At 42.2% G+C, this 57,671-nt stretch carries 48 protein-coding genes, 2 tRNA genes and 3 pseudogenes (2 of these 53 cut by a window edge); 31 read left to right on the top strand and 22 right to left on the bottom strand.

The window, feature by feature from the left end:
- On the top strand, positions 1-155 hold the end of the coding sequence (locus P7F88_RS20485) for an EAL domain-containing protein (protein WP_277827801.1). 2,626 nt of this gene lie to the left of the window's left edge; the window shows 155 of its 2,781 coding nt (coding positions 2,627-2,781); its start codon lies beyond the left edge, outside the window; the stop codon is at positions 153-155.
- Between the two features lie 82 nt (positions 156-237).
- Here the strand turns inward: P7F88_RS20485 and P7F88_RS20480 are convergent.
- Together P7F88_RS20480 and P7F88_RS20475 are read right to left on the bottom strand one after the other, a co-directional pair.
- Positions 238-468, bottom strand: a pseudogene (locus P7F88_RS20480) (glucose PTS transporter subunit EIIB); the annotation flags it as partial.
- 75 nt (positions 469-543) lie between these two features.
- Positions 544-732: pseudogene (locus tag P7F88_RS20475) on the bottom strand (PTS sugar transporter subunit IIB); the annotation flags it as partial.
- Between the two features lie 250 nt (positions 733-982).
- Here P7F88_RS20475 and P7F88_RS20470 point away from each other — a divergent pair.
- The 16 genes from P7F88_RS20470 to P7F88_RS20395 all read left to right on the top strand — a co-directional run bounded on the left by P7F88_RS20470 (position 983) and on the right by P7F88_RS20395 (position 18,118).
- Complete coding sequence (locus P7F88_RS20470; protein WP_277827799.1) at positions 983-1,315, top strand: hypothetical protein; 333 nt, start codon at positions 983-985, stop codon at positions 1,313-1,315.
- Between the two features lie 456 nt (positions 1,316-1,771).
- Complete coding sequence (locus tag P7F88_RS20465; protein WP_277827797.1) at positions 1,772-3,463, top strand: L-lactate permease; 1,692 nt, start codon at positions 1,772-1,774, stop codon at positions 3,461-3,463.
- Between the two features lie 455 nt (positions 3,464-3,918).
- Positions 3,919-5,538, top strand: a complete 1,620-nt coding sequence (locus tag P7F88_RS20460) for a tetrathionate reductase family octaheme c-type cytochrome (protein WP_277827795.1) — start codon at positions 3,919-3,921, stop codon at positions 5,536-5,538.
- An 18-nt stretch (positions 5,539-5,556) separates the two neighbouring features.
- Complete coding sequence (locus P7F88_RS20455; RefSeq protein ID WP_277827793.1) at positions 5,557-6,153, top strand: cytochrome b/b6 domain-containing protein; 597 nt, start codon at positions 5,557-5,559, stop codon at positions 6,151-6,153.
- Between the two features lie 33 nt (positions 6,154-6,186).
- On the top strand, positions 6,187-6,513 hold the full coding sequence (locus tag P7F88_RS20450; protein WP_277827791.1) for a hypothetical protein: 327 nt from the start codon (positions 6,187-6,189) through the stop codon (positions 6,511-6,513).
- A 30-nt stretch (positions 6,514-6,543) separates the two neighbouring features.
- Positions 6,544-7,839 carry a rhodanese-like domain-containing protein gene (locus P7F88_RS20445; protein ID WP_277827789.1) on the top strand — a complete coding sequence of 432 codons (1,296 nt, stop codon included), beginning with the start codon at positions 6,544-6,546 and terminating at the stop codon, positions 7,837-7,839.
- Between the two features lie 252 nt (positions 7,840-8,091).
- Positions 8,092-8,178, top strand: a tRNA-Leu gene (locus P7F88_RS20440).
- A 4-nt stretch (positions 8,179-8,182) separates the two neighbouring features.
- Positions 8,183-8,258 (top strand) — tRNA-Gly (locus tag P7F88_RS20435).
- A 607-nt stretch (positions 8,259-8,865) separates the two neighbouring features.
- Positions 8,866-9,105, top strand: coding sequence for a hypothetical protein (locus P7F88_RS20430; protein WP_277827787.1), 240 nt, complete (start codon positions 8,866-8,868; stop codon positions 9,103-9,105).
- 72 nt (positions 9,106-9,177) lie between these two features.
- Positions 9,178-9,447 (top strand): BrxR family helix-turn-helix transcriptional regulator, encoded by a 270-nt coding sequence (locus tag P7F88_RS20425; RefSeq protein ID WP_277827785.1) that lies wholly within the window; start codon positions 9,178-9,180, stop codon positions 9,445-9,447.
- 19 nt (positions 9,448-9,466) lie between these two features.
- Entirely contained in the window at positions 9,467-9,871 is a 405-nt protein-coding gene (locus tag P7F88_RS20420) for a hypothetical protein (protein ID WP_277827783.1), read from the top strand.
- Between the two features lie 171 nt (positions 9,872-10,042).
- On the top strand, positions 10,043-11,329 hold the full coding sequence (locus P7F88_RS20415; RefSeq protein ID WP_277827781.1) for a sensor domain-containing diguanylate cyclase: 1,287 nt from the start codon (positions 10,043-10,045) through the stop codon (positions 11,327-11,329).
- 89 nt (positions 11,330-11,418) lie between these two features.
- A complete protein-coding gene (locus tag P7F88_RS20410; protein ID WP_422128314.1) occupies positions 11,419-13,743 on the top strand; it encodes an efflux RND transporter permease subunit in 2,325 nt (774 codons plus the stop codon).
- Positions 13,743-14,564: an outer membrane lipoprotein-sorting protein gene (locus tag P7F88_RS20405; RefSeq protein ID WP_277827779.1), complete on the top strand. Its 822-nt coding sequence runs from the start codon at positions 13,743-13,745 to the stop codon at positions 14,562-14,564. The genes P7F88_RS20410 and P7F88_RS20405 overlap by 1 nt, the downstream gene beginning before the upstream one ends.
- Positions 14,565-14,637: 73 nt before the next feature.
- Positions 14,638-15,798 carry a hypothetical protein gene (locus P7F88_RS20400; protein WP_422128312.1) on the top strand — a complete coding sequence of 387 codons (1,161 nt, stop codon included), beginning with the start codon at positions 14,638-14,640 and terminating at the stop codon, positions 15,796-15,798.
- A 19-nt stretch (positions 15,799-15,817) separates the two neighbouring features.
- Complete coding sequence (locus P7F88_RS20395; RefSeq protein ID WP_277827777.1) at positions 15,818-18,118, top strand: right-handed parallel beta-helix repeat-containing protein; 2,301 nt, start codon at positions 15,818-15,820, stop codon at positions 18,116-18,118.
- 239 nt (positions 18,119-18,357) lie between these two features.
- Here P7F88_RS20395 and P7F88_RS20390 read toward each other — a convergent pair.
- From P7F88_RS20390 to P7F88_RS20365, 6 genes and pseudogenes are all read right to left on the bottom strand, one after another.
- Positions 18,358-19,352 (bottom strand): annotated as a pseudogene (locus P7F88_RS20390) (nucleotidyltransferase domain-containing protein).
- An 82-nt stretch (positions 19,353-19,434) separates the two neighbouring features.
- On the bottom strand, positions 19,435-20,325 hold the full coding sequence (locus tag P7F88_RS20385) for an HprK-related kinase A (RefSeq protein WP_277827775.1): 891 nt from the start codon (positions 20,323-20,325) through the stop codon (positions 19,435-19,437).
- On the bottom strand, positions 20,318-20,608 hold the full coding sequence (locus P7F88_RS20380) for a hypothetical protein (protein ID WP_277827773.1): 291 nt from the start codon (positions 20,606-20,608) through the stop codon (positions 20,318-20,320). The genes P7F88_RS20385 and P7F88_RS20380 overlap by 8 nt, the downstream gene beginning before the upstream one ends.
- 28 nt (positions 20,609-20,636) lie before the next feature.
- Positions 20,637-21,977, bottom strand: coding sequence for a PEP-CTERM-box response regulator transcription factor (gene prsR / locus P7F88_RS20375; RefSeq protein ID WP_277827771.1), 1,341 nt, complete (start codon positions 21,975-21,977; stop codon positions 20,637-20,639).
- Between the two features lie 96 nt (positions 21,978-22,073).
- On the bottom strand, positions 22,074-24,110 hold the full coding sequence (gene prsK / locus P7F88_RS20370) for an XrtA/PEP-CTERM system histidine kinase PrsK (RefSeq protein ID WP_277827769.1): 2,037 nt from the start codon (positions 24,108-24,110) through the stop codon (positions 22,074-22,076).
- Positions 24,111-24,236: 126 nt separating this feature from the next.
- Positions 24,237-25,145: a PEP-CTERM sorting domain-containing protein gene (locus P7F88_RS20365; RefSeq protein ID WP_277827767.1), complete on the bottom strand. Its 909-nt coding sequence runs from the start codon at positions 25,143-25,145 to the stop codon at positions 24,237-24,239.
- Between the two features lie 496 nt (positions 25,146-25,641).
- On the opposite strand from P7F88_RS20365, the gene P7F88_RS20360 reads away from it, so the two are divergent.
- From P7F88_RS20360 to P7F88_RS20345, 4 genes are read left to right on the top strand one after another with little or no spacing between them, the layout of a single operon-like run.
- Positions 25,642-25,974 carry a hypothetical protein gene (locus P7F88_RS20360; RefSeq protein WP_277827765.1) on the top strand — a complete coding sequence of 111 codons (333 nt, stop codon included), beginning with the start codon at positions 25,642-25,644 and terminating at the stop codon, positions 25,972-25,974.
- A 5-nt stretch (positions 25,975-25,979) separates the two neighbouring features.
- The gene (locus tag P7F88_RS20355) at positions 25,980-26,549 is read left to right on the top strand and encodes an N-acyl amino acid synthase FeeM domain-containing protein (RefSeq protein WP_277827764.1); all 570 of its coding nucleotides are present in this window, start codon (positions 25,980-25,982) and stop codon (positions 26,547-26,549) included.
- A gap of 49 nt (positions 26,550-26,598) precedes the next feature.
- On the top strand, positions 26,599-27,489 hold the full coding sequence (locus P7F88_RS20350; RefSeq protein ID WP_277827762.1) for a ThiF family adenylyltransferase: 891 nt from the start codon (positions 26,599-26,601) through the stop codon (positions 27,487-27,489).
- A 25-nt stretch (positions 27,490-27,514) separates the two neighbouring features.
- On the top strand, positions 27,515-28,594 hold the full coding sequence (locus P7F88_RS20345; RefSeq protein WP_277827760.1) for a hypothetical protein: 1,080 nt from the start codon (positions 27,515-27,517) through the stop codon (positions 28,592-28,594).
- 19 nt (positions 28,595-28,613) lie between these two features.
- Here the strand turns inward: P7F88_RS20345 and P7F88_RS20340 are convergent, their stop codons facing one another.
- Positions 28,614-29,315: a S1 family peptidase gene (locus P7F88_RS20340; RefSeq protein WP_277827758.1), complete on the bottom strand. Its 702-nt coding sequence runs from the start codon at positions 29,313-29,315 to the stop codon at positions 28,614-28,616.
- Between the two features lie 54 nt (positions 29,316-29,369).
- On the bottom strand, positions 29,370-32,141 hold the full coding sequence (prsT, locus tag P7F88_RS20335) for an XrtA/PEP-CTERM system TPR-repeat protein PrsT (protein WP_277827756.1): 2,772 nt from the start codon (positions 32,139-32,141) through the stop codon (positions 29,370-29,372).
- A gap of 213 nt (positions 32,142-32,354) precedes the next feature.
- On the opposite strand from prsT, the gene P7F88_RS20330 reads away from it, so the two are divergent.
- The 10 genes from P7F88_RS20330 to P7F88_RS20285 are packed head-to-tail and all read left to right on the top strand — an operon-like array spanning position 32,355 to position 43,674.
- Complete coding sequence (locus P7F88_RS20330) at positions 32,355-33,491, top strand: GNAT family N-acetyltransferase (protein WP_277827755.1); 1,137 nt, start codon at positions 32,355-32,357, stop codon at positions 33,489-33,491.
- Positions 33,492-33,549: 58 nt separating this feature from the next.
- Positions 33,550-35,061 (top strand): oligosaccharide flippase family protein, encoded by a 1,512-nt coding sequence (locus tag P7F88_RS20325; RefSeq protein WP_277827753.1) that lies wholly within the window; start codon positions 33,550-33,552, stop codon positions 35,059-35,061.
- A gap of 21 nt (positions 35,062-35,082) precedes the next feature.
- On the top strand, positions 35,083-36,825 hold the full coding sequence (locus tag P7F88_RS20320; RefSeq protein WP_277827751.1) for an arsenate reductase/protein-tyrosine-phosphatase family protein: 1,743 nt from the start codon (positions 35,083-35,085) through the stop codon (positions 36,823-36,825).
- Positions 36,822-37,796 (top strand): polysaccharide deacetylase family protein, encoded by a 975-nt coding sequence (locus tag P7F88_RS20315; protein WP_277827749.1) that lies wholly within the window; start codon positions 36,822-36,824, stop codon positions 37,794-37,796. The genes P7F88_RS20320 and P7F88_RS20315 overlap by 4 nt, the downstream gene beginning before the upstream one ends.
- Complete coding sequence (locus P7F88_RS20310) at positions 37,793-38,644, top strand: polysaccharide pyruvyl transferase family protein (RefSeq protein ID WP_277827747.1); 852 nt, start codon at positions 37,793-37,795, stop codon at positions 38,642-38,644. Before P7F88_RS20315 ends, P7F88_RS20310 begins: the two co-directional genes overlap by 4 nt.
- Positions 38,634-39,383 (top strand): sulfotransferase, encoded by a 750-nt coding sequence (locus P7F88_RS20305; RefSeq protein ID WP_277827745.1) that lies wholly within the window; start codon positions 38,634-38,636, stop codon positions 39,381-39,383. Before P7F88_RS20310 ends, P7F88_RS20305 begins: the two co-directional genes overlap by 11 nt.
- 17 nt (positions 39,384-39,400) lie before the next feature.
- A complete protein-coding gene (locus P7F88_RS20300) occupies positions 39,401-40,399 on the top strand; it encodes a glycosyltransferase family 2 protein (RefSeq protein WP_277827743.1) in 999 nt (332 codons plus the stop codon).
- Positions 40,399-41,871 (top strand): oligosaccharide flippase family protein, encoded by a 1,473-nt coding sequence (locus P7F88_RS20295; protein WP_277827741.1) that lies wholly within the window; start codon positions 40,399-40,401, stop codon positions 41,869-41,871. Before P7F88_RS20300 ends, P7F88_RS20295 begins: the two co-directional genes overlap by 1 nt.
- Before the next feature lie 21 nt (positions 41,872-41,892).
- Positions 41,893-42,993 carry a glycosyltransferase family 4 protein gene (locus P7F88_RS20290; RefSeq protein ID WP_277827739.1) on the top strand — a complete coding sequence of 367 codons (1,101 nt, stop codon included), beginning with the start codon at positions 41,893-41,895 and terminating at the stop codon, positions 42,991-42,993.
- A gap of 6 nt (positions 42,994-42,999) precedes the next feature.
- Positions 43,000-43,674 carry a sulfotransferase family 2 domain-containing protein gene (locus tag P7F88_RS20285; RefSeq protein WP_338405571.1) on the top strand — a complete coding sequence of 225 codons (675 nt, stop codon included), beginning with the start codon at positions 43,000-43,002 and terminating at the stop codon, positions 43,672-43,674.
- On the opposite strand, the gene P7F88_RS20280 is transcribed toward P7F88_RS20285, so the two are convergent.
- The 12 genes from P7F88_RS20280 to P7F88_RS20225 all read right to left on the bottom strand — a co-directional run.
- On the bottom strand, positions 43,663-44,586 hold the full coding sequence (locus P7F88_RS20280) for a hypothetical protein (RefSeq protein WP_277827735.1): 924 nt from the start codon (positions 44,584-44,586) through the stop codon (positions 43,663-43,665). The genes P7F88_RS20285 and P7F88_RS20280 overlap by 12 nt on opposite strands.
- A complete protein-coding gene (locus tag P7F88_RS20275) occupies positions 44,579-45,478 on the bottom strand; it encodes a sulfotransferase family protein (RefSeq protein ID WP_277827733.1) in 900 nt (299 codons plus the stop codon). The genes P7F88_RS20280 and P7F88_RS20275 overlap by 8 nt, the downstream gene beginning before the upstream one ends.
- Positions 45,459-46,814, bottom strand: a complete 1,356-nt coding sequence (locus P7F88_RS20270; RefSeq protein ID WP_277827731.1) for a putative O-glycosylation ligase, exosortase A system-associated — start codon at positions 46,812-46,814, stop codon at positions 45,459-45,461. The genes P7F88_RS20275 and P7F88_RS20270 overlap by 20 nt, the downstream gene beginning before the upstream one ends.
- A 91-nt stretch (positions 46,815-46,905) precedes the next feature.
- Entirely contained in the window at positions 46,906-48,054 is a 1,149-nt protein-coding gene (locus P7F88_RS20265; RefSeq protein WP_277827729.1) for a glycosyltransferase, read from the bottom strand.
- Complete coding sequence (locus P7F88_RS20260) at positions 48,041-49,207, bottom strand: glycosyltransferase family 4 protein (RefSeq protein WP_277827727.1); 1,167 nt, start codon at positions 49,205-49,207, stop codon at positions 48,041-48,043. The genes P7F88_RS20265 and P7F88_RS20260 overlap by 14 nt, the downstream gene beginning before the upstream one ends.
- The gene (locus P7F88_RS20255; protein ID WP_277827725.1) at positions 49,204-50,427 is read right to left on the bottom strand and encodes a glycosyltransferase family 4 protein; all 1,224 of its coding nucleotides are present in this window, start codon (positions 50,425-50,427) and stop codon (positions 49,204-49,206) included. The genes P7F88_RS20260 and P7F88_RS20255 overlap by 4 nt, the downstream gene beginning before the upstream one ends.
- A gap of 6 nt (positions 50,428-50,433) precedes the next feature.
- Entirely contained in the window at positions 50,434-52,314 is a 1,881-nt protein-coding gene (locus P7F88_RS20250) for an XrtA/PEP-CTERM system amidotransferase (RefSeq protein ID WP_277827723.1), read from the bottom strand.
- A gap of 21 nt (positions 52,315-52,335) precedes the next feature.
- Complete coding sequence (gene xrtA, locus P7F88_RS20245) at positions 52,336-53,769, bottom strand: exosortase A (RefSeq protein WP_277827721.1); 1,434 nt, start codon at positions 53,767-53,769, stop codon at positions 52,336-52,338.
- A complete protein-coding gene (locus P7F88_RS20240) occupies positions 53,762-54,985 on the bottom strand; it encodes a TIGR03087 family PEP-CTERM/XrtA system glycosyltransferase (protein WP_277827719.1) in 1,224 nt (407 codons plus the stop codon). Before P7F88_RS20240 ends, xrtA begins: the two co-directional genes overlap by 8 nt.
- A gap of 6 nt (positions 54,986-54,991) precedes the next feature.
- A complete protein-coding gene (locus P7F88_RS20235) occupies positions 54,992-56,035 on the bottom strand; it encodes a FemAB family XrtA/PEP-CTERM system-associated protein (protein ID WP_277827717.1) in 1,044 nt (347 codons plus the stop codon).
- Complete coding sequence (locus tag P7F88_RS20230; RefSeq protein ID WP_277827715.1) at positions 56,001-56,882, bottom strand: XrtA system polysaccharide deacetylase; 882 nt, start codon at positions 56,880-56,882, stop codon at positions 56,001-56,003. Before P7F88_RS20230 ends, P7F88_RS20235 begins: the two co-directional genes overlap by 35 nt.
- 25 nt (positions 56,883-56,907) lie before the next feature.
- A protein-coding gene (locus P7F88_RS20225) for a TIGR03013 family XrtA/PEP-CTERM system glycosyltransferase (RefSeq protein ID WP_277827713.1) crosses the window boundary here: on the bottom strand, positions 56,908-57,671 show its 3' portion. Its footprint extends 640 nt past the window's final position; 764 of the gene's 1,404 nt are visible here — the last part of the coding sequence; its start codon lies beyond the right edge, outside the window — the gene reads right to left on this strand; it ends in the stop codon at positions 56,908-56,910.

Below are 57,671 nucleotides of genomic sequence, written 5' to 3'. Positions count from 1 at the left end.
GAATAGAGTTGAAGAAAATGGGTTACCGTTATGCGCAGGGATATGGAATTGCAAAACCTATGGCAGCTCATGAAGTACCTTTGTGGATTAACGGTTGGTCTGTTCCTAAAGAGTGGAATTGTCCTGTCGATGAAGGTTGGGATTATGGGATTTAATAGGAGATAGCGACCTTAAGACGGAGAAAGGCATGTTAAGGTCGCTTAGTGTTTACAGCTCGAGTTGTATTAGCAGACCCAATTATGCGCTGATGATGCGGCTCATTTCCTGTTTTAGATTGTCCGACTGCTTACCAAAAATAGCTTGAACATTCTGGTTTATAACAACCACGCCAAGAGCGCCAAGTTCTTTTAATTTGTCCTGCGCGACTTTTTCTGTATCTGTTACTGAAATTCGCAGGCGTGTCAGGCAGGCGTCTACCTTCTCTATATTTTCTTTACCACCAAATGCAAAAACTAACTCGCCAGCAATACCAGCTTCTGGGTGAGACTGAACCCACTCTTGCATGCCTTCGCGTAGGGTATCTGAGTCCTTGCCAAAGATAGCCTGAACGACACCATCTGCATTTACGATACCAATAGCGCCAAGCTCCTTTAACGCGTCCTGCTTAACAGCTTCGAAGTCATTCACAGTAATCCGTAAGCGAGTCAGGCACGCGTCGATTTTTGATATATTGTTCTGGCCACCAAAAGCTTGGACCAGTGTTTCGCTAGAGGGAAGAGCCTTCTCTGCCATATTGAACTCCTGAAAGTTTAATTTATGTTCGATTTGAATAGGCCAAGTATGATTGAAGCTGCTTGATAAATGCAATACTAAGTTCGGTATTTCATGTTATTTAGATATTCGTCAGGTGAATATGTTGAGCTAATGGTTTCTTTTATTGCTTGAAATTTAAATATGTAAACTGGATCACGTTCAATCTTTACATTTTCATTACGATGAAACTGTCCCCCTTATGTAGTATGCGAAGGACATGGAGAACATAATGAATAATGTCGAAAAAAAGATTGAAGCTATTTTTAACAAGGCTTTCCCCGGAGCCGCTATTACCCCGTCAGTTAACCATATCACGCTTGAAGTTAACGAGCCGAACCTAATCGGTCTTAGCGTACGTTCAGCAGACTTTGAATTTGCACCGGAAGGCGAATGCATGAGTATATCTTTAAGTGCAGAGAATAATGGTATACCCATTAATGATTTTGAAGGATTGGTGGAGAACACTGAAATTGAACTGGATGAAGGCAAATTGCGTATCCATGATATGCCGATTTTGTCAGTTAACGATTTCAAAAGGGTGTTAAGGCAAAATTACTGTTAATACGCTAAAGCCCCCAGTAATTGATACTGAGCACTGACCAGAAATGGCGGTGCTTTTTTTGTTTCCTTAATAGAACTTCAGTTCTCTGTTATGACTGTTATTAACATTGATGTTGTTCATTTCACATTTTTTACGTTCTATTTTCTATTTATACGAATCTTTCTTAACTCTGGTTTATTGGGTAGTAGACTAGCGATAGTTAAGTCTCTGCACTTCTAGATAAATCTTAACTAATTGATACTTGGCTAATTAATTTGCTGTATCTATGATTTGTATGATTGATTTATATTTTTGATTAATACTTAAGGTTGTTCAAATGAACAAAGATTAGTTCATTTTAGGAACAAATCTTTTTCATTATCTCTCTAAATCCTCACAATGAATTGGGTTATTGTTACTTCGCATTAACAAAAACAATACAACAAAAATGCAAGTTAGAACTTAAAGGAACCCTATATGAATGAATCACTCTTAGCCTTAATTGCATTTTCACCGATAGTGGTGGCTGCAATACTACTGGTTGGCCTGAACTGGCCAGCGAAAAAAGCGATGCCTGTTGCGTTTGGTATCACCGTTATTATCGCACTTGTTTTCTGGGATATGTCTGTTACGCGAGTCTTAGCCTCAGTTTTTCAGGGATTAGGTATCACCGTATCTGTTCTCTGGATCGTATTTGGGGCAATTTTTTTGCTCAACACTCTCAAACACACTGGTGCAATCACGACAATAAGAAACGGGTTTACTGACATCTCGTCTGACCGCCGTGTTCAGGCAATCATTATTGCCTGGTGTTTTGGTTCCTTTATTGAAGGAGCTTCTGGATTCGGTACTCCTGCAGCAATCGCGGCACCACTTTTAGTTGCCATTGGCTTCCCTGCTTTGGCCGCTGTTCTAATGGGGATGATGATTCAGTCAACGCCAGTATCATTTGGTGCTGTAGGTACGCCTATTATTGTCGGTGTAAACAAAGGACTAGATGTACACAATATTAGCGAAACTCTGAATGCTGGTGGCGCGAGTTGGGATATCTATTTACAGCAAATAACATCAAGCGTTGCATTAATACATGCTTGTGTCGGTACTCTGATGCCAGTGTTGATGGCGATGATGCTTACTCGCTTCTTTGGCAAAAATAAAAGCTGGACTGAAGGTTTGGATATCCTTCCGTTCGCACTTTTTGCCGGTGTCGCGTTTACCGTGCCGTATGCATTAACAGGTGTTTTCCTTGGCGCTGAGTTTCCTTCACTGATTGGTGGGCTAGTGGGCCTGGCTGTAGTCGTTAGTGCTGCAAAGCGTGGATTTTTAGTACCCAAGTCGAAGTGGGACTTTGAAAGCGAGGATAAGTGGCCAGCAGAGTGGCTGGGTTCGCTTAAGATCGATATCAAAGAGAAACAAGATAAGCCTATGAGCATGGCTGTTGCCTGGGCACCATATGTTGCTTTGGCAGTAGTACTGGTCGCAAGCCGAGTGAGCCCGGAGTTCAAAGGCATGTTAAAGAGCGTAAGTCTGAGCTTTAGCAATATCCTGGGGGAAACAGGTGTAAGTACTGCAATTCAACCGTTATATCTTCCGGGTGGGATTCTGGTGTTTGTTGCGATTCTTGCTGCACTATTCCACTCAAAGAGTGCAAAACCACTTTCTGAGGCGTTCGGCGAGTCAAGTAAGACACTAATCGGGGCTGGGTTTGTGTTGGTGTTTACCATCCCTATGGTACGAATCTTCATCAACTCTGGCGTCAATGCCGCTGATTTGGCGAGTATGCCTGTAACAACAGCAAATTTTGTATCAGGAATTGTTGGCCAGGCATTCCCGATGCTGAGCGCGACTATAGGAGCGTTAGGCGCATTTATCGCCGGTTCGAATACCGTTTCTAATATGATGTTCAGCCAGTTCCAGTTTGAAGTCGCACAAACATTGAGCGTTTCAACAACAGTCGTTATTGCCCTGCAAGCAGTGGGAGCGGCCGCAGGTAACATGGTTGCTATTCACAATGTGGTGGCGGCATCAGCAACGGTAGGACTACTAGGTAGGGAAGGGGCAACACTTCGTAAAACAGTTATTCCTACATTCTATTACCTGGTGATGACTGGCTTGATTGGTCTGTTGGTTATATACGGATTAAATGCAACAGATGCCCTGATGGGATAAATGATAATTCGTTGTACTCAGGTAAGGGAACTCTTAAACAGGGTTCCCTTTTTTGTGCATAAGTGAGTCATGTACAAAAGCTCAAATAGCAGAAACACTCCTCTGCCTTAGCTCCAAATCTTGAAAGAAACCCCGCCTTGTTTCATGAAAAATGTGATCAAATCAAGGGAGTTTTAGCTAATACTTTATGGTTATTTTTGTCAGTTAATGTGCTGTTATATATGCAAATATATTTCAATATTGTTTTAGATCAATAAATGTCTTGACAAAAGCCAAATATTTACTGTGATCCAGCCTGAAGGTTTTATCTGTTCTATCCTTAACCATGAGATTTATATGGATTTATCTTGTATATTAGTAAGTGTTAAATAAGTAATTGTTGTGTTAGGTATTGCTAATATGGCGTGCGGATAACGTTAAAACGGCAAAGTTTTTAGTATTAGGGCGATAGAACAATGAAAAAAATAATCACACTGGTTGTCGGGTTGATTGTCACCCTCACATGTTGGCAGGCCTATGCCGGCGGACAGGAAGTGGAGACACATGAGCGTCAGCCCTCATCGATTGCGAGCACTGCAGATCATTCAACATTTGACGTACTGGATGACGAATTCGATTATGCTCCGGATGTAACCGCTGCATGTCTTGAATGTCACACAGAAGCTGCAAAGCAAATTCATTCTACTTTCCATTGGACGTGGGCTAAAGAGGTTGATGGCGTGATGGTTGGTAAAGCACAAAATGGCTTTAACAACTATTGTGTCTCTGCGAAAGGTAATGAGAGTTGTACTCAATGTCACGTAGGATATGGCTGGCGCAATGAAGACTTCGATCTTGAAGAAGAAGAGAACGTTGACTGTCTGGTATGTCATGACACTACCGGAACTTACAAAAAATCTTCAGCCTCTTCTGGTCATCCTTTTTATGAAGACAAGATCGTTAACGGTGAAGTAGTACAGAAGGCGGTAGATCTTGCTTATGTAGCCCAACATGTTGGCGTTCCTGAAAGAGATAACTGCCTGGCATGCCACGCCAACGGTGGTGGTGGTAATGGGGTAAAACACGGCGACACAGATATGTCTCTGGTTAACCCGGATTTTGAACTTGATGTTCACATGAGCCCGGAAAAGCTGGACTTCTCATGTCAGGATTGTCATACCGCCAACGAGCACAAAATCTCGGGTCGTTATAACGATCGAAAAGCCTTTATCGACCATGACCTAAACATGGGGCGCCCTGAACGTGAGGGTAACAATGTGTCCTGTGAGTCGTGCCATAGCGCTACGCCACATAATGATCGTGACATCGATAACCACACCGCAAAAGTAGCCTGTGCTTCCTGCCATATTCCTGAAATGGCCCGTGGTCCATATCTGACGAAGCTTTCCTGGGACTGGTCAACCGCCGGGCAGAAGAAAGACGGTAAACCTTATGTGATCAACGAGATGTTTGATGGGGTAGAGAACATAGCCTACACCAGCAAAAAAGGTACGTTTACCTGGGGCAAAAATGTTGTACCGGAATACCGCTGGTACAAAGGCGAACTGAAGCAAATGACGTATCTTGACACGTTTGATCCGAATACGGCTCCTATAGACGTTAACCCGCCAACCGGTGATTACAAGGATCCGGAGGCAAAGATCTGGCCGTTCAAAATTCACCGGGGTAAACAGCCATATGATACCGAGCAAAATCACATGCTACCTATCAAACTGTATGGTCGTAAGGGAACCGGCGCTTTATGGACAGAGCTAGACTGGGCTAAAGCTCTACAGGCAGGAGCCGAGCTGAACCACGTCGATTACAGTGGTCAGTATGGGTTTATCGAAACTAATGGTTATTGGCCGATTAAACATATGGTTGCTCCTGCTAAAGAAGCGGTGAAGTGTGGTCAGTGCCACAGCCAGCAAAGTCGTTTAGAAGGTTTGAATGATTTCTATCTGGTGGGACGTGACCGTTATACCATCGTTGAAATTCTTGGAGGTTTAATGATATTCGGTGCTTTGGCCGCAGTTATCGTTCATGCCTTTATCAGAACAATCACCATTCGTCGCCGCAAGGCTGAACAGAAATAGGGGTGCGGGGATAAATCAATGAATAAAACAGTACTTATTTTTAAACGCTTTGAACGTTTCTGGCACTGGGCACAAGCGTTACTGGTTCTCACACTTATTGTTACTGGGTTAGAACTGCATGGACTGATTAAGGTGTTCAATTTCGGCCACAGTTCTCACTATCACCACGTTGCTGGTTTTATCTGGTTTGCTTTGGTGGTGCTTATTTTTACCTGGATATTAACAACCGGTGATTGGAAGCAATATGTGCCAACGACGAAGGGCCTTGATGGTGTATTGAGATATTACTCATATGGCGTATTTGTGGGCGAAAAACACCCGCACCATATGACACCTGAGAATAAGTTTAACCCTTTACAGAAACTGGCTTACCTTGGTGTTGTGTTTGTAGTGGTTCCCTTACAGATAGTTACCGGGTTAATTTTCTTTTTCTATCCGGAGCTGAGAGAAACGGGGTACATCAACCATATTGGGCTCGTTGCCGCTATTCATACACTATGCGCCTATATCGTTATTGCATTTCTAATTACGCATCTGTACCTGATCACGTTGGGAGAAAAATTAAGCAGCCATATGAAAGCAATGCTAACAGGTAAAGAAGAAGTAGATAAGTAGAATTTATTAGATTTAAAACAAGAGGTTAATGTTATGAGAAAACTGATATTAGGACTTATGGTTGCACTATTTTCCCTCGGAGCTCAGGCTGATGCTTCGAAAGGGCAGGAGTACTATCTTGAGTATTTGAAACCAATGTTTGGCTATAACGGCCAGGAGTTTGCAGCTCAACATCTGAAGGTAGAGTGGAAACGCTACTTTAAAAAAGATGCTAAGCGCTTTATTAAAAAATTCAGTAAAAAGCACCCTGAATCTGCAGAGTTTCTGAAGAGTGATAAATTCCAGGAAATTGCACCTGATATCGCCGATTTTGCGATGAAGTATGCAGCAGATAGCGGTGAGTTAGCAGCATGTGACTAGTCAGGAAATCAATAAAATAGGGAGTCAATTATGTTTAAGAAAACAGCAATAGTCGCTTCATTACTGGTCACGCTACCTTTCTCAGTAGCTGCCGATGAGGTGGTTGGTAAGATTCAGTCTGCAATCCATATGACAAAAACGATTCAGTATCTGAACCCGAAAACCAAAGAAGTTAACGTAATTAAATATGATGAAAACACGGTTCTGGTTGACGCTGGATCGTTCAAAGATTTGACCGTTAACACTAAGTTTAAGGCTGAAATAGACGAAAATGGTTATGCAAGTAAGATAAAGCGAGTTCTGGTTAAATTACCGGCTGATCAGGTTATTGATACCGATACGCTTGCTGACTTGTTGGATGAAGGGGCTCCTGTCTTTATTGGTGACGCGCGCCCAGTTGGAAAATATAACGCTGGACATATTCCTACATCTAAAGCGACACCTTCAGACAAGCTTAAAGAAAACCTTAATTGGTTACCAAAGGATAAAGATCAATTAGTGGTCTTCTATTGTGGTGGTGTCACTTGCCCTCTGAGTCCTGCAGCACTGAAAATCGCAAAGGCAAATGGTTATACCAATGTAAAAGCGTATGTTGAAGGTATGCCAGCATGGAAAGGCGAAATTTATCCAGCACATGTGAATGCTGATTGGGTAGCGAAAAATCTTAATATTCACCATGTGATTCTTGATGTTCGTGATGAGCCTGCGAGCTTTGTAAAAGGCGCTGTTCATATGCCTGCTTCCGAGTTGGTGGACATGCACGATAAATGGAATGAAGAGAAGAAGCCGGTAGCGAAACGAACCATATTTGAGCTTCGTGATAAAAAAGCGCCGATTATTATCGTAGCGGATACTTCAGATGCGGATGAAGCGATAGAAGCGTACGAAATTCTTAACTTCTGGAAGTTTAAAAATGTAACCATCCTGAATGGTGGTATGGAAGGTTGGGCTGCTGCTAAACTTCCGACAGGCAAAGATAAGATCGCAACTAAGCTTGTATACGAGAAGAAGCTGGTTAAAGGCGCTGTAGAAGAGGTTGCATTTGTTAAAGCGGCCAAAGAGGGTAGCGCGACAATCATTGATGTTCGAAACCCTGACGAAGCAGCGAAAGGACATATCGCGAAATCTATTAACCTTCCTCTTGGCGAGCTGGATCAACATCTGGATAAAGTGCCAAAAGATAGCCCAGTGATTCTTCACTGTGCGGCTGGTGCAAGAGCAGCGATGGCTTATGCATTGTTGACTAAGAACGGCTTTACTAATGTTAAATACCTGAATGATTCTTTTGCGGACGTCGTAAAAGATAACGGTATTGAGCTTCAGTAATCATTATTATGTGACCGAAAAAACCTGCTGCGCTTGTGGCAGGTTTTTTTATTTAAATGAAGGGATTAATAACATCGGTCATTCCTATAGCAATATGTGTGATTAATGTGCTCTGTGGATGATTTTTTAGCCATACAGTTCAAAACACTACATTTTCTTGTTGACGAAATTTCTCAATCCGTTAAAGTACACCCCGTTCCCAAGGCAAAGCCCGAAAGGAACGAGGATGGTGTCTCCATCGCTGAAAAGCGTGCCCTGGTGGTGGAATTGGTAGACACAAGGGATTTAAAATCCCTCGGCGTTCGCGCTGTGCCGGTTCAAGTCCGGCCCGGGGCACCATCTTGCGACACTAGCTCAGTTGGTAGAGCGCAACCTTGCCAAGGTTGAGGTCACGAGTTCGAACCTCGTGTGTCGCTCCAAATTTTGAAAGACCCCAGCAGAATTGCTGGGGTCTTTTGCTATGTACCTATCAATACAGACACTAGCTCAGATGGTAGAGCGCAAGCTTGCTAAGGTTGAGGTCACGCCTGTTACCTGAAATCGGGAACCTCGTGTGTCGCTCCAAATTTGAAAGACCCCAGCAGAATTGCTGGGGTCTTTTGCTATGTACCTATCAATACAGACACTAGCTCAGATGGTAGAGCGTAACCTTGCCAAGGTCGAGGTCACGCCTGTTACCTGAAATCGGGAACCTCGTGTGTCGCTCCAAATTCAGGAAAAGCCCTAGCAGAAATGCTAGGGCTTTTTCGTGTCTGAAAGTCTACCTTCGATTAGTCCTCCAACGGTTAACAATTTTGTTATCTGCTGCTCTTATTTCTTATCTGTCGTTTCATATATGGGCTCATTCTTTCTTTTTACGTCACTATTGATTGATAGTGAATTATAAATATGAGTAATTACGTTTGATGTAAATCAATAATGATTTATTTAGATTTTGACATTGATTATTTGTGTCCATAATATGTGCCTCTCAAATGTGATTGTCATCACATTTGATTTGGGTGATGTTTTTGGAGAACCAATCTTATGAAAGTAACCATTTTACAAGAAGCAGAGATTCCGGATTACGAAGTGGCTTCGCGTGTGGCGATATTTATTCGTAAAGAAGAGCGAATGCCGAATGAATATGAGGTGGCAGAAATGCTATCTGGCTTTTTCCCGGAAAAATCGTTTACGCAGCCTTTAGATATTCACGAAGACAAAGATGAGTATTTACGTCTTACGAAACTAGCCTGGTGCTATATGAGATCGGCGCTTCAATCGTAAATAGATGCGTTAGTTTACGTATAGAACATGAAGACCATATGAGCACTTTAGTAACTATCAGGAAATTACAGAATGAATAATGACGTTTACCACAAGTTTATTGAAAGCGTGGTAAGAATGACGGGAACTTTTCGGGCTTCTCTGTTGATAGAAGAATTTGGAGTTACCGATACAACTGCAACTAGAGTTATAAAGAGCTACAGTAAACGTGCACCGGGGAATCTTCGTTTCGTAAGAACGAATCGATCATACTATGAGAAGAGCAAAGGGTTTAAGCCTGCGTTTCCTGGTACCGATCCGGAAACTTATCTATTAGCCGTAAAGACAGTCTTTACTGGTTAAAGCTAGTCGGGCGCTTAATATGAAAATGAAATTAATCCTTGTTGCGGTACTATTTTCTGCTAGTGCGAACGCTAATATTAATATGGTTTGTTATGGAGACAGCAACCGTACTCATCTATACGAGCGTATAGAAGTGAACATAGGTAAAGCGTCAACTTTGGTGATGGGAAAAACCTTTTTTGACTCCCAGGAAACAGATACAGAAGTATTTGAGTTTCAAAACAAGGCTCTGGCAATCTCAGATAGTGAGGCTATGACTAAAGGTGATGTAACTGACGACAACTTAAAAAGCTTCTTTAATATTCGAATGTATTTGGGAGAAACGCCTACAATGGTTTTTCAGGAAGCTTCATTTAAAGGTGGCCTGTTAAATAACGTAACCTACGAGACAATAACGAACTGTGAGTTGTTATCCATGGAATAGCGTGATTTACGATAAATAAAGTGCAATCGGTTGCATTTAATTTTCAGGCGTACAGAAAGTGCTAAGTTCCAAATTTCTAAAATGGATTAGTTGAATATTGAGTCGTCAGAAGATATAACGAAACTTATAACTCAAATAATTATCGGTTAATTTATTTATATGGATGTGTGGTTGGTTTGGCCCCTCGCAGTAGCTGTCATGATCGTTGGGCTGTTGAAGGTGTTTGATCGGGGCGTAAAAAAGACGATAAATAGTCTTGGTATTGCTTTAATTGTTGATAGACAACTTAAAATTCTTTATGCCAGTGATTCAGCTCAAGAGCTACTGATCGATGAAGAAAAAAGTGCGAAGTTAGTTGCTGTCTTAAAAGAGCAATTTGCATCCTATTTTACTGCACCACAATCAATCAATGGAACAGGTTTAAAATGCACACCGTTCCGCTTTCGGGGAAAGGGGAGCTGGCTTATACAATTTGATGAAGCGCTCTTTTCTGAAAGCTCACACGGGGACTCTGGAAATCTTATTCACACCATCATCCAGGCCATTCCAGATGCAATAGGAATGATGGACCATAATTTGGTTTATAAGGCTTGTAATCAGGCTTTTGTCGAACCGCTGGGAATTGCCAGCCCAGAAGACCTTTTGGGTAAGCAGCTGAAAGATGTCGCTTCGAAGGAAATTGTAGAAAAATTCAGCCCTTCAGATCGAAAAGTGCTCGACACCGGAGAAGCATTCCTTGTTGTTGACGAATTTGTTGATGACAATGGGGAAAAACACTGGATTGATGCACGTAAATTCCGTTTTGTTGATCCTCAAACTAACAAGCCTGGCCTGTTTATCCTTGCTCGAGATATAACCGATGTTGAGCTGGCTAAAAAGGAGCTTAACGACGCCAGAGATAGCTTCCAAAGGCTAAGCATGATTGACCCGCTTACTCAGATAGGAAATAGAAGGATGTTTAACGAACACCTCGTTTCCGAATGGAAAAGTCATGCACGAAATGCTAAGCCCTTTTCTCTTATCATGTGTGACATCGATAAATTCAAAAAGCTCAACGATACTTACGGACATGTGTTTGGTGACGAAGTTCTGGTAACGGTCGCAGAAGCTCTTGGCAAACCGCTAAAGAGACCTCTTGATCGAGTTTATCGATACGGAGGTGAAGAGTTTGCTTTTATTCTTCGTGATACGGATTCAGAAGGGGCAAAAACAGTAGCAGAGCGTGTTCATAACGTTGTTAGTAGCCTAAATATTGAATATGAAAGCTGCAAAATACATCCGCCATTAACGGTCAGTCTGGGCGTCTATACCTGTTACCCGAAAGTAGATGAAGATCCAATGGAAGCGGTTATGTTAGTGGACGAAGCTCTATATAGAGCAAAGGATGAGGGCCGCAATCAGACTGTATTTGTAGGTAACTGGCATCACAAACGGAAAAAGATGACAGAGGCTTTGTAAGATATTAACTGGCTCAAAAGGAACCAGCTTCTATACTTGTTATAGTTTATTTAAATAACCCAACATTTTACGGATAAAATGGGGGAAGAGTGGATAATCATAACAATGCTCCGTCATCTGCCGTAAAACGGTGGTTAGTTTCCTCTGTTCATTTTCCTGTGCTCACACTCGTGGGCTGTATCTTACTTGTCACCTTATCGAGTATTGGCGTGAAAAACCTCTATTTCAGAGGTGATTACAATATCTTTTTTGATAAAGCGAATCCGCAACTACTTGCTTTTGAAGAGATCCAGGCCAGGTTTTCAAAAACAGACAGTTTGGCGGTGGTTATTGCACCTGACAACCGTGACGTCTTTACACCAGAAACACTGACTCTTATTCAGCGCTTCACCGAAGAAGCCTGGCTGACACCTTACTCCAGCCGAGTCGACTCACTTTCAAACTATCAGCATACCGAAGCGATTGAAGATGATTTATTGGTCGAAGACCTGGTTCCTGAGTATTTCGAATTCCAGAATCAGAATATAGAAAAAGTAAAACGAATTGCGTTAAGTGAACCTGTTACTAAGCATTCTATTGTGTCTGAGAAAGGTGATGTGGCCGTGATAAATATTACGGTTCAGTTACCAGAGATAGATAAAACTTCAGAAGTCGTAGAGGTTCACGATTACGTATCTGCACTTATTGCTAAGTATGAAGCTGACTACCCGGGGACAAGCTTTTACAAAACGGCAGTCGTAGCGATGAACCACGCATTCATGACATCCGCGCAACATGACATCCTCACTCTGGTGCCACTTATGTTGGTTGTGGTGCTGATCATTCTTACTTTCTTATTACGCTCCTTTGTCAGTGTCATGGCTACTTTAGTGGTGATTATCACATCTGTTACCTCAACGCTTGGCTTATCAGGCTGGGCGGGCATGTATATGAATATCGCTACGGTGAATATCCCAACGTTAGTTCTGACGCTGGCCGTTGCAGATTGTGTGCATATTATTGCGACGATGAGGCATCAAATGGAGGTAGGTGACACTAAAGCCGAGGCTGTTTTTGAAAGCTTACGCATAAATGCCTTACCCGTCATTATTACATCGGTTACCACGGCTATTGGCTTTTTGATGATGAATATGTCTGACTCTCCGGTACTCAGAGACTTTGGTTCTCTGGCCGGCATGGGCGTTATGATCGCATGTATTCTCTCACTGACGTTATTACCGGCAATGCTTATGCTCCTTCCTGTGACGTTCAGAAGCGGGAATCAGGATGAGAGCAAAATTGTGGATTATCTGGCGGATTTTGTTATTGGCTACAGGCGAATCATTTTACCTACATTTGTCGTCATTATTGCCGTAGCGGTTGCAGTAATACCTCAGAACAAAATTAACGATGATTCGGTGAAATACTTTGGTAAACAGAGTGAGTTCAGGCAGGCCGTAGATTTTATGCAGGAACGTATCAGCGGTATGGGAACAATCAGTATATCGATAGATACGAATGAGCCTCACGGAATAGTCGCGCCTGAATTTCTTTCAACAATAGAAAGCTTTACCGAATGGCTTCGTCAACAACCAGAAGTTGATCATGTTGCATCAATGTCGGATGTGTTTAAACGCCTGAACAAAAATATGCATGCGGATGACGACAGTTATTACAGGCTACCCGGAGAGAGAGAGCTTGCTGCGCAATACTTGCTGATGTATGAGATGTCGCTACCATTTGGTTTAGATCTGAATAACCAGATAAACATCGATAAGTCGTCACTAAAGATTCAGCTAAAAACCGATAACATGGGAAGCTCTGAACTTATCAATCTTGAAAACCGAATCCACGAATGGATCAGGACAGATTCTCCACCCGGGCGCTCTTACGAAGTAAAAACCTCCAGTCCGTCTCTTATGTTTGCCCATATTGGGGAAACCAACATGAGAAGTATGCTGGTTTCACTACCAATTAGTTTATTGCTGATCTCGGGATTGCTTTTTCTGGCGTTACGTTCTTACAAGTTAGGGTTACTCAGTATTGTCCCGAACATGGTTCCGGCTCTTTTAGGCTTTGGTATTTGGGCATTAATTTCCGGGGAGGTCAACCTGGGACTCTCCGTTGTAGCTTCGCTAACGCTGGGTATCGTGGTTGATGACGCAGTCCATTTCCTTACTAAATACAAATACGCTCGGTCGGATGGGAAAACACCGGAAGAGGCGATACGCTATGCATTTCATACGGTCGGACGCGCGCTTTGGATTACAACAGTGGTATTGGTCGCCGGCTTTCTTGTGCTCGCATTGTCATCATTCAGATTGAACTCTGATATGGGGAAACTCAGTAGCATTGTTATATTTCTGGCTCTGGTTGTGGATTTCTTTTTACTTCCATGCCTACTCATGATATTCGACAAAAAGAGGAGTCACTAATGAACTTCTTCTCCCTAAGTGTTGCATCACCATTCACGCGTAAAGCTCCAGGCTTTTACCTGCTTTTGAGTGTTTTTATCTTGTCTCCTTCCTTTGTACTCGCCGATGCGGTGAAAGGGTTAGAGATCGCTAAAGAGAGGAAAGCTCGAGATATAGGCTGGCAAGACAGCACTGCCTCGATGGAGATGATTCTGAAAAATGCCAGTGGCGATACGGCCAACCGTTTAATGCGGATGAAATCATTAGAGGTTGCAAATGACGGAGACAAAGGGCTGACGGTTTTTGACGAACCAAGGGATGTGAAAGGAACCGCATTTTTAAGCCATTCTCATACGCAAGGCGCTGACGACCAATGGTTGTATCTCCCGGCATTAAAAAGAGTCAAACGCATCTCCTCCAGAAATAAGTCCGGACCGTTTATGGGGAGTGAGTTCGCGTACGAAGATCTGACGTCGTTTGAACTGGAGAAGTACGACTTCAATTACGTCAGGGATGAAGCTATCGATGGAGTGTCACTTTTTGTTGTTGAACAGAAACCACACGACAAAAAGTCTGGCTACAAAAGACAAGTTGTATGGCTGGATAAAGACGAGTATCGGCCACACAAAGTTGAATTCTACGATAGAAAAAATGCGTTGCTGAAAACACTGACATTCCAGAATTACGAGTTGTATCTGGATAAATATTGGCGAGCTCATACTTTGGAGATGATTAACCATCAAACGGGTAAGAGTACAACTTTAAAAACCATGAACATCAAGTTTCAAACTGGGTTAGAAGAAAACGATTTCAATAAAAACATATTAAAACGGATCAAGTGAGCGTGAAGTTATGTTTGGTTTTATATTCAGAATATTCACCTCGAGGCTGAAAATAATAACATCGTTATTCATCTTGCTTTTGTCATGGAGTTTTACCACCAACGCAGAAATCAGCAACTTTGATTTCGGTGGCTATACAAGTGCTGACTACCGATATTTTTTTAGTGAGGGAGAGTTGGGACAAAAGCAGTCACAGCCTTCTATTGTGCTTCGGCCTGAATTTTACTGGGATTTAAGTGGCGATGAGCACGATGCTTCTATTACATTCACGCCTTTTATCCGTTATGACGATCTGGATAGTGAAAGAACTCATGGTGATATCAGAGAACTTCTTTATTTGAGCGCCTGGAGTGATTATGAGTTTCGCTTTGGTATCGGCAAGGTTTTTTGGGGAGTTACCGAGTCGACCCACCTGGTTGATGCGATCAACCAGACTGATGCCATCGAAGCCCTTGACGGAGAAGATAAGCTTGGACAACCAATGCTAAACCTTTCGATTATAAAAGACTGGGGAATCACGGAGTTTTTCTATCTGCCATATTTTAGGGAACGTACATTTCCTGGTGCTGATGGCCGCCTGAGAACGTCCTATGTGGTCAATACGGATAAAGCCAGATATGAGTCGAGTGACGAAGAGAAGCATCAGGATTTTGCATTGCGTTATTCTCAGATGTTTGGGGATTGGGACTTAGGCCTTAGTTATTTGTATGGAACAGATAGGGAACCTGTATTTCTTGTTGAAGGTTATGAGTTGATCCCGTATTACGCTCAAATGCACCATATGGGTCTGGATCTACAGGGAATAGTAGGTGACTGGTTATGGAAGTTAGAGGCTATTTATAAAGATAGTTACCAGAACTACAGTGCTACGGTAACCGGATTTGAATATACCTGGGTCGGGATGTTTGGTTCGGTGTGGGATCTCGGGTTCATTGGCGAGTATCTTTATGACTCGCGCGGTACTAACTCTTTAGCTATTGGTCAAAACGACTTTTTTACGGGCTTTAGGTTTGTTTTTAATGATGAAGACAGCAGTGAGTTATTGTTTGGGCTTACGCAAGATCTGGATAACTCGGACGTTCAGATATACCGGCTAGAGGGCTCTACACGGTTAACCAACCATATGAGTGTAGAGTTAGACGCCTGGGGATTTTTTAATGAAACACCAACCGATCCTTTATACTCGATTCGCAAAGATGATTTTGTGGAACTGGTTCTGAAGTACTATTTTTAATGTTTTAAAGGACTTCACTATGCTGCGCATTAACATCGTTCTCCTTGTGCTTGTTCATTTTTCTGCATTCGCCATCCCTCTAAGCGAAGGAGAAATTATTGTAGATGGTGTTACCGTCGAAGATATGAAACAGGCAGAAAAACTGATAAGCGACGGCAGTACTATTTATCTCGGACCGGGTATCTACTCTAACGGTATTCATATAAGAAAAAATAACGTTACTTTATCCGGGAGTGAAGGCACTCATTTTGTTGATGCCGCGATAGAGGGGAAAGCAGCAATTGTCACTTCGGGAGAAAATACGGTAATTGAGAACATTGAGTGCAGTAGAATAAAAGTGTCTTCGGGGAACGGCGCTTGTATCAGGCACCAGGGAAGGAATCTTACCGTACTTTACAGCTATTTTCATGATAGCCAACAAGGCATTCTGGAAGCAAAAAACAATGGCTCTCTTACAATAAAGTATAGTCGGTTCGAAAGGCTCGGAAACCGTGGACGAGCGCATGGTATTTATACAAATGGAGCGGAGCTGACAGTCGAGAACTCTACATTTTTATCCATGGTTAGTCAGGGGCATGCTATCAAATCAAGATCGATAGTAACTACCATCAACAATACGTTTATTTCTACCGAAGATGGTAAAGATAGTCGACTGATAGATATTTCTTCTGGGGGTATTCTCAATCTTTCAAACTCAGTATTGATACAGACCAATTCTACGGTAAACCGCCAATTGATTGGCTTTGGTTTAGAGCGAATGAACACCAACCGAAAGCATCATCTGAATATTCAAAATAACCTTGTTATTGGGGAAAGAGAGAGAGGGAACGAGTATATTTTAGTCGCTCCTCCAAAAAAGTGGGATGCGAAAGTAGAGTTAGTGTCAGAGGTGCACAGCAATGTAATAGTTGGAAAATACTATGATATCGACAAGTGGAAATCCGGAAACACATGGTATAAAGATAGAGCTGACGCGGGCCTGTCGCTAGACAATAGCTCCTTCCTAAGTACATTGAAGTCCACACTTGCCTTACTTTCTGATGCAGAGCTGTCTAATGCTAATCATGACTCATTCAGAACGGTTTATCATTCGGAAAAAGAAGAGAGTGAAGAAGCGAAAATCTTATTCGAACCTGAAAACTGGACACTGGTTGGACCAGACCACACTAGTGCCCGGTCTTTGTTGAACTCAAAGAATACCGTATTCGTTGATAGCTCGAAGTCTCTAATTAAAGCTTTAAAAAACGCGCAACCAGGTCAGACAATTGTTATTGAAGACGGTAACTATAAGCTAAAAGCCAAGAAGATTAAAATAAGCAACCAAAGGACTGATAAGCACTCTCCAATCCATCTGACAGCAAGGAACCCAGGGAAAGTAACACTACAGCTAGCTTCGCTAGAAGGTATATATCTGAATCAACCACACTGGATCATTTCAGGCTTGAGGTTTCAGGGAATATGTAAGAAACATGGTCAGTGTGAGCATGCAATTCATGTAGTCGGAAATGCTTCGTTTACCCAGATTCTACATAATGAGTTTTTAGATTTTAACGCTGCAATAAAAGTGAATCGAATTAAAAAGGCCTTTCCAGACAATGGTGTTATTCAATTCAACCATTTTTATTCTTCTGCACCACGAAATACTAACCACCCGGTGACACCTATTAATATAGATCACGGTAACAATTGGTTAGTATCCCGGAATATAATTCAGGACTTTATAAAAACACGTGGGAATAAAGTGAGCTATGCTGCTTTCATTAAGGGAGGATCTTTAGGTGGGGAGTTTAGTAATAACCTTGTCGTGTGTAGTACAGATACAGCGATGGCACGTGGAAGATCAACTGTTGGTTTATCCATCGGCGGGGGAGGGATGAAAGACAGAAGAGATAACGCCAACTTTGAAGCGAGTAACGTGTTGGTTAGCAACAACATTATTTTTAACTGCAGTGATGTTGGAATCTACGTAAATAAAGGAAAAGACAGTTTAATTCAAAATAACTCTTTAATTAACACATCTGGTATCGATGTGCGCTTTCTCGAGTCCGATGCATTGGTAATTAATAACCTCTACTCAGGAAAGATTAGGAAGCGGGATAATGCTACAATCAAAAAAAATAGCGGTAATGTGCAATTATCCAGAACATTAAGCCTGACAGATGATTTAAAATCGTTTGCGTTATCGAAGGCATTTAACGCACTTACTCAAGGTAAGAATGGAACACCTGTAGATGCGCCTTATGACTTCTGTGGTAAGAAACTAACAAATCACTTTGTTGGTGCTTCACAGGATTATCGGCGTTGCTTCGACAATAAGTAATATTAGTTGGATTGCTATGTGGCGTATTAATCATGGCCTCTAGAACTGCATAATGATAACGGGGTCTCGTTCCCATGGTCCCCGTGGGAATGTATATCAGATTTAAAGTTATCAGCCAGAATACAAACCGTAATTGGTGTAACTATTTGTTTTTTTTTAATATGTTTTGCCTATGTTTTTAACCACGGTATGCATTACCACGCAGAGCGTGGGAACGAGGTAGGTTGCTATCCAATCCCTTAAATTATCAACTCCTCTTCCTTCTTATTGCTATTAAAGCGAGTCAGCACTTTATTGGTGAGGTGAGGGATCAAAAGATATATAGGCATTCGTTTAAAATGGCCTCTCCAGTAAAGAAAGAGCTCAGCAATATCGTGACCAAATTTACGATTCTCCGGATACGAAAATGAAAATACCCTGATATAGGCAAAGTCTAGTACTTGTTGAGTCAACTTATCAGGTCGGCTTTTGTTGTAGTATTCGATTACAAAAGCAGGAGGCAGGAAGTTAAACACAAGGTGACAATAGCGAATCGCCAAATATACCGAATCAGCATTGCCCATTTGATCTTGTATCTCTATAAGTTGTCGCCAAAATCCCTCATCTGAAGCGTTTGAGCTAAATAATATATAGAGGTCAAAAAGGTCTCGTAATCCTTTCGAATACTCACTCTCATAAAACAGATGTATGGCGCTGTGTATCACCATTGCGGGAGGGCTAAACACTTTGGGGCCAGTTCCCTGGTTTGAAATATTTACCGTGTGCTGCATAAGAACTTCAGGTGAAGGGGACTGCCTTAAGGTTTTGGGAAGGATATTAAAGTGTAAATCCAGCTCTGTTCTACGTTCTATGTGCCTGAGTGGAGGTATCTCCTGAGACCATTCACGATAAAATTTTTCATCATGGTTATTTACATGAGCCTGTATCCAGCCTTTAGTGGATAGCTTTGATTCAACTTTGGCAAATCACCTTCAGAAACTAATATATCAATATCGCCCATAAGCCGACCGCGAAAATCGTCGATATTTGACAAGTGATACGCTGCCCCTTTTAAGTATACCCAGCTGATATTTAGCGAATTAAGATGAAGATAAAACTCTTGTGATTCGTTTTCTAAACACTGGCGTTGGTTAACGTATTTAAGCTCGGCCGCTTCTAAATGTTCTCTCGCTTTTAATGGCAATTGATCCCAAATAGCTTCTCGAATGCAGAGGTGTTTTAATTGAGCAAGCATATTATGATATCTGGCTTCCGCTATGATTTTAGATAGCGCAGGCGCTGAAATCGTCGTTATTAGTTTTGGTTCAGAGAGTATGTCAGATAGCATCATCACAATATTGTTCTTCTATTAGATTATTTAGGGCATTTTCACATGCACTAAAGTTGTTGTACTCAATGTACACAGCGCTTGTTTTTTCGACTAACTTTCTGGCGCAAGCAAACCCCGATTTACTCAATAAGTTAAAGTTAAAACTGTTTTTTACGATCTCTGCCAAAGCCGAACATTTATCTACCGGCTCAACATAGCACTCTTCACTGGCGTTATAATTTACAAATACAATATGAGCGGGTTCTACCGGTATGTGTGAGTTCTCAACACTTTCTTCCGGTGCCCGGAGTAAACTGATGGTCCCTTTATGCGTATCTTTTGCCACCTCACTAAAATCAGCCGGTTTAAAATAACGACTCATTAGATCTATGGACTGATTCTTAAGATTGATAGGCCTCCCAAGGCCATACATCGTTAGTTTTTCTGGTGAAATCAGCGCAAGTTCATCCGAAAGTAGTCTCCAGCCTCTCGAAACTAGGTAAGCACAGAGTGTACTTTTGCCCGATCCAGATGCAGCCGTAATGATGATGCCCTTGCCGTCTTTTTCTAATGAGGCTGCATGTATGATCAGATACTGATTAGCGTTGGTTGAGATAACCCAGTTCATTCCCCATTCCAACATTGCATGAGCCTGATCGAGGGGGAGGGGCTTAAACGGTACCATTCCAGAGAATCTGAATTTAACTTGTGGCTTAAACAAGCGCCTGTAAAATGGCCCATGCTCAACGGATACATAATAGTCAATGAATAGATTTGTATCGGATATGACAAGATTTTTTCCATAATGGTGCTCAACATACCTCTGAATAGACGATACGTTTGATTTCACCGAAAAGTGAAAAGGGCCCGCTTTTAAAATGTATTCTTTATCAGCCATTGTCATTATTTATTTCGTCGCGAAGAATTATTTTCATGTCCAGTAGTTTGGTAACAACCTCGGAACCGAAATCAGGGTTTTGCTCGATATAATTATCGAGGGTTTGATCAAAGCAATCGGTCTCCTGTAGCGCTTTAACAAAATCAACAAACTCTTTTTTGCAAAGGAGAACTTCCGCATTGATTGGGCTATAGACCACGGCTTTATCACCATGACTATATACACACTCTTCAATGTTGAATTCATTATTAAATCGATAATTGTATGCCTGAGCTATGAACATAAACCTTCAATGTGCTCCTCATATAGAGTTATTTTTGTAACGAGTACTTGTCCATCAGGGAATAAAGTGTAGGGCGTGTAATTCCAAGCATAGTCGCAGTGTGAGACATATTCCCGTTATTGATAGATAAAGCTCTGTTTACAGCCTGTTTTTCTGCTGTTTCTCTTACTTTTTTCAAATTGAGTTCAATGGTGTGCTCTGAATAATCTGGCGATAAAGCCAAATCAGTAGCATTAATTTGTTTAGAGTCGGATAGTATTGAAGCTGATTTAATTTTGTTCTGCAGTTCACGGACGTTTCCGGGCCAGCTGTGTTGCATTAGAGCCTGAATTGCATCATCAGTGAACCCTGTTATCTGACGGCTGTTTTGTTTATTGTTCTGGTCAAGAAAAGCTCTCGCCAGCAACACGATATCTTCGCCACGCTCTCTGAGTGGGGGGATATTTAGGGTAATTTCACTGATACGGTAATACAGGTCTTCACGGAAGGTCTTCTCCGATACCATCTGTTGCAGGTTCTGGTGAGTAGCACAGATAATTCGTACATCTACAGGGATATCTTCTCTGCCGCCAACCCGAGTGATAACTTTCTCCTGAAGAAAACGAAGAATTTTTGCCTGAAGGGGATAGGGCATATCACCGATTTCATCAAGAAACAGCGTGCCACCCTGAGCAAATTCTATCTTCCCTATTGTTGTTTTTTGGGCTCCGGTAAATGCGCCCTTTTCGTAACCAAACAGTTCGCTTTCTAACAAAGTTTCTGGGATAGATGCGCAGTTAATGGCGACAAATGGTTCGTCTGTGCGCTGGCTTTGATTATGAACCGCGCGGGCTAGTACTTCTTTACCAGTGCCACTTTCACCCAAGAGCAAAGTTGTTATTTCGGTTGGAGCAACGCGTTCCACCATTTTACATACTTGCTGTATCTGGTAAGAGCTGCCAATAAAACCATTATTATTGAGTGTCAGGCTTTTTAATTGCTCATTTTCCTGCTCTATGTTCGCTATAAAAAAGGCGCGGCTAACAATGACGTTCAATATATCGTCGTCTATTGGCTTGCTATAAAAATCATGTGCGCCCATTTTTACTGCCTGAAGAGCATTTTCTTTCTCGTCGTTCCCTGTAATGACGATGACTTTGGAGCTTGGGGATAACTTTATGATTTCCTCTAAGGTAGCTAAGCCTTCGCTTATGTTATCAGGGTCTGGTGGCAGGCCTAAATCCAGAGTAATTACTTTAGGTTCATAACGTCGTAAGGCAGCTATAGCTGAAGCTCGATCTTCTGCGAACACAATATTGTATTCTGAGAAAGCCCACTTAAGCTGTTTTTGTATCCCTAAATCATCTTCTACAACAAGAACTGTTTCCATTATTCAGCCCTATATTTATATGGTGACAACAAGGTGCCTTTACTTGAGTATAATACCTATATGCCACTAACGAGTACCTACAACTAAAGTTCATTTTTAAGAAACCATTGGAAAAATAATCTTAAACAGGGTTCCCTGGCCGGGTGTAGAATAAACCTCTATATGCCCACCTAATTGATTGACCAGCTTTTTGGCATCGTAAGCACCTATTCCCATACCCGAGTTTCCTTTAGTAGTATCAAAAGGTTTAAATAGTCTGTTCTCTATAAAATTCTCACTCATTCCTACTCCGTCATCATGAACGTTTATCATGAAGTGTGAGTTGTCGTGTTCAGTGGATACTTCAACTCTCCCATTGTTATCAGTAGCTTCCTGAGCATTCTGTATAAGATGAGATAAGACGTTGTCAAATCGCTCTTTATCGGTCTTTAATGTGAAATCGATATCGCTGAGATTTGTTAGTGTAGGGGACGGTTTTTTGTTTGAAAGTGAGGTACAGGCGCTTTTCAGAGACGAGTTAATAGAAACAGAGTCTTTAGGCTTGTCTTCTACGCTTTTTTTCCTCAGTTGAGTAACTACTTTGTCTAATCTGCTAACGGCTGAATCTATGGTAATAAAAGCATCTTCGATAAATTCGGGGTTATCTCCGTGCTTCTTCGCGTTTTTAGAGAGCAACTGGAGCTGAGCCAGGATGTTTTTCAGGTCGTGTGCGAGAAAGGCAGACATCCGGTTAAAGGTGTCAAACTGCTGATTTTCACTTAATGTCTTATTACTTCTATGCAAATGCAAATAGACAGAAAGTTGTTTACTGATAGCCCACATTAAGTCTCTGTCTTCCCAGTTCATTGCATGAGTAGAATTAGGTGTGGATAACAGACACGCACAATGCGTTCCGTCCTGTCCGGGGATAGGCACAATGTGATTAATTAAGCATGCGTTAGAAACAGTTTCAGCGTTGAACTCAAAGGGGACATCAGGCTTACTCTTCTTGAGTTCTTCAAGGTCGATTATCCACTTATGTTTTATTGAGGTCACAACAAGGTCAGATAACAGTTCAACATCATTAACTAACGTGGTGTCGTGGTTGTAATCCGCAAGCTTCTTAAGTTTTCCTCCTTCTACACTCACGATAACACCGTGTTCACAGGCAAAAGGACGTATCATGGCATTGAGTGCGGTTTGATAAGGGGATTTTTCGGCTTCCTCCAGTACATTCGCAAATCGTACCCACTCTTCTCTATATTCGTACTTGTTGGCGTAAAAATGTTTGGTAATGAAAACCTTTAGTTTCCTTCTTAAGGACTCAGAGAGAAAAAGTACAGCTAACAACAATCCGCTTAAGGCAAAAAAGACGTTTTGAATCATACTGCCCCAGCTACCACCTACATATTTGATGTAGTATCCCGCCACGGCCATTGTGACAAGGTAACATCCAGCAGCGGTGAGCAGAGTGCTGTGATAGACGACATCTCGAGAGATATAAACGCGGGATGCCCAGGGTTTAACTCTTCGGGCAGTAAGTAAAATAAGCGGAACAGGAATGATGTTGACCCAGCCACGGGCATTCCAGAATGGAGAATCTACAGTGTTGGTAAGTACAATATCGGCATAAAGGGCAAAATCATATGCAAATGCGATTCCAAGCCCAAGGCATATCGGTTTAATCGTCCATCGGTTGACGAGTTCGGTTCTTCTGAAAAGTTGTTCAATTACCCATAGAACGACAACAGTCTGAGCGAGATGTGTAGCGAATAGATGACTAAATTTAATTGTATCAAATACGAAATAACTTGCTTCTAATACAAAGCTTATAACAAACAGACTGGAAAGTACTTTCGTTAGAGTACTGAGTTTGAGTATTTCACTAAAATGGTTGAAATTGGCTAGGGTGACGCTTATCAGCAGAAACCAGGATAAGTTCCGGAGGGACTCACTTGCCAGACTCGGTAGCATAGATGAATTATAGGTAGCATGGATGGCACAAGTCACTGACCAGATAAAAGCTAGTAGGCTAGCGATAAGCAACAAAGTTTTCTGTTGGCTATTTTTTCTGGTGGTGAGCAGCAGCAACAAAAGAAATGCATACCCAATAGAGGTAACAATATAGCCTGAAGCACTAAGTATTAAATTCAAACCACTGCCTTAAAGGTTAGTCTTTATTTATTAATATTAGCCAATACCGATTTAAATGCTTAAAAAAACAAAGCCCTTGCGTAAGCAAGGGCTTATATGTGAACCAAATTATTATCTGTTCAGGTATTAACTTTGTCTTCTGCGGCGTTGTAATCCCGCTAGTCCTAATAGACCAAGTCCCATCAAGCTTAGCATTCCAGGCTCTGGAATCTTAGCCGCGTCAAGGTTACCATCGTTTGTTGCAGCAACACCGAATGCACCGTCAAAGTCCAGTAACTCACCTGTGTGTAGGAAGTATTGTTCGATGATTGTACCTACAGTAGCTTCAGGGTCCGTTGCTAACTCAACAAAAGAGAGAGTAGTAGTATAGTAAATACTCTGTCCAAGCTCTGTAGTCAGTGCTACATCGAATAGGTCTTCCCATGCCTCTAGTATGCCGTCACCGTTAATATCGTAGTAGATATAATTATCTTGCAAGATATCACTAATTTCGAAGGTTAGATCAATAACGTATTCACCTATAGCAGGTACGAATGTACCAAAACCATGTACTATAGACATGGTCAGAATATCAATATCGGAACCAAGAATAATACCGTTGGCGTCTGTTTGCCAAACTTTCCAGGTCAAATCACCAGTTTCAAAGTCGTAAGAAAGTGGTGCTAATGGGAAAGGCGTCGCATTTGTATAGGTACCAGTCCAGTTATCAAAGACTGAGGTCACCATATAGTCACCGAAATCAGCACTTTGCCCGTTATAGTTACCGCCTGTAGAGAACAGGTAACCGTAGTCTACGAAGGTATCGCCAGCGTCTATCAAAGTGGCATCTGCACCTTTGTCAAATGTAGAGTCCGCGAAACTAGCACCATCATAATCAAGATAGTTGAATGCGGTGACATTATTTACATCACCACTACCTGTAACATCAAGACCCCAAACGTCAACGTCTTCGAGATTCAGGTGTGCCGCAGAAACATTTGAACTCAACACTAGGGCGCCGCTTATCACTAACGCTTTTAAAAGTTTGTTGTTCATATTCCAATCCTTTTTAAGAACGGGATTCCAATATCCCCTGCCTGAATATTGCAATAGTGGTGCCAATATGATTAGTTATGATAAAACAGAGAGTTAGTTTGGTTTATAAGCGATAAGAACGTTATACATGTTGTAAGTGTAAAAAAAGCTGTCAATTAAATTGTATTAATTTAAGTCAACAAGGCTGAATTATTATCTTATTTGATTTCCAATCTGACTAAGTTCAGTGTAAACAGTGGTTTACTGATGTTAGTCTCAATAGCTCATGACTCTGATTAACTGTAAAATAAATAGACACCTTACGTTTTTATAGAAGAAAGTAGTAGGTTTAATAGAGTCAGATATCCCAAAAATTAGAATTAACTTTAGTATGTATATATAAATAAACTGAGTTGGTGAATAAAGCTACATATTTAGTTAATTGGCATATACTAATAATATAGTTAAGACCAAACGAGCTTATTTAGCGTTTGCCCTGACATACAAGGAGGGTATTGTGAGCAAGCAGAAGACACCTCAAGGCGTAATGAATGGCAGGACAGTGCCTGTTGAGCGACGAAACGAAGTTCGCTTATCGAAGGACAAAGAACAGAGTGCCAAAGTCAGATCGGTGACCTATAAAATAGCGTCCGATAAAAAGGACCTGGAAGATGCCTATGGCCTTGTTTGGAGCAACTATGTTGAAACCGGATTGCAAAGAGCAGACGATATTGGAATACGATTTACCAAGTATCATCTTCTACCTAATACGCGAGTATTTGTTGCCCACTACCATGAAGAGCTAGAGGAAGGAAACCCGGCTAAGTTCAAAGGGGAGGTAAGTGTGTAGGAACCGTGACGCTTATTGTTGATGGTCCTATGGGACTTCCGATGGAAGAGTTTTGCGGAGACGAAATAAAGAAATTACGTGAGCAAGGCCGCCGGGTTGCGGAAGTTGTGGCATTTGCGGTCAATCCTAAATACACCCGCTACAAAGTCTTTTTGCATATGTTTAAGTTGTTGTTCCAGTTTGCAGGCTTAAAGGGGGTGACTGACCTATGCTGCTCGGTGACAGAAAGACACGTGAAGTTCTACCGAAAGGTGTGTTTGTTTGAACCGATGGGCGAACTGGTTCCCTATTCTGCAGCTTATAAACTAAAGGTACAGGGGCATCGTCTCGATATTGAAGAGGCAAATAGGAAATCCCGTGAGTTTTATGGCGGCCGTGAGTTTGATGCTGATCTACACCGCTTCTTCTTTAGTGAAAACTTTAGCAGGAAAAAAGGTGAAGGTAGACCTCTATCTGAAGATGACATCAGCTACTTTGTAAAAGAGAGAACCAATTTTATAGATACGCTGGAAACTCATGATCTCGATATCCTACGGAGTGAATATCGAAATGAAGGATTAAGTTTCCCAATTTAAGCGAGTTGTATGAATATTTGGTGTTATTTAACGTAAGGATTCGTTGCTAATGGACAAAAATGAGTACTACAAAAAAGCGGTTACCAGAAATCTGGGTTTAGTTTCAGAAGCCGAACAAGAGCAGTTAAGAAACTCGAAAGTAGCGGTTGCGGGATGCGGTGGATTAGGTGGACGTGAGTTAATTGACCTGGTGAGAATGGGCATTGGTTCATTCCATGTAGCTGACTTCGATGAGTTCAGTATTAAGAACATCAACCGACAGATTGGTGCAACGTCTTCTACCGTTGATAAGCCCAAAGTTGAAGTGATGGCTGATATGGCAAAGGATATTCATCCTGGTGTGGATATCACGATTTTCCCTAACGGAATCCAGCCAGATAATGTTGATGAGTTTATATCCAGTGCTGATGTTATTGTTGATGCCATCGATTTATTCTCGATGGATGCACGATTACTGTTATACAGAACCGCTAGAAAACATAACAAACCCGTTGTATTTTCTGCTCCATTGGGCTTCTCGGGAACGCTGAACGTGTTTGTCCCCGGAGGTATGACTTTTGAAGAGTACTTTGATATCAACGATGATATGGATCTGTTTGATCAACTTATCGCATTTGTTGTTGGTATTGCTCCCTGGGCTACGCATTTGAAATACATGGATACCAGTAAAGTGGATTCATCAGATCACGCCGGGCCTTCATTGTCGTGCGCATGTAACATTGCAACCGGGCTGTTAACGTCTGAAGTGTTAATTCTGCTTCTGAATAAACGAGCTCCTATGGCCGCCCCAAGGTACGCGCAATTTGATACTTTCTGCGGTGTTTACAAAACCGGTAAGCTCAGATGGGGAAATAGGGGGCCACTGCAACGGTTGAAGCGTTACCTGGCGGCTAAGAAGTTTGCCGATCAGAGGCACCTTTTAGCTTCCGCACCACAATAATACGACGTTTTCAAAAGGCATAAACATGATTACTAGAGAGCTTTGTCTGGAGCTTATCTCTGCTGGTATTAGGGCTTCTTCTCCGGACAACAGTCAACCATGGAAATTCAGTATTGTCGACGATAGTATCGAGTTGTTTCTTGATAGCCGTTATCTCGGCATGTTTTTCGACCCAAACCAGTATGCGAGTCTACTTGGGTGTGGTGGGGTTATTGAGAACATCCGGCTAAAAGCCTTAACTAAGGGATTCGATTTGTATCTGTTTCCTGAGAGTGATGTTGCAGCGCCTGATTACAAAGTTGTGTCGATTAAACTGGTTCCTCTATCGGGTGAAAATGGTCCTGACAATCTGGCTGAAGCAATACCACAGCGGTGCACAAATCGTGGTTTCTTCTACAGAGATTGGGACATCCCTTCTTTTCTTTTGGATAAGTTTAATACTGCCTTAAATGATTTTGATGGAGCAGAGGTTCAGTGGTTTGAAGGGGAGCGCCGTAAGGAGATAATAACAATCCTTTCAAATACAGATAGGATCAGATACACGAACAAATCCTTGCACGATGATTTTTACGCCAAGCTACGTTATGGCAATGAGATAGAAAAGCAGTGCGATGGTCTGGCTTCTGATACGCTAGGGCTGGAAAGCCTATTCACCGCAACGCTTCCTCTGCTCAAATCGTGGTCATTCGCTAAATTCCTGAACCTGTTTGGTATGCAATATTTTATGGCTTATCGAGGCGCCACTGTTCCTCTGAAGAACGCCAATAAAATCGGTGCATTGGTAATGCCACGAGAAACGGATGTGATAACGCAAGGTAGGGCATTGCAAAGGCTATGGCTAACGATAAATGCACAGAAAGGCGTACACTTTCAACCGTTTGGCGCGTTGCCATTACTGATTTATCGAATGGTTGAGTACAAGGGTGATGGTTTTTCTGAACATGAGCGTGAGTTTCTGGAATATTACATGAATCAGCTGGAACAACTGATGAATATTGAGTTCGGTCATAGTCATGTAGTCATATTTTTTCGGATGGGTTATGCAGAAAAACCAAAAGCATTCTCGCGCCGAAGAGAGTTAGCTAGTTTCCTTATTGACGGCTGAGTAAGTGGTTGACTCACGATTATAGCTGTTTGAGCATCTGATAAAGGTATTTAATTGGTATCGCGTAGGTTATGGCTGTAGGGTCGGTCAGTGCAGACTCTTTAGTAGATTTTACTAACACTTTGTTTATTACGGCGACGACTTCCCCTGTTTCTTTATGGTATACAGGGCTACCACTGTTACCGGGATAGGCTGTCGCATCAAGTTGATAGACCTTGTATGGTTCTCTAAGACTTTTCAGCTGATGAATGGTTAGTTCTTTGGATGTTCTGGCCGGTATGACAATTGGCGTTATACTCGAAACAATACCCTGATGAGTGACAGGGTAGAGTCCTAGAACACTCCCAATGGGGAAGCCAGTAAATGCATATTCTTCCCCTTCTCGAACAGTTTGTCTTGATAGTTTCATTGCGGGTGAATTTGCACCGGATATCTTTAATATCGCCAGATCGTAACGATGATCTATTACAACAACTTCAGCAATGTGGGTTTTGGGTTTGCGTCCGGTGCCGACAAATACCACAAGCTTTTCCCTGGTTTTGTCATCGAGTGTATCCGGCACCACATGAGCGTTTGTTGCAACATACTCGCTGCTTTTTACAAAAAAACCGGTACCTAAAAATCGGGAGTTGGGTTTGGCTATCCGACTATAAGTTCCGATACCAACAATAGAAGGTTTCACCTGAGCGATCGTCTCTGGCAGAGCAGCATAGCTACTCATACCAGAAAAAAAGCAATTATAACTATGAGCCGGAACAGTTTTTTAGGCATATCGTCAGATACTTAGCTTTGACTCTAGTTCGTTTTTAGAAATAAGCAGCCTCGGGTCATCAGTGATAACTTTGGACAGTACTGTTCTGGCTTCCGCCGACTGCCCGTTTTGGATCAGGCTTTCTGCGAAGTGAAGGGCAATTTCAGCATTATCTTGTGCATTGTTGTAGGCGAACTTCAGTTTTTGTATTGCAGTTTCTGTTTTTCCCTGCTTCAACAAACAGTATCCGTAGGTATCAACAACTGGTGGTAGTTCCTTCGCTAATTCGTATGCACTCTCAGCATAGTGACAGGCTTCATCTATGTTGTCGGCTTCCAGATACAGTGCAGCGATGTTATTGAGTGCAATGACGTTCTTTGGCTCTTTTGCCACGATGTTCTTATATTGCTGTATTGCCCGTTCTGGATTTGACTGTAGCTGTATGTCAGCGAGCTTTATTTTCAATGCGTGTGCCTGTTTAGGATAAGTCTCTATGACCTCTTCCAGAAATTGAACGGCCTGTTGTTCATCTCCAGCTAAAATGTACAGTGACGCAAGTTCATTGGCTGATTTAAGTCCGGGTTTAATTTCATACAGTTTCTCATGAACCGTCACTGCGCTTTGATAATCTTTTTGTGTGGCGTAAATGAGCCCTTGTATTTTAAGAGTGTATGGGGTGTTCTTGAGAGCGTCATCAAGCCCGTCTATGATTTTTTGACTGGTGTTGATATTACCGGTTTTAACTAGCAAGCCAGCCTTCATTAATCGAAAACGGATGTCATTTGGGAAGATCTCCGCAGCACGATCTGCGTGGCGGATTCCTATACGAGGCTTTCTAGTATATTCACTGACTATTATGGCTTTGATATACGCATCGGGATCAGTTGGAGCAGCTTTAACCAGGCTCTCATACGCATTTTCAGCTGCCAGCCAGTTATCCTGTTTCACATAGATACTGCCCAATAGTTTCCACATGTTAGGGGATTTTTGAGTATCCGGGTATGTTTCTAGCAGATTGGTGGCTTGATCCCATTGCTGGTTAAGGACATGCAATTGAGCTTTATGTTCTACCAGTATGGCTGATTTTGGATTTGACTCAATTTGCTGATCTATAAGTTCACCCACTTCGTTTAGTTTATCTAGTTGGCGGCCACTGATGAACAGCATCTGAGCTGAGATTTTGTTTTCTGGAGAAAGCTTTTTCGCTGAATAGGCTAAAGAGTATGTTTGCTCCCAATCGCCTTTGCTGTTGGCTATCTGAGCCATGGATATCGTTGCCTGGAAGTTGCCCGGGTCCGTGTCTATGACTTTTTTGAAAAGTTGCTCTGCCTCCTCGATGTTACCTTTGAGTTGAAGAATAACACCAGATAATGCGATAGCGTCTACGTCATCCGGATTTTCTTCTAGCCGGGCCTGGGCGATATTATTAGCCTCATCTAGCTGACCGGATTTTATGTAGTAGTAAGCTAGCCCTATTTCGGCCTTGCTATTCTCAGAATCACTCTTAAGCGCACTTTCGATGTTTTTCACGCCAGACTTATCTTTTCCTTCTAGTTGAATAAGTCCCAGCATCAGCTGGCTACCAGAGTAGTTTTTATCAGAAAATGCTTTTTGGGCTAACTCAAGTGCGTCCTCATCGCGACCAAGCTTCGCTAGCTGCATACTTGCTCTCGACAAGAAAAGACTATCTTCCTGAGTTTCTAAACTCAGGTTTCCCATAGACTCTATCGCGTTATCTATATAGCCAAGCTTTAGCTGAACAGCCACATACAGTTTTTTAGAAAAATGATTGTCAGGAAGTCTTGAATCTATTTGTTTAAATCGCCCATATGCCTGTTCATACAGTCCCAGTTGATATGCCGAGATGGCAGAAATTAAAATGGTTGGCAGTTGATCAGAGCCATTATGTATTGCTCTTTCCGCATATTCTCTGGCGTCGGCATAGTTTTTATCCGAGTATAAAATGGTTGCCTTTAACTCGTTAGTTAGTACCAGGTTCGGATACAGACTCAGTAATTTGTCGACGTAGCTGGTCGCTTCTTCAAACCGTTGTGCGAGCACAAGATTTCGAGCAATAAATAGAGTGAACTGATGAGCAGCAGGCGATAAATCATACGCCTTTTTGTAGCTGTCTACAGAGGCCTCATAGTCACCAAGGGAGCTCTCGATATGCCCCTTAAGCAACCAGACATCACTATTGTCTGTGGATGAATCAAGTATCGAATTTATAATCGACAGAGAGAGATCAGGATTGCTGTCGGCTGCTGCAATTCGTGCTTCAGCAAGCCTTGCATATAACTCTTTACTCTGAGCATTGCTTACAGGCTGAAAAGAACGTTTGGCGTCTTCAACCATGCCTAGATTTAATTCAGCGATAACCTTAAAAGCCTGAGTTTCGGTATTCGAAGAGTCTGAGGATGGAAAGGTCTCATTAATTAGATCGAGCGCTTGCTCATTCTTCCCACCAACTATTAATGCTCTGGCCAAAAGAGGGACCACTTGCTCTTTTGGCGTACCTAACTGAAGTGCCCGGGAAAGCTCTTTTTCTGCGCTGACAAAGTTGCCTTGTTTTAAGTATATTTCCCCTAGTATCAGACGGGGCTTCGCTTCTTGAGGCGAATACTTAATGGCGTTCTTTAGTTCAATTATTGCAGCATTAACTTCGTTAGAAGCCAGATACTTCTCAGCGCTACCGACAAAGTCTTCGGCGTGAATTGTGCCAGTAACAATTAATGTCGAAGAGGCCAGGCCAATGACACTTAACTTTTTTACTAGTTTGTTTAATTCGAAAAACATAATCTTACCCGCTCTGCCGTTGGATCCAGAATTCGTTGTTAATGATTCATGCTCTTAAAAAATATAGCTCATATGTAAATTATAAGTTTCTCATTTTTGGAAAACCTTTTGTTTTAACTGAAAGATAAATGTCTATTCCATTGCTATGCTTTTGGGGGAGTGATGCAAAGTTAAGTGATGAAAAAGTTTAGTTGCGTTGAATAGGGAAAAGCTTTGACGACAAGGGCGCGGAATAATATTCAGTGTGAGTGGTTTGACAATCCAAACAGGGCATGGCTTGAAAAAGCCTGGCAGGAGCTGGAGGAACGCTCAGATTCAAATTTTTTTCTAAGCTGGTGGTGGATAGGCACCTGGCTTGAGTGTTTTGTTTCTGAATTTACAGTGATCGAAGCGAGGCAAAGCGGTGTAACTGTAGGGCTGGGAATTGTTGTTACTCAGGCAAGCCCGATGTTCAGCAGTAGATCAAGGGCAAAACATTATTTACACCGAACAGGGGTGCCAGATGAAGACCAGATCTGGATTGAGTATAACGATTTTCTTATTGCCAGTGAAAACAGTGCCAATGTAAGGGCATCGATGGTTTCCAGTACGGTAAACCGAATGGGGAGTGCAGATGCATTAATTATCGGGGCGAGTAAAGTTGATGAGTTTGGTTCTCTTAAATATCCAGGTCTCTCGGAGCGTACAATCTGGGAGACAACAAACTATTTTTTGGATCTGAATAGGTTAAGAACCTCAGGAACATCGCTTCTCAACTCGTTATCTAAAAACGCCCGTTACCAAATCAAACGCAGCATCCGAAAGTATAAAGAGATAGGTGAACTATCGGTTAAGAAAGTAATCACTCAACAGGGAGCAGATGAGTTACTTGCGCTGGCAGAACCATTGCACCTGGCCCGGTGGGGAAACGGCAAGTCCGGGAGTGGTTTTGCCAATCCGAAGTTCATCGCGTTTCACAAAAAACTGATTGCAAAAGGGTTAGGCAGCGGCACCGTTGAGCTTAACCATATACAGGCAGGCGATGAAACTATTGGCATTGTTTACAACTATCGATATCGCAACACCATCTATTTTTATCTATGCGCGATGAACTACAAACACCATAGTTCTCAATATAAACCAGGCTTAGTGACCCATTATTTATTAATAGAAAAAGCCTTAGAAGAAGGTGTTGATATCTATGATTTTATGGGGGGAACAGCACGATATAAAGCAACATTCTCTAACGAGCAGGGGAATTTGGCTGTTTATCAGTTTGAACACCCTAGACCGCTCTTGTCAGTAGAAAAGCAAATAAGGAAGTTGAAGGATAAGTGGGTAAATGACAAGCAGAGGCTAAGTTCGCGCTAATACAAAAGTTTACCTATGCTTTAAAAATGTAGAGTCAGGTTGAAGGGAGTTTAATCTGGTGGCTGAGAAATTAAATCAGAAAATAGCGATAGGTTATTTTTGGAATTTAGTTGCTAAATGGATAAATCGAACCATAGGTGTCGTTAGTACGCTGATTCTGGTTAGAATTTTGCAGCCCGTAGATTTTGGTATTGCAGCCCTTGCTACGATAGTTCTTGCACTTTTTATGATGCTTTCCGAAGTGGGAACGGATAAATATGTCATTAAAGCAAAAGAGTGCACAACAGAACTGCTCAACAGTGCCTGGTCTCTGAATATTTTTTTAAAACTGATCTGTGCTCTTATTCTTGCCTTGATGTCCGGTGTGGTCGCGGATTTCACTAACGAACCAGTATTAAGAAATGTTCTTCTGGTAAGTAGTTTAATTCCCATCATCGGCTCGTTTAAGAATATTGGCCTTGCGCTTTATGAACGTGAACTGAACTACAAACCCTTAACTCGTTTGACGGTGTGGGTAAAAATTGCAGTATTCCCGGTCACTATCACTCTGGCATTTTGGTTGCAAAACTACTGGGCGTTGATTGTGGGTCTTTTGACTAGTGAAATCTTGACCGTTGCGGGTTCGTATCGAATACATAGCTTTCGGCCTCAGTGGACTGTAACTCAGTGGCGTGAACAGTGGGGATTTTCTCAATGGATGGTCATATCAACTACGACTGGCTACATACGTTCACGAATCGATGCTCTATTGCTAGGGCGATATCTTCCAAGTGAGGCCGTAGGTACTTACAGGGTAAGTCAGGAGTTTGCGTGGCTACCGTTTACAGAGCTGATAGCGCCCGCAACCAGTTCGTTTTATTCGGGTATCTCAAAAATCTCTGATGATAAAGATGAGTTAAGAAATAAGGTTGCTCAATACCTAACCGTTACTTATCTGCTGGTGATCCCTTCAGCTATTGGTATTTATGCTCTGCAAGAGCAGATAGTTATAGTTGTGTTGGGAGAGAAGTGGCAGGCCGCAATCCCGATTCTTGGCTTACTTAGTTTACTTATGCTGTCGATGCCTTTGAATATTGCGCTGCAGACGGTGCTAGTGAACTTGTCGAAGGTGAAATATATGGTGGCTCTGGATGGTGTGATGATCACATTGATTATCGGAGGCTTCTATTTTCTTCATCAAAATCAGGTGTCTGAGCTGTTGGTTTATACGGAGTTCAGGGTATTGCTGGTACTGGTGTTTATCTCTTTGCTGATGGTCATCTACAAACGTGTTCTGGGACTGGGATTTATAAGGTTGTGTTTAACGTGTTTTGTACCACTCATACCTGGTGTGATCATGTATTGGTGTATAAAGCAGGCAGAAGGCATGTTGGATGTGCCGGTTTATGTCAGTTTGATGCTGCTTATCCTGCTGGGGGTGTTCGTTTTTGTTCCTCTGATAATCGTTGCAACAATTGCGTGTAAGAGGGTATCCCCCGATTATGAAAATATATACAGCCTTATGATTTATGTATCGACAAAAATACAAAGAAAAATGTTTTTGCGAAAAGTCAGTGGTAACGCAAAGTGAGTGCTCATGAAGGGATTTAATGTGTCTGACATACCATCGGTGCTTGTTTTAGGGGAGGATACGCGCAGCTTCTTGTCGGTTATACGATCGCTGGGAAAGGCCAATTATCATGTCCATGTGGTTTGTTATGATAAAACGAGCCCCGCACTGAAAAGTCGCTACATCAAATCAGTTCAGTACTATAACTATCAGGCATACAGTCAGGCTGAATGGCTGGATAACGTGATTGCCCTGATTGAACGTTATCAGTTTGACCTGGTTATTCCTTGTGATGAACGAGCGCTTTATCCTCTCTGGTCTGCTAAAGACAGAATGCCACAGCACACGAAACTAGCTATAGCCAATCCGGAAGCCTTGGATGCCCTGTTTGATAAGTGGAAAACAAAACAAGTCGCAATAGAGTGTGATGTACCTGTCGCCAGAGGTAGTCTGGTGGATCTTTACACCGCTAACTACAACCAGCTAAAGGGTGAGTATGGTGAAATGTTTGTGGTTAAGCCTTTACAGTCCTTTGAGGAAAGCAAGCTAAATCAACGGCAAAAGGTGAAGATAGTTCACTCTGAAGACGAGTTTAACGAGTACAGGAAGTACATAGATAACCCCCAGGAATATCTGATAGAAGAATTTTTTATTGGGAAGGGGGAAGGGGTCTCTGTACTGGCTATCGAAGGGCAGGTTGTCGCTGCTTTTGCTCATGTTCGCGTTGCTGAACCTAAACAAGGTGGGGGAAGTTCATATCGAATGAGTATTCCTTTGGATAGCGCACTGTTTAAAGCCACAGAAGCAGTATGTATGAAGACGCGACTTACGGGAGTCGCCATGTTTGAGTACCGCCGTAACCTGAAAACAAATGAATGGATTCTGGTTGAAGTAAATGCGAGGTTCTGGGGTTCACTGCCTTTGGCTGTGTTTGCTGGTGTCGATTTCCCCAGATTCTATGCAGATTATCTGCTACGAGGTGTCACTATTCATCCGGTGCTGACTTATCGTGATAAGGCATACGCTCGTGTGCTTATCGCAGATATATATGAAATAAAACGCGAATTTGAAGCAAACAAAAGAGATAACAATACATTATCAGCAACGGGCCGGCTTGTGGTTCGATTGCTACAAATTGGCAGAGCACTTCTACCGATAGAGTCTATAGATAGCTTTGAACGAAACGATCCCAAACCATTCTTTGCGGAAATTTCTATATTGATGGCTTCTCTGTTTGCATCCATTCTCAGGAAAAACAGGTTATTTCTTAAAGTCCGGCGGTATGTCACCAGGCGAAGCTTGAAAAAGTTATTTAAAGCAAACCCCAACAGACGAATTATTTTTGTATGTTATGGAAACATCATGCGTAGTCCATTTGCGCAGGCGTGTGTTGACGCCGTTGCAGATCAATATCAGGAGCTGTCGTTCGATTCCTTTGGGTTTCATCTGGATGAAGCGAGACAAAGTCCGGACAAAGCACAACAAGCGGCAAAAATTCTCAACTATGACCTTTCAACCCACAGCTCTAAGTGGCTAACACAATTGGATATAAAGGATCAGGATATTGTCATCTACTTTGATTCAAAAAACAGAGACAAGCTTTCGGCCTATTACCGGGTGAACCATGCTTTTAGTGCTGCTGATTTGGTTGACGAAAGTCTGATAGTTGCATCGGATATAGAAGATCCCTATGGAGGAGACCTAAATAAAGTAACTGACTGTTACCGAAAAATTGAGAGTTCGGTGACTAGTCTTCTGGGAATATTTAGAGAGGTCAGGGGATGAGTACACCTAAACTGGCGGTTGTGATTCATGCGGAAGAAGAATTCGACTGGGATTCTGGTTTTTATCGTTCAAACACCAATGTTACCCATTGTGATGAACTGATAGGTGTTATTGATAAAATTCTATCCCATGATGGAAAGGTCACTCTAGCGATGGATTACCCATTTACGACCAGCCAAGGCGGAAAGCGGGTAATAAAAAAATACAAACATCTGGCAGGCAACAAGATAGAGTTTGCCACTCATTTGCACCCCTGGGTTAACCCACCTTTTGAAGATGACAACGACGAAGTAAAAAACGCATACTCTTATCCATGCAATCTCAGTGAGGAAATGGAGCTCCGTAAGTTGAAATTGTTGACGGACGCTATAGCGATTGAAACAGGGAGTCAGCCCCAAACTTATCTTGCGGGAAGATATGGAATAGGTAAAAACACGCCGCAAATACTTGAAAATTTGCGCTATACAATAGACATAAGCATTAGCGCCTACTGTGACTTCAGCCACCAGGAAGGCCCTGACTTTAGCGCATGCTCTAATCGGGTATATCAGTCAGGAGCACTTACGTACCTTCCTCATACTTGTTCCGTGTTGTCTTCGGTACCGTTTATTCAGAATTACTTAAATCGCCACCCTAATAGTTTCAATAAGATTAACTCAAATCTGATAACCAGGCTTTTGGCAAAGCTAGTTCGTATCAGGAAATACCGACTTTCTCCCGAAGGTTTTAACCTGGCCCAGATGAAACAAGTAATGGAGTCTCAAATTAAAATCGGACAAAACGAGTTTATTCTTTCTTTTCACTCTCCTAGCATCAAGGCCGGAAAAACGCCATATGCCGAGACAAAAAATGAAGCCGACGCGCTTGCAAACCGCACTGTGGATTTCGTGCATTGGTTTATCAATGACGCAGGAGGCGAAGCGTTTCTACCGGGCAGCTTAAACCCGTCCATGAATGAGGAAGCAGAATGAGGATACATGTCCATCCTTGCACGAAGAAAAACATTGGTGATGAGCTTAATGTTTGGTATTGGAGTGAACTGCTGGGAGACAAGGTAAATAAAGTTAGAAGTGACGAACTACTGGTTGGTATAGGGACGGTGCTAAATGACAACCTGCCTGAGGCAAAGAGGCTTCATATATTAGGTAGCGGGGCAGGCTATGGTAGGGGAGGTGCAATTGATACCAGTCGGTGGGCGTTCCATTTCGTAAGAGGCAAACTTACCGCTGATAAGTTTAAACTCAGCGATAAAAAAATAATCTCTGATCCAGGGATATTAATTAGCCGTCTAAGGCCTAAGAAAAAACAGACTTCCTTGACGATTTCTTTTATGCCTCATACAGGTATAGATTCGACAAAATATAGGCAACTCATTGAAAGTATGGGATGGAATTACATTTCTCCTTCTGATGAGGAAGATTTGGTACTCCAACAAATCGTGAACAGTGACAAGCTAATTACTTCTGCGATGCATGGCGCTATCCTGGCAGATTCGTATCGAATCCCCTGGCTACCGATAAGCACTTCTCCTGAAATTTTTCCATTTAAATGGAAGGATTGGTTTAGCTCTTTAAACATTGAAGCCGAGTTAACTCCTGTCCCGACTCTTTGGCCGCAGGAAAAATCAACCCTTAAAGAAAAGGTGATAGAGAATATCAAGGTCGTTCAGTTAAAGCGTAAGCTGTTAAAACTAAGCAATAGTCGTCAGTTTTTGATGAGCAAGGAATCAGTACTGAAAGAGCGACAGGAACGCATGTTGGATAAGCTGAACGAAATTAAAGAAACACTTTTTGTAGAGGAGTCCATCAATGCATTTTAAAGAATATGTTGGACGATTAAGAACCAGAAAGGCACATATCTATTGCATAGGTGCTGCTAAGACCGGAACTACTTCAATAGCGCAAATGTACAATGGTGCCTTAAGAACAGCTCACGAACCAAACGTTGAGCAAACGACACAGATGGTTATGGATTATTTGTCAGGGGGCATTAATAAAGAAAAATGCCGGGAAATGCTTATATCTCGTGACCGAAAGTTAAACCTCGAACTGGAATCTTCTCATCCGTTAGGCTATCTGGCTCCATTTCTGATGGATGCGTTTCCCAAAGCTAAATTCATAGTTACGGTAAGAGAACCGCATTCCTGGTTAGCTTCAAGACTCAATTTTCATCTTAATCGTAAACCTGATGAATGGGCTGATTATCGTGACTTTATTTGGTCTCGCCATCATCAAGGATATTCTGAAGAAGAGTTTTGCTTAGAAGAAAAAGGGCTTTACTCCCTTTCAGCCTATCTGAAGCAATACTCTGAACAGTACCAAATCATATTTGATGCTATCCCCGAATCAAGGATGTTGGTTATAAAGACAAATGAATTATCGGATATGACCAATGAACTTGGTCACTTCATTGGGATCAAAGACGAGTGTATAGCGGCAGTACACACCAATAAGATGCGAGTACCGGAAAGTATATACGACCAACTACCGAAGGATTTTATAGTAGAGAAAATTGAACATCATTGTGGGTGGTTAGTTAACAGATTCTTTCGAGCATAATCTAAGCAAAGGTTTATATGTCTGACTCAGCTTTATTTAGTGTAGTAATTGCAACTTGTAACAGGCCTGAACTGGCTCTTCGGGCAGTTAAGTCAGTTCTTTTACAGAGCAGCACTTCGAAAGAAGTGATTGTTGTAAACAATGGCTCTTCTGCAGAATTGATATCAGAGTATCAACAACTGTTTTCAGAGATAAAAAGTCAAATCACATACTTAGATTTGAACAATTCTCTAGAAGTTGGACTAGGCCCGTCAACAGCTAGAAATGTGGGAATCTCGGTTGCTAAAGGTAAGTACGTAGCATTTTGTGATGACGATGATGAGTGGACGGACATTAATTACCTATCAAGAGCAACGGAAATACTAAAAAAACAAAAAGTGGATATCTTGTTTGGGGATCAAAGTGCCGTGTCTTCTGATGGCGAACAGGTAAGAGATTCATGGTTCAAACGAGATTTACTCATACCTAGTGCCAGACAGGTAAGCGATAAGGCTTATAGTGTAGATGTGAACTATTTTTATCGTAATGGAGGGTTCCCCCATTTAAATTCTACAATCTACTCTCTAGCGTTCCTGAATCAATCTGGAGGTTTTGCTTCTTCCCTTTCTTATGAAGAAGATTTTGAACTGTTTCATAGGTTAGCTGCAAAAACGAAAAACATCATATACCTGGACACGGTTGTGAGCCGACATAACATCCCGGATAAGTCCAAAGACGTTAACATAACGACGAAGATGTCCGAATATCACAAGAAGCTATCACGCATTTTAATTTTTAATAAACTGATTATAGAAAACAACAATAAGAGTCTGCGAAATTTTGCAGGAAAGCAGGTTAGTTACACATATAAAGATTTGGCAGATTTAGCCATGAAAAATAGAGACTATAAATTTGCTTCAAAGATGGCGAAGGCTGCACTGGGATGGAATTTTACTATTAAGTATTTTATGTATTTCATGTATATAGTGGCTGCATCTATTTTCGTAATAAGAGATAAGGATATCGGTGAAGGCTAGTGACTGACAAAGCCATTAAAGTCATTAAAGCATCCTTATGGATCACTGTTGGTTCGTGGGCAATACGCTTATTGTCCATCCTTTCTGTTATTGTTCTTGCCAGGAACCTTGATAAGTATGACTTTGGTGTCATTGCAGCATGTTTTATCGTTCAAGGGCTATTTAATGCAATCTCTGGGTTAGGTAGCGGAAAATACCTCATCAGAAAAAGCAAAATAACAGATAGCGATATAAACAATGCCTGGACAATAAATTTCTTTACCAGAAATCTTATGGCAGGTTTGATTTTTGTCTCTTCTGATACCGCAGCAGTTTTGCTTGAGGTTGCAGAGATTTCATTTGCTCTCAAAGTAATGTCGTTGTCTTTGGTGTTTCAAAGCCTGATATCTCCTGCGATAAACCTGCACGTTAAATCACTAAATTACTCGAAACTCACCCTATTGGAGATTCTCGCTAAACTCATCTCTACCTCGAGTTCGATTTTTATAACAATAAAATACCAGAATTACTTTGGGGTGATAATTGGCGAGGTGATACACAGTGGTATCTATGCTATCGGAACACAGTTTATTGTGAGGCATAGATTAAGATTTGAAGTAAACAATTTTAACGATCAGTGGTCCTTTACTAAATGGATACTTGCAAAGGGAATCGTATCATATGTAAAAACGGCAGCAGATAAGATCATGATTGGCAAAAATTTCTCCACTCAGGATTTAGGTTTGTATAACTTTTCATTAGATACTGCCAGGTTGCCATCTTCTATTTTCATCGAACCGATAAAACGAGTGCTATATCCCAGTTTGTCAGAATATATACCTAAGCCAGAAGAGTTGATATCAAAGTTAAACAAATACATATATTCAATTAACTGTATATATATCCCAATTGTGTTTGGGGGAACGTACTTGGCTCAAGATATAATTAGTGTTGTTTTTGGAGATAAATGGCTAGAGTCTGCGAGCCTATTCGTTATGTTTTTGCCAATGACTTATCTAGGCATTCTGGTAAGCATATATACAGAGGTATTTACATTGACAGGAAGGGTAAGGCTACAATTCTATTTTGAATCAATAACTTCATTGGTCTTTGTATTAATCTGCCTATTCTCTTTGGATCTGGATTTGTTAGATTTCGTATTAATACGCGCGATGTTCCCTTATATGGTGTTAATTCTTATGATGCTCACTCTGCGCAGATTTATTCCTCTGTCAATTTTAAATCTTCATCTGTTAATGATAATACCAGCAATATGTTCATCATGTATGATTTTGTTTATCGATCTAGTAGGTTTGAATATAATTGTTTCTAATAACTTTGTATCGTTACTATTTAATATTGTTATTGGGGCAGTGATTTATGGCGTATTATTATTGATATCTACAATGAGATGTGCGACGAGTCATGTGGAGTCAAAATTTGTTTTGGATACATTCATAAGACCGCTATTACGGGCTAATTTAAGAAGGTAACACAATCCAGGGGAGTCAGAAATGAATGATTCGATACTGATATTTAGTGATGAGTATCCACCAAATGGAGGGGGGACGGGTACTGTTGCACATAAATTGGTTCGGGATTTTTCTTTAAATAACAAAGAGGTGACTCTGTTAACGGGTGATCGTTCAAAACAAGAAGAGGGAATCAGGCATATCCAGGTCCCCAGATATACCTTTGTTTGGGTACTTTACTATTATTACTATCTGAAAATAGTAATTAACCTTCATAAATATGACTTTATTATTCTAAATGATCAGGTTTCAGCATACTTAGCGGGGCGTTTTTTTGATGATGATACCCTTAGTAAATGCGTAATGATTATACATGGTAAAGATTCGAAGTTTTTCTATTCAAACAAAAGTAAAAAACACTTTGTTTTCAATTATAAGTCGAATTATACAAGGGCAATAAGCAAGGTAGGTAAAATAGTAGCGGTAAGTGAGTACAACTATAATGAATTCTTAAACTATTTGCCTCTAGACATAAAAGAGAACGTTATTCCCAGACTTAGTGCCGATTACGTAGGTATTGATTCATCAGAGCTAAAAGGAGGAGAGGATCATACACATGTGTTTAAGAGGCTAAAAAATAAAATCATACTTCTGAGTGTAGGAAGGATAATTAAAAGCAAAGGGTATTTTAAAATGTTAAGTGAATTTAATAAGTTGGTTCAACTTAACAATATGTATCACTGGATTATTGTGGGTGATGGTGCTGATTTACCTTTGCTGGAAAGTCGCATTTCAGAGCTACAACTTTCAGATAATATTACTATTGTCGGTAAGATACCAAGAAAATCACTAGGGTATTTTTACAAGTCGTCAGATTGTTTTTGGTTGCTCTCAGAGATTGAAGCTTTCGGTTTGGTTTATATTGAAGCCGCAGCTTTTGGCTTACCTTCAATTTCCCCGAAGGCCGGTGGCGGTAGCGAAGCGGTGATAGAGGGAAAAAGTGGCTATCATTATGATGAAACTGATGACTTACCTGAAATGATCAATCGGTGTATAGCGCTAAAAAGCAACAGTTCGCCAGTTGAAGTATCAAAAATGTTTAAAACAGAAATGTTTGCTGAAAGACTTTTAAAACGGGGTTAATTGCGTATGAGTAGTAAACTAAAGCTGTTGTATTGGGAACTATATAACAAGTGTAGGCGATTCCTGGATCCGTTTCCTCATACTAACTATATGAAGAAAAATAAATTTCTTTTTATTCATATACCTAAGACTGCTGGTACAAGCGTCTTGAACGCGCTATCCATACATTTCCGGCAACATTATGACTTTAGGGTGTACCGAGCCCCAGAACCGAAACTGTTTTCTCAGTCATTCAAGTTTTGTTTTGTTAGAAATCCCTACAGTAGAATGATATCGACTTATAGGTACTTAACTCAGGAAAAAGGTCAAAAAACAGATGCTTATATAAAACAGCTAATATCAGACAAGCACATGAGTTTTGATGATTTTGTTGAGTATTTTTGTGCGCGTGGTTACGGTGAGTTCCACCCTTTGTTTAAGACACAAAGTTGTTATATCTATGATGTGGACTTGAAATGTAAAGTGGATTTTGTCGGTAGGTTTGAAAATTTAGATGATGACTTCAAGTTCATTTGTAGTGTGATTGGAAAAAAACAAAGCCTTGAGCGAGTCAATGTGTCGAAAAAGCGCCCGTCGGATGTGGTTCTGACAAAAAAAATCGCCGATATGATATACGATTTCTATAAACTGGATTTTGAGCTATTAGACTATGACAAAGACTCCTGGCAGTTAGTGCGCTAATTGTTGCCACTTATTAAGTAGCTCTTTACAGTAAGAGTAATACACCATATTGACAAATCGTATTGTGCCAATGAAATGTACGATAGACAGGCTATTTGTATAGGCCATGTTTTCAAATTTTGGGATTCCACAATCATCAGTATTGAGGACATTTGCGTTGTCCTGATTGGCAATCAGCGTGTTTACAGCGACCTGTTCCGATCCCCAGCCAAACCACTTTTCTCCTACAGCAATGTGGTATTGCTCTGAAATGGATTTAATCGACTGTTGATTGATGGCTTTTTTGGGAATGCCGTACAATCCACCACTGCCCCGCACGTACTTGCTGATCACTTTATCGTCCGTTTTATTCAGAGCCGCTTCACAATAGGTTTGAAGATTGGTAAATCCCTGTCGTTTTATCGCCTCTCCGTACTGTTGCGCGCTTACTTTATCCGTGATTTTTTTACCAGAGAGTGTTCCGTGTATAAAGGAGGTCTGGTTTTTAATGCATTGATTAAGCTCAGGAATCAAGCGTCTGACGACCACATCAGAGTCAAGCTGAACAACATAAGAATCATTCACAAGCTCAACAATCTTTGTCAGCCTCCGCCAGGAGATATAAGAGGGTGTACCGTCTATTACAACATCATTGGCCTCTGATATTGTGATTCGGTCATTGAGTCTCATTAATAATTTTCGATCTTCTGCGGTGAGTGAACCATCGCTGAGAATAAAGATTCGTTTGGGTGGTGTGTTTTCACAAAAACTTCTTAGAGCGAATAGGTACTGAATCAGGTCGCTATGAGAACAGACACTAAGAAGCGTAAAGTCCAACTCCTCCTTTATCTCTATAGGCGGCAGCTTTTTAACGGCTCTTAAAGCCAGGTTATAAAATTTTTTGTTGAACTCATATTTGATTTTCTTAATCATTGCGCCTCCGCGTTTCAGCACTGTTCTGATTCAGATATTGGCCATCATGACTCTTTAGGGAGCTTTCATTGCAGCCGTTTAGTTGGGTCGGATTCATATTTTTTTGCCACTGCTCAATAGGCAAAGAGAACCATTGATTTAACTTTTCAAGGTCGGACTCAAACGCCTGCCAAAGTAACTGCTTTTCCGCCGCTGTTGCTTTTTTCTTGATGGGCAAAAAGCGTGATAGTTTGTAGGAAAATGGCAAGAACTCTAGGGCACTTATTGCTCTTTTCAAGATAGGTGACTTGAGTTTAAGTTTGGCATCAGAAACATTTTGGGGTGTGGTATCCAGTTCTTTGGGGGCAGCTAATTCGAGGAACTCACATACTCTTTCAAGTGTGTTGTAAGGATCCGAAATCAAGTCATCAAAAAGCACCACAAGTACCTGCTCCCGAGGAAAAGTATAGTAGATGTGTGCTAGCTGTTTACTGTATAGCGATCTCTCTATAAAGCATGGGTGAGTACCGACCGATTCAATGAAGTTGCTCGACACTCTTCCATTTCTTAAGCGGTGATTATAATGAGACTCAACTCGGGACACAGGATCGCGGATAAGGTAAATAAGCTTCATTTGCGGGTTGTGTTCATAAAGGTTTTTTATTGCGTCCGGATACTCATCGCAGAAACTATAAGAGGTAGAGGCTTCTCCGTATAGCTTATTCTCCCCTTGACTATATAGTGCCTGATACTCGGTAAAATCTTGCCTCCAGTTTGCAGATTTGCTAAAAAAGTGAGGTTCTTTCTCACGACAAAAAGAGACACTATCTAACGCAGATAAATGCTTGGCCAACGTAGTTGTGCCGCATTTCTGAGCACCAACTATCGCAAAATTAACGGTGAGCCATGACATCTCGATCCCCCTTTAATCTGTTTCCCCTCCGCGCACGTGTCTCTTGTTCCTGGCTAGTTTCGATAGACACGTAAAGGCCGTAGGTTATAGCAACCAAAGCATATAGCAGTTCAATATAGGCCAAAGAGAGTGCTGCGCCTCCGATGCAATACACAAAAATGGATACCTTTATCATCCGCGCGAGCGTATATTGCCAGCCTTGTTTTTGGTCTCGTTCGTTATAGTATTTTTCTATATGCGAGAGCCTTCGAAACGTTATCAGAAGGATTAACAGAAACAGCAACAGCCCAGGGAACCCGTGATCCCCCAAAACCTGGAAGTAGATACTGTGTGCCGCCCAACCTCTTTCACTTGGAGGTGGGGTGGGGATAAAGTCAAAAATATGAATGTCGACTGCGAGCGAACGCCACACATATCCATATTGGGGGGTTCCAAATCCTCCGCCAACCAAGGGGCGCTCTATTGCCATCAAAGTATGAATTTTCCAGGCGTTTAGTCTGGTGTTAAAGGAGTCGTCTTCCAGCACTTTTTCTACCGATTCAACGCTATCCATTCTCTCGTACCAGCTTTCAGGAAGGAACTGAATGGCGAGGGTGCCGATAATAACAACCAGTAGGAGGCTCAGGAGTTTCTTGTGGCTCTTTAGCCAAAAGTAGCTACCAACAACGGCAAGCCCGATAAAACCACCCCTTGAATGAGTACCAAGAACAGCCAGAGTACATAAGATAAGCACGCCTATCAGGCCTATTTTCAGAAACTTCTTAGGAGTGACTGTAATGAGATAAATGATCAAAGGTAGTGTCATGCAAAGAGCCAGGGCAAAGTGGTTATTATCGGAAAGGATATGCCCTCTGGGGCCTTTGATGCTGTGCCCACCACCGGAAGCGAGAAACTTTAACCCTTCTACAAATCCGATAAAGCCAACAGACAACACGATGACCCAGATAAACAGTTCAAATTGATGTTTCTGGCGTAAAATTAGGCTGGCAAACAGAAACAGCAGCATCACCTTTAAAAAGTTTTCCCAGCTTAACCAAACGTACGGTTCTATGCCAATTGTTACGATACTCGTCAAGGTAGTGTGTGCCAGAAATAACAAGGGAAGAACCAGTAATGCGTTCGGAGGTACTCGAGATTTATTTCGATAGATGAGGTAGCCAATTATGGTGCACGCTGCAAAGACGGTATTGTAACTGATACTCTGGGCTATACCGTGTAACCAATAGACAGGAACGAACAGCCCTGACCACAACCACAAAGACAAACTGATGTAAGGTCTTTTGATAGCTAGGATAAAGAGAGCGGCAAAAGCCAACAGAAAGACGATATCGCGCATTATTTATCCCTCTCTTCGTTGTCAATTTTAAGAGATTCAGTAGCGAGATAAATAAGCAGTATGATACATCCCAGAAAAAGTAAACCTTCAATCATAGCAATGCCCTCCCTGTATATAGCTCTTCATATGCCGTCATCATCCCATCCTGACTGAAGTGGGATACCACTCTTGATCTGGCATTCTCGGCCATCGCTTGTCTTAGCTCCGAATCCTCGTAGATCTGTATTAACTTTTCTGCAAACGTGTTTAGATCTTCAGACTCAACAGCGAAACCAGTAATACCATCCCGACATACTTCTTTGATTCCACCTACACAGGTAACAACATGAGGAAGGCCCATGGACATGGATTCCAGAAGAGTCATCGGAATACCTTCAGCGATCGATGTCATTACGAATACATCGAACGAGTGATAATAGTCGCGAATGTTGCTTTTAGCACCGGTAAACATCACTTTTTTAGCCAGAGTTGGATTCTCGAGGACAAACTGTTCCAACTGTTCCCGATCCGGGCCGTCACCAACAATAGTTAAGGTACAGTTTTGGCAAAAATCTTCGGAGGTTTCACTCGCTTTTAGAAAAGCCTGTAAAAGCAGGCGCTGGTTTTTAATCGCGTGTAACCTCGCAACGTGGCCAAATCTAATTAAGGCATTTTTCTCAGTAACTAAGGGATAATTACCCGTTTCGGGCATATCTGAGCCTGGGGAAAAATAGTGTGTGTCGATACCATTTAGGACTAACTTCAGCTTTCGCTCTGGTATATGTACATCCGTTAGCAGCCACTTCTTTAGATCTACTGAAACTGTAACGATTTTTTGAATAGCCAGGCTACAGAATTTCCGGATAAGTTGGTATTTCCTGACTTTTCCATCGGGGTCATAGCTGTCTCTTCCGTGTTCGGCATGCACTCTAACTGGCACTCGAGAGAGCAGGGCAATCCATTGGAATTCAATGGTTGCGAGATTATAACTATGGAACACATCTGGTTTGATACGCTGGAGCAGCTGAAACAACTTGAAGAAAAGGCTCCAGTCATTACCGCGTTTCTTATTCAGTGAATAATGCTCTACATCGCTGTTTATTTCCGAAATGAAATCACCAACATCAGTGAGTGCAACGATGGTGTGCCTGAACTGTGTCGCATCAAGGTGGTTGATACAGTTGGCGATTATGCGTTCCAGACCTCCGGCATGGAAACTATAAACCAGATGGCAGATGTGCCTGCGATTATCTTTCTTCATGAGAAAGTTCTTCTGATGGATTATTAGCACTAAATAGGTTTCCGATTAACCTGGCATTTTGTAGCCAGGTTAACCCTAGTTCATCTATCGTTTCAGCGGCATTGTTCTCTAGAGTTTGTCTTAGCTCCTTGTCATTAATTATTCTTTGTATATTGCTTACCATTTCTTTGGGGTGTTGCTCATTGAATAGGAGAGCGTTTTTGCCGTCAGTTAACAGCTCACGAATATTGTTACTGTCTGGGGCAACAATTGCTTTTCCTGTTCCTAAATATTCAATCAGTTTTAAAGGAGAGCACCATGGAGTTCCGGCGGGCTGGATAGCGATATCTATTTGATCTAGCCAGTGAGGCATCTTATCTCTGGACACCAATCCACTGATGTGGAAATTGTCCTCAAGGTCGAGTGCCTGAGCCTGGTTTTTTAATGGTTCGGAAACCGGGCCATCTCCTACGACAAGTAACATTAAGTCGCGGTTGTTCTCTTTCGCTATAAGGGTCATTACCTCGTCAAGTTTATGCCATTCGCGGCAGAACCCGACAAAGCCTATCGTCAGCTTGTTTTTGAATCTCTCTTCGCGACGAGAGCTCCCGCCCGGGAAAAATCGTTTTCTGTCTATTCCGTTGTGCACTACCGTGATGTTTTCTTCCGCGACTCCCTGAGCCAGTAGATATTTGGATAACACGCGAGTGACAGGCAATACGTGGTCGGCATTACGCCATACATAGTATTCAGACCACTTGGCCAGTTTATCCAAAGCGATACCGCCATACTTTTTTCGTTCTTCATATATGGGGGAGTTCACTTCCAAAATCAGTTTTAAACCAAAAAGCTTTTTAGCCCAGATACCAGAGGGAAGATACAGGTTACAGCGCTCGTATATTCCGTCAGGGCGGTGTTTGATAATGGCAGAGCAGAGTTTGAAGAAAACATTGAAGGAATAGATAAACTCTAATAATTCGGATACTGCTCCTGGCAGATTTGCGCGTAGCTTCGATACCCAGCCACCATCACTGCCGAACTTCGCTTTTTCTGAAACCTGCGGAGCGACAACAATCACTTCGTGACCAAGCGATCTCAAAGCATTAATTATCTCTTCGACATGTACATATTGTCCGTCTTTTGATGCGATGCGATGGTGGTAGAGTATTTTCATATCAGGAAGCCTTCGCCGCTCTCTATTTTTTTATCGTCTTTATTAAGAATAATACTAATTAGTTGATATTTTTTATTAATTGTCTCATCCCAGGAAAAGCCTTCAGCATAAAGGCGTGTTTTACTACGACAGACATCGCTGCTTAGCAGTGATTTAATGCCGTTCGCAATGTCCAACACATTCCGTTCGACCAACAAACCGGCATGTTCATTTTTCACTACCTCAGGTGTTCCCCAAATTCTTGTTGCAACAACGGGTGTGCCACAGGCCATAGATTCAAGCAGGACATTCGCCCAGCCTTCCCGGTCAGAAGCGAGCACCAGTGCATCGCACGCGCCATAGTATTTCGCGAGTGTTGGTTGGTCTAAACTTCCTAGAAACAACACTCTGGATTGGACTCCTGTTTTTTCAGCGAGACTTTGCAGTCGTGCCTTATCTGGGCCATCACCAGCAATCAATAACGAAACGTCAGGCAGTCGTTTCAGTGCCTGAATAATCAGGTTATGACCTTTTCGCTCAACCAGGTGACCCACAGACAAAATAACCGGGCTGACAGCCGGAAGATTCAACTGTTGGCGGTATATCGCTTTTTGTTTTTCGTCACTGTACGGGAACAGGGTAAGATCAACACCATTACGCAGTGTGGTGGTTTTTTCCGGTTCTGCACCCAGAGAAAGCATCTCTTGCCTTAGCGCTTCACAAACAGCGATATTGTGTTCGCTATCTCTGAGTACAGACTGAATCATCTTTCTGGGCTGTTGATATTGAGGCAGTAAGTTGATGTCCGTACCGCGAGCGGTCATGATAAAGGGCTTATTGAATTTTTTAGCCGTTCGAGCAATTGCGACACCGTCCGGATAAAAATAGTGACCATCGATGAGATCAAAATCGTAACCGTCGGTGATTATCTGCTTTACCTGCCTGTTAATGGCATATTCCAGCGTATGAGGTGTGATCGTTGTCCCTACTTTTGGAATGACCAAATATCTAGGGTGGTATACCTCGATACCATGGCGAACTTCAAACAACGGTGCTTTGGCAAACTCCGCATAACTACCAAAAATCTTATTCGATGAAGGGAAGTAAGGGACAGGGGCGATAACCTTCAGTTCGATATTCGGATAATTCTTTATCAGGTGGCGCATCCGTGTTTCGACAAATATCCCATGTTTAGGGTTATTCGCATTCGGGTATAAAGTTGTGATGGTCAGTAGCTTCATATCGACTTACTGCCTCCTAAGAAACTGAGCAAACATCATTAAACTCCAGAGCTCGTCGCTGTTATCGCTGACACCGTTAATATGTTCGTCGACCAGTCTATTCAGCATCTCAGGTTTAAAATAACCACTATCAAGCATAGGCGTCGAAAGCACTTTTTCTCTCAGGTTGTTTTGCAAGGGGCCACGGAACCATTTCGCTTTGGGTACTCTGAACCCCATTTTCGGTCTGTAAAGGATGTTGTTATCAACATACGGTTCAAGCGCTTTCTTAAACGCGTATTTCCCCTGATTGCCGTTTATGTTGTCACTATTATTTATGGCAAACGCCCACTCAATAAACTTATGGTCGAGCAGGGGGGCTCTGACTTCCAGTGAGTGGGCCATGCTGGCTCGATCCACTTTTGTCAGGATATCGCCTGCTAACCAGGTTTTAATATCAAGGTACTGGATAAACTTCAGAGGGTTATCCGTCTGGGCTTTTGCTGCGTGTTGCTTGACGATTTCCAGCCCGGTATATCCGTTTAATTGCTTCACATACTCTGGCTTAAATAGCGCTTCACGTTGGTCTGCGCGAAAGCGAGACATACTATTCCCATATGCATCCACAGCGTTCATTGCCAGAGACTGAAAGGTGGTTTTGGCTCGAAGAAAGCGGGGAGCCCAGTCTGCTTTGGGGTAAACATGGGCAAGTGCCCCAAAGGCTGGTTTTCTTATTGCATAAGGCAGTTTTGAGCGAATTTGGTGCTCCGCGAGTTGTAGTTGATAGCGACGATACCCCGCAAAAATCTCATCACCACCGTCTCCGGATAACGCAACCTTTACACTTTGCCTTGCAAGTTTGCACACCTGATAGGTAGGCAGGGAGGAACTGTCTGCGAAGGGTTCGTCGTAAACATCAGTTAGCTTGTCTATTAAATCAAAGTCTTCTGATGATGCGACTTTAGCAACATGATTGGTGTTGTATCGCCGGGCCACCTGATTGGCGTACTCAGTTTCATCAAACGCTTTTTCATCAAAGCCAATTGCGCAGGTGTTTACTGGCTCACTCTGAAGGCCAGACATTAATGCGACGATTGCACTTGAATCCACGCCACCAGAAAGGAAAGCGCCTAAAGGTACATCAGCAAGCATGCGAATCTTTACCGCTTCTCGTAATTCTTCGATCAGGCTTTCCTGAGCCTCTTGCCAGCTTAGGGATGAACCTGGTATCTCCAAATCCCAATACTCTGTTTGAGCAACACTACCACCGGGAGAGAGCAACATATAATGTCCGGGATTTAACTTGTATATCTGTTTATATGCCGTGTAGGGATCTGGTACATATCCAAACATCAAATACTCTTCTGCCAGTTCTGTACGCAGGGTTTTATCTACATCATCATGAACAAGGAGGGCTTTGAGTTCAGAGGCGAAGATCAACTGGCCATTTGCCGTTTCGGTGTAATAGAGAGGCTTCTTACCCAGTCGGTCACGGGTTATAAATAGTTGCTGTGTGTTGCTATCCCAAAGCGCAAAGGCGAACATGCCTCGAAAGCGTGAAAGACATTCTGGTCCCCATTGTTCCCATGCATGCACGATAACCTCGGTATCAGAGAGGGTAGAGAAGCGATGACCTAACTCAGAGAGTTCTGATACCAGAGACTCAAAGTTGTAAATCTCTCCGTTAAAGACCACGCAGACACTGTTGTCTTCATTAAATACAGGCTGGTGGCCACCGGAAAGATCAATAATAGACAGGCGGCGATGCCCAAGTCCTACATGGCTATCCACGTAGTACCCCTCATCATCCGGGCCTCGATGCCATAAAACCCGGTTGATCGTCTGTAGAGCGACTTTGTCTATGGGTGGTGCTAAACGTATATTAAATATTCCGGAAATACCGCACATACCGCTTCCCCTGCTTATCTATTATCTGCTCGCTGATATCCATTCCTGAGCCAGTTTTTCTAACTCGCTTCTTGAGAGCTTTTCACTGGAAAGAGCGCTCACCTGGGCGTACCCGCCTCTGTCTGTCATTAGCTGATAGGCTTTCTGCAACTTAAGTTTTAACCTGTTCGTTGAACAATAGTCGTTAATGCAATACCAGTAGAGAATCTGTTTCACATCGCCAGTAGGGTTAACCACTTCTAATCCAGCAGCATTAATTGGTTCCCGATTTTCGGCCGTTAAATTTGCTCTGAATCGGTTCTTCAGAGTCCATAAGTTGTTGTCGAACAATTTGTTACTGTAGCTAATAAGCTCTGCGTTTTTCTGGTTTAAACCAAACCGGGCTGCGTAGAGTTCTACTTCCGGTTCAGATAGTCGTGTGTGAATTTGTTTCGAAGATTCCGGGAAGGATATTCCCCAATTTGAGCGATCCACGTCGGCAAATTGCCTATCGAACAGTGCCGGAGCATCGACTTCTACTTCTGACTGAGTGATTGAGCTAACCCAGAGGTAAGTCAGTAAGAAAGTACCCAAGGTACCAATGCTGGTATATGTTGTTGATTTCGAATATGGGAGAGATTTTCCCTGAGTGATAACTGGTTGCGACTCATAAACTCTGTCTGAAAACTTAGACGCAACATAAAAAATAATCAGGATAACAACGGCAAAAAACGCCCAGCCGTACACCAGGTGATCGGCTCCGGTGGCAATGGTCATATCGCTTAGGTGACCGACCAGGATGATACCGTACGCCCTTACACCATTGGCGATGATAGGGAAGATTGCAGAGAAGAGGATAAAGGCCACTTGCTTCCAGATTTTCTCGAAAAACATATGCGAGAATAGCGCACCAAGTGCGATGCTGGATATCAGAAAGCGGATGCCGGAACACGCTTCCGCTACTTCAAACTGACCATTTGGAATGGTCAGGTACATACCATCACGATAAACAGGAATGCCGCTAAGCCGAACCGCAAATACCGATATGTCTGCGGTGAAAGATTGGAGATAAGGGATAAGCTCATCGCCAAAAGGAATGCAGAAAATCAGGTATAGAATAGGGAAGTGGAAAGTTTTAGCAAGTTGATGACCCAGAAAGGCCCATAGCAATAACTGAAGGCTAACGATAGCGGCGACATGCTCGAATAGGGCGACGCCAGCAATATGACCGACAATCCATAAAAGGCACGGACCCATGAGCAGAACCACAGGTTGCCAGGTGGGCTTTATTAAATGTGCTGTAAATGTTTTTCTCAATTGCCACGCAGTCCAGATTGCGATGGGAACAATTAAAAAGCTATGCTCGTAGGTTTTTGATTGACTCCATACCGTCACCATACTGGCGATAGATTGATGGAACACCAGTAGCCAGCCGGAGAGAGAAGCCAGCCATGCAACCCAATAGCGTCTACTCACCGGAAGCCTCTAGGTAGTTAAGAACAGGGGCCAACTTGGCTTCCCAGCTATAGTTTTTCTGCATCCATAAACGCGATTCTTCTGCGAGTTTATGGGGTGAAGCCAGGTGCTGAATTACCCAGTTAGCCGTTTCTGACGGTGAGTCTGAAACGAGCAGGTTTTCATTGCTGACGGTTTCTATTCCTTCTATACCCTCAATGCCTAGGCTTGACGCCGCTACTGGCTTCGCCATCGACATGGCTTCAAGTATCTTGTTCTGAATCCCCCTTGCTATCTGCATTGGAGCGACGCTTGCTTTGGCATGCTTGAGATAGGGCCTGACATCTTCAACCCTTCCTGTTACAACCACGCCGGGTTGATTTTGCAGATTGTATACCGATTTATCCGGTGAAGAGCCGACGATATAAAACAGACCATCAGGTATCTCTTTTCTAACTGCCGGCCATACTTCTGATACAAACCACTTAACTGCATCAACATTAGCCCAGTAATCCATTGCTCCAGTGAAAACAATATAGTTTTGCTTCTGAATGGCATATTCTTCGCCAAAGTCATGAGTCTTTACCGGAGAGAAAAAATCGGTATCAATACCGTTGCTCAGTGTCTGGATACGATGGCGTACTGGTTCTTCTATTAGTTCCCTGAACATCTGCGTTTCCGTTTCGGTGACAAAGCAACTGATCTCAAATGTATTCGCAATCTGTTTTTCGTATCTCTCTAAAGTGATGTGCTCCCGATGATAAATACGCTTCATGATGCCGGTTTTTTTTGCGGCATACTGTTTCCATTTATCAGAATCGACATCAACAAAATGCATCACCGTATGCAGTTGCTGCGCACGCTCGATAACAAACTGCGCCATACAACCGGAAAACAGAAATGCTTTCTCAATCCTGTTTTCATTAATTGTGTTTTCTACCCAGTCTGATAATGACTCATTCGCGTAGTAGGGAAGCGTGATGGGCTGATTGGTGAGAAGAGCAGATATCCCTTTTAGTTTGGCTAGCCTGGGGTTGATATCTACAAAAAATGCTGTTTTGCATAGGGATTTGACATGATCGCGATATTGCCTGTCTTCCGGGTCGTCAATAAAACACCCCAGATACACATCATAATGTTTACTTAAAAAAGTAAGGATATGATACGCCGCTATTTTATCTCCCTTGTTTGGGGGATAGGGTATGCGGTGACATAAATAAAGCAGTTTCTCTTTCATTCAAACCTAACCGAGATATTTGGAAATATGTGGCCCAATCATCCGACTGACGCTGAGTGGGAGTTTTTGCCATAAGCTGATAAAGAGTTTGTATTTAGGGTTATTCGGGGACAGATTTGGCATCTCACTGCTCTTCACCAAAGCAATTCGGTAATTTAGCTTTTCTTCCGTCATTCCCCAGTTTTTTTTGTATTTATAAGAGCCGGAATTTATCTTACTGCGGCCAAAATCGAAGTTGGTAAATCCTTTTTCTTTAGCGGTACACATAAGCTGATAGTACATGTAATCATTACTCTTCAGCGCCCGTGCTTCAAATACCCCACCACCATAATAGGGTAGTACAGAATCCTTATAATAAAAGCTTAAGACACTCGAGATGGGCTTACCGTTTTTATCTTTAATAACAAGCGTTTCGCAGCGATCTGAGAAAACTTGTTTAAGCGAAGTGAATAGTTTTCTACTGAAAACAGGTGTGCCGAGGTTGCGTACGCTTTCAGCGTAGATGTCATAACACAGCTCAGGGTTATCCAGATTGCTCCAGTTGAGTTCGTTGTTCAGAGAGTGCCTTATGACCGCTCGCTGTTTTCGCTTGACGCTGGTGAGTATCGATTCAGTGTCTTCTGCTAACTCGCTGCAAAAGGTGGAATGGAGACAATGGTGCTGCCAGGGGCCTTTATCCGGATAAGGTAAACGATCTCTGAGCTCAACATAATCGACATTTAGCCTGCAGCCCAACTCATAAGCTTCGAGTTCCAGCTTTTCTCTTATCTCGTCACTGTTGGCCAGTGCTCCCCCGTAAACACAAAAGGGCGTAGAAATCAGAGAGTGGCCAAAAATCCAGCTTTTTTGCTCTATCAATGGAAGAATGCCTACAATCTCTCCTTGATTACTCGCCATTAAGTAATGAGATTTATGGTTAGAGATCGACTTAATAACGTCTATCCACCCGGTTAGATGAAAAAAAGATCCCAGATCTTGTTTGTCTACATAGCTATCCCAGCTCTGATAATCATCGTCAGTTATTGTTCTGATTTGCAGTTGTTCTGTCATTTTCAAATCCGTTTAATTGATAGACATTGAACATGGTGTCCCACTCAAAATCGCTTAATAGTTGGCTTAATCGTTTCTCCATTAAGCTCAAATTTAAATAGTGCCTAAAGCTTGATTTCAGAGGCACGCCAGCCATCCTTGGTTGACCGGGGTCTATCTCCCATGGGTGAAAATAGAAACAGTAAGGCTGACCAGTTTGTGCCAGAAAATTAGTGATGAGTGTTTTACTTAGGCTATAAGGGTAAAGTCTGAAAAATCCGCCACCACCTATCGGTAAGTTCATTCCCATGGTTTTGTTGGTAGGAATGGGTATCTCTATAACGCCTTCTTTTCTCTGATAGATAAACTTAGGCCAGTCGGGCGTGCCGTAGAGGTCGTGTTTCACCGGATAGGTACTGCTGCTGTAGAGAAAGCCCAGATCGCGTAACACTTCATACGCCCACTCGTTAGATGGCCCTATAGAGAAGCTCGGCGCGCGGTAACCTTTGACCTCAACACCGGTAATCTCCTCAAGGTAGGACTTCGCCCGATAAACATCCTCTCTAAACACTTCACGAGATTGATGATTCGCTCTTTGATGCGCAAAGCCGTGACAAGCCAGTTCATGTCCCTGACTGGTGATCTGCTTTATCAGTTCCGGACACTGCTCAGCGACCCAACCCAATACAAAAAAGGTCGCTTTTGCATCATGATTAGCAAAAAGCTCCAGAATTTTCTGTGTATTACGTTCAACACGTATCGGATAGGTTTTTCCCCAATCAGCAAATGTTACTTTGCTCTCGAAAGCAGAGACGTGGAAGTAATCTTCTACGTCGACTGTCATAGCGCTTTTAACGGGCTGTTCCATACTGACAACCTTTATATTTATTTAACTATCTACCTTTCCCAAACAGAATGATTTCAGCCGTCCGAAGTAAAATAAGCAGGTCGAACAAAAATCCTTTGTTCTTAATATAGTAGAGGTCAAATTTCAGTTTTTCCTCCGCATCTCTTTCATTACTACCGTATGGATACTTAAGTTGAGCCCAGCCAGTAAGGCCAGGCTTTACATTAAGCCTATGGTTATAATAGGGAATTGAGTGGTTAAAGCGTTCTGTAAACTGAGGACGCTCGGGACGAGGTCCAACAAATCCCATATCACCTTTTACGACATTGAAAAGCTGTGGTAACTCATCTACCCGGTATTTTCGGATGAAAGCTCCGACTCGGGTTACTCTAGGATCTGCCACCTGAGCCCATTTGGCGCCATCTTTTTCGGCATCTACAGACATACTTCTGAATTTATAGATCTTAAAGACCTTGCCGTGTAAACCTGTGCGGGCCTGAGAATATAAAACAGGTGCATTCCAGCCATCTTCAAGTTTAATGCAAATAACGGTGGCAACCATCAAAGGCCAGGTGAGGGCGAAAATGATTAATGCGATAAAGGTATTAATGAGCCACTCAAGCGTTTGAAATGCAGTGTTTGTAGCCGGGTTATTGCCATAGATAATCCATGAAGGATAGATGTGGTTTACTGCAACCTGACCAGTTTCACGCTCGACAAAGTCGATAATATCGGTAATTTCAACCCCCATTCTCTTACAACAAAACAGGCTCTCGTTAGGTAAAACATTTCGCCTCTCGTCAGGTGCAA

This window comes from Vibrio hannami, assembly GCF_029589055.1.
GTDB lineage: Bacteria > Pseudomonadota > Gammaproteobacteria > Enterobacterales > Vibrionaceae > Vibrio > Vibrio hannami.
The sequence above is the reverse complement of the archived record's forward strand: the minus strand, read 5'-3'. Positions and strand labels throughout refer to the sequence as shown.

Coding starts and splice junctions, on each gene's coding strand:
- P7F88_RS20470 (WP_277827799.1), top strand. CDS start 983: ATGAATAATGTCGAAAAAAAGATTGAAGCTATTTTTAACAAGGCTTTC.
- P7F88_RS20465 (WP_277827797.1), top strand. CDS start 1,772: ATGAATGAATCACTCTTAGCCTTAATTGCATTTTCACCGATAGTGGTG.
- P7F88_RS20460 (WP_277827795.1), top strand. CDS start 3,919: ATGAAAAAAATAATCACACTGGTTGTCGGGTTGATTGTCACCCTCACA.
- P7F88_RS20455 (WP_277827793.1), top strand. CDS start 5,557: ATGAATAAAACAGTACTTATTTTTAAACGCTTTGAACGTTTCTGGCAC.
- P7F88_RS20450 (WP_277827791.1), top strand. CDS start 6,187: ATGAGAAAACTGATATTAGGACTTATGGTTGCACTATTTTCCCTCGGA.
- P7F88_RS20445 (WP_277827789.1), top strand. CDS start 6,544: ATGTTTAAGAAAACAGCAATAGTCGCTTCATTACTGGTCACGCTACCT.
- P7F88_RS20430 (WP_277827787.1), top strand. CDS start 8,866: ATGAAAGTAACCATTTTACAAGAAGCAGAGATTCCGGATTACGAAGTG.
- P7F88_RS20425 (WP_277827785.1), top strand. CDS start 9,178: ATGAATAATGACGTTTACCACAAGTTTATTGAAAGCGTGGTAAGAATG.
- P7F88_RS20420 (WP_277827783.1), top strand. CDS start 9,467: ATGAAAATGAAATTAATCCTTGTTGCGGTACTATTTTCTGCTAGTGCG.
- P7F88_RS20405 (WP_277827779.1), top strand. CDS start 13,743: ATGAACTTCTTCTCCCTAAGTGTTGCATCACCATTCACGCGTAAAGCT.
- P7F88_RS20395 (WP_277827777.1), top strand. CDS start 15,818: ATGCTGCGCATTAACATCGTTCTCCTTGTGCTTGTTCATTTTTCTGCA.
- P7F88_RS20385 (WP_277827775.1), bottom strand. CDS start 20,325: ATGGCTGATAAAGAATACATTTTAAAAGCGGGCCCTTTTCACTTTTCG.
- P7F88_RS20380 (WP_277827773.1), bottom strand. CDS start 20,608: ATGTTCATAGCTCAGGCATACAATTATCGATTTAATAATGAATTCAAC.
- prsR (WP_277827771.1), bottom strand. CDS start 21,977: ATGGAAACAGTTCTTGTTGTAGAAGATGATTTAGGGATACAAAAACAG.
- P7F88_RS20365 (WP_277827767.1), bottom strand. CDS start 25,145: ATGAACAACAAACTTTTAAAAGCGTTAGTGATAAGCGGCGCCCTAGTG.
- P7F88_RS20350 (WP_277827762.1), top strand. CDS start 26,599: ATGGACAAAAATGAGTACTACAAAAAAGCGGTTACCAGAAATCTGGGT.
- P7F88_RS20345 (WP_277827760.1), top strand. CDS start 27,515: ATGATTACTAGAGAGCTTTGTCTGGAGCTTATCTCTGCTGGTATTAGG.
- P7F88_RS20340 (WP_277827758.1), bottom strand. CDS start 29,315: ATGAGTAGCTATGCTGCTCTGCCAGAGACGATCGCTCAGGTGAAACCT.
- prsT (WP_277827756.1), bottom strand. CDS start 32,141: ATGTTTTTCGAATTAAACAAACTAGTAAAAAAGTTAAGTGTCATTGGC.
- P7F88_RS20315 (WP_277827749.1), top strand. CDS start 36,822: ATGAGTACACCTAAACTGGCGGTTGTGATTCATGCGGAAGAAGAATTC.
- P7F88_RS20310 (WP_277827747.1), top strand. CDS start 37,793: ATGAGGATACATGTCCATCCTTGCACGAAGAAAAACATTGGTGATGAG.
- P7F88_RS20305 (WP_277827745.1), top strand. CDS start 38,634: ATGCATTTTAAAGAATATGTTGGACGATTAAGAACCAGAAAGGCACAT.
- P7F88_RS20300 (WP_277827743.1), top strand. CDS start 39,401: ATGTCTGACTCAGCTTTATTTAGTGTAGTAATTGCAACTTGTAACAGG.
- P7F88_RS20290 (WP_277827739.1), top strand. CDS start 41,893: ATGAATGATTCGATACTGATATTTAGTGATGAGTATCCACCAAATGGA.
- P7F88_RS20285 (WP_338405571.1), top strand. CDS start 43,000: ATGAGTAGTAAACTAAAGCTGTTGTATTGGGAACTATATAACAAGTGT.
- P7F88_RS20280 (WP_277827735.1), bottom strand. CDS start 44,586: ATGATTAAGAAAATCAAATATGAGTTCAACAAAAAATTTTATAACCTG.
- P7F88_RS20275 (WP_277827733.1), bottom strand. CDS start 45,478: ATGTCATGGCTCACCGTTAATTTTGCGATAGTTGGTGCTCAGAAATGC.
- P7F88_RS20270 (WP_277827731.1), bottom strand. CDS start 46,814: ATGCGCGATATCGTCTTTCTGTTGGCTTTTGCCGCTCTCTTTATCCTA.
- P7F88_RS20265 (WP_277827729.1), bottom strand. CDS start 48,054: ATGAAGAAAGATAATCGCAGGCACATCTGCCATCTGGTTTATAGTTTC.
- P7F88_RS20260 (WP_277827727.1), bottom strand. CDS start 49,207: ATGAAAATACTCTACCACCATCGCATCGCATCAAAAGACGGACAATAT.
- P7F88_RS20255 (WP_277827725.1), bottom strand. CDS start 50,427: ATGAAGCTACTGACCATCACAACTTTATACCCGAATGCGAATAACCCT.
- P7F88_RS20250 (WP_277827723.1), bottom strand. CDS start 52,314: ATGTGCGGTATTTCCGGAATATTTAATATACGTTTAGCACCACCCATA.
- P7F88_RS20240 (WP_277827719.1), bottom strand. CDS start 54,985: ATGAAAGAGAAACTGCTTTATTTATGTCACCGCATACCCTATCCCCCA.
- P7F88_RS20235 (WP_277827717.1), bottom strand. CDS start 56,035: ATGACAGAACAACTGCAAATCAGAACAATAACTGACGATGATTATCAG.
- P7F88_RS20230 (WP_277827715.1), bottom strand. CDS start 56,882: ATGGAACAGCCCGTTAAAAGCGCTATGACAGTCGACGTAGAAGATTAC.